This is a genomic window from Donghicola sp. XS_ASV15, assembly GCF_041224595.1.
Taxonomy (GTDB): domain Bacteria; phylum Pseudomonadota; class Alphaproteobacteria; order Rhodobacterales; family Rhodobacteraceae; genus Donghicola.
This window is the reverse complement of sequence record NZ_JBGFGN010000105.1, coordinates 1-55133: the sequence shown is the minus strand read 5'-3', so window position 1 is coordinate 55133 and position 55133 is coordinate 1. Positions and strand designations below refer to the sequence as shown.

50 protein-coding genes, 1 other RNA gene and 5 pseudogenes are annotated in these 55133 nt (G+C 56.8%); 33 read left to right on the top strand and 23 right to left on the bottom strand.

Annotated elements, in window-relative coordinates; genetic code table 11:
* The 16 genes and pseudogenes from AB9K37_RS04215 to AB9K37_RS04140 all read left to right on the top strand — a co-directional run.
* Nucleotides 1-329: pseudogene (locus AB9K37_RS04215) on the top strand (hypothetical protein); the annotation flags it as partial.
* Nucleotides 326-1363, top strand: a complete 1038-nt coding sequence (locus tag AB9K37_RS04210) for a transketolase family protein (RefSeq protein WP_369835695.1) — start codon at nt 326-328, stop codon at nt 1361-1363. The pseudogene AB9K37_RS04215 and the gene AB9K37_RS04210, both read left to right, overlap by 4 nt.
* A 51-nt stretch (nt 1364-1414) precedes the next feature.
* Entirely contained in the window at nt 1415-2167 is a 753-nt protein-coding gene (locus AB9K37_RS04205; RefSeq protein ID WP_369835694.1) for an SDR family NAD(P)-dependent oxidoreductase, read from the top strand.
* A gap of 71 nt (nt 2168-2238) precedes the next feature.
* Nucleotides 2239-3198 (top strand): TRAP transporter substrate-binding protein, encoded by a 960-nt coding sequence (locus AB9K37_RS04200; RefSeq protein WP_369835693.1) that lies wholly within the window; start codon nt 2239-2241, stop codon nt 3196-3198.
* Nucleotides 3198-3770: a TRAP transporter small permease gene (locus AB9K37_RS04195; protein ID WP_072707491.1), complete on the top strand. Its 573-nt coding sequence runs from the start codon at nt 3198-3200 to the stop codon at nt 3768-3770. Before AB9K37_RS04200 ends, AB9K37_RS04195 begins: the two co-directional genes overlap by 1 nt.
* A gap of 13 nt (nt 3771-3783) precedes the next feature.
* Nucleotides 3784-5040, top strand: coding sequence for a TRAP transporter large permease (locus AB9K37_RS04190; protein ID WP_369835692.1), 1257 nt, complete (start codon nt 3784-3786; stop codon nt 5038-5040).
* A 169-nt stretch (nt 5041-5209) separates the two neighbouring features.
* Complete coding sequence (locus AB9K37_RS04185; protein WP_369835691.1) at nt 5210-6400, top strand: acetyl-CoA C-acyltransferase; 1191 nt, start codon at nt 5210-5212, stop codon at nt 6398-6400.
* 174 nt (nt 6401-6574) lie between these two features.
* A complete protein-coding gene (locus AB9K37_RS04180; protein ID WP_369835690.1) occupies nt 6575-7669 on the top strand; it encodes a carboxynorspermidine decarboxylase in 1095 nt (364 codons plus the stop codon).
* A gap of 61 nt (nt 7670-7730) precedes the next feature.
* Nucleotides 7731-8978, top strand: coding sequence for a saccharopine dehydrogenase family protein (locus AB9K37_RS04175; protein WP_369835689.1), 1248 nt, complete (start codon nt 7731-7733; stop codon nt 8976-8978).
* Nucleotides 8979-9088: 110 nt separating this feature from the next.
* Nucleotides 9089-10204, top strand: coding sequence for a class I SAM-dependent RNA methyltransferase (locus AB9K37_RS04170; RefSeq protein ID WP_369835688.1), 1116 nt, complete (start codon nt 9089-9091; stop codon nt 10202-10204).
* 151 nt (nt 10205-10355) lie between these two features.
* Nucleotides 10356-10790: a type II 3-dehydroquinate dehydratase gene (gene aroQ, locus AB9K37_RS04165; protein WP_369835687.1), complete on the top strand. Its 435-nt coding sequence runs from the start codon at nt 10356-10358 to the stop codon at nt 10788-10790.
* A gap of 394 nt (nt 10791-11184) precedes the next feature.
* The gene (gene purU / locus AB9K37_RS04160; protein WP_369835686.1) at nt 11185-12069 is read left to right on the top strand and encodes a formyltetrahydrofolate deformylase; all 885 of its coding nucleotides are present in this window, start codon (nt 11185-11187) and stop codon (nt 12067-12069) included.
* Between the two features lie 711 nt (nt 12070-12780).
* The gene (locus AB9K37_RS04155) at nt 12781-15195 is read left to right on the top strand and encodes an Ig-like domain-containing protein (RefSeq protein ID WP_369835685.1); all 2415 of its coding nucleotides are present in this window, start codon (nt 12781-12783) and stop codon (nt 15193-15195) included.
* A gap of 96 nt (nt 15196-15291) precedes the next feature.
* Nucleotides 15292-16587, top strand: a complete 1296-nt coding sequence (locus AB9K37_RS04150; RefSeq protein ID WP_369835684.1) for a TolC family protein — start codon at nt 15292-15294, stop codon at nt 16585-16587.
* Entirely contained in the window at nt 16584-18872 is a 2289-nt protein-coding gene (locus AB9K37_RS04145) for an ATP-binding cassette domain-containing protein (RefSeq protein ID WP_369835683.1), read from the top strand. Before AB9K37_RS04150 ends, AB9K37_RS04145 begins: the two co-directional genes overlap by 4 nt.
* Nucleotides 18873-18875: 3 nt before the next feature.
* The gene (locus AB9K37_RS04140) at nt 18876-20051 is read left to right on the top strand and encodes an HlyD family type I secretion periplasmic adaptor subunit (protein WP_369835682.1); all 1176 of its coding nucleotides are present in this window, start codon (nt 18876-18878) and stop codon (nt 20049-20051) included.
* A 76-nt stretch (nt 20052-20127) separates the two neighbouring features.
* On the opposite strand, the gene dtd is transcribed toward AB9K37_RS04140, so the two are convergent.
* From dtd to AB9K37_RS04100, 8 genes are all read right to left on the bottom strand, one after another.
* The gene (dtd, locus tag AB9K37_RS04135) at nt 20128-20571 is read right to left on the bottom strand and encodes a D-aminoacyl-tRNA deacylase (protein WP_369835681.1); all 444 of its coding nucleotides are present in this window, start codon (nt 20569-20571) and stop codon (nt 20128-20130) included.
* Complete coding sequence (locus AB9K37_RS04130; RefSeq protein WP_369835680.1) at nt 20568-21488, bottom strand: carbohydrate kinase; 921 nt, start codon at nt 21486-21488, stop codon at nt 20568-20570. Before AB9K37_RS04130 ends, dtd begins: the two co-directional genes overlap by 4 nt.
* A gap of 59 nt (nt 21489-21547) precedes the next feature.
* Complete coding sequence (locus AB9K37_RS04125) at nt 21548-22648, bottom strand: primosomal protein N' (replication factor Y) - superfamily II helicase (protein ID WP_369835679.1); 1101 nt, start codon at nt 22646-22648, stop codon at nt 21548-21550.
* Between the two features lie 81 nt (nt 22649-22729).
* Entirely contained in the window at nt 22730-23854 is a 1125-nt protein-coding gene (locus tag AB9K37_RS04120) for an SPFH domain-containing protein (RefSeq protein ID WP_369835678.1), read from the bottom strand.
* Nucleotides 23855-23878: 24 nt separating this feature from the next.
* Nucleotides 23879-24763 (bottom strand): DUF2927 domain-containing protein, encoded by an 885-nt coding sequence (locus AB9K37_RS04115; protein WP_369835677.1) that lies wholly within the window; start codon nt 24761-24763, stop codon nt 23879-23881.
* Between the two features lie 116 nt (nt 24764-24879).
* On the bottom strand, nt 24880-26088 hold the full coding sequence (locus AB9K37_RS04110; RefSeq protein WP_369835676.1) for a toxic anion resistance protein: 1209 nt from the start codon (nt 26086-26088) through the stop codon (nt 24880-24882).
* A 33-nt stretch (nt 26089-26121) separates the two neighbouring features.
* Nucleotides 26122-27000 carry a 5-bromo-4-chloroindolyl phosphate hydrolysis family protein gene (locus tag AB9K37_RS04105; RefSeq protein ID WP_369835675.1) on the bottom strand — a complete coding sequence of 293 codons (879 nt, stop codon included), beginning with the start codon at nt 26998-27000 and terminating at the stop codon, nt 26122-26124.
* A gap of 426 nt (nt 27001-27426) precedes the next feature.
* Complete coding sequence (locus tag AB9K37_RS04100; protein ID WP_369835674.1) at nt 27427-28353, bottom strand: pseudouridine synthase; 927 nt, start codon at nt 28351-28353, stop codon at nt 27427-27429.
* A 63-nt stretch (nt 28354-28416) separates the two neighbouring features.
* Between AB9K37_RS04100 and AB9K37_RS04095 the strand changes: the two genes are divergently transcribed.
* On the top strand, nt 28417-28866 hold the full coding sequence (locus AB9K37_RS04095) for a nucleoside deaminase (protein ID WP_369835673.1): 450 nt from the start codon (nt 28417-28419) through the stop codon (nt 28864-28866).
* A 244-nt stretch (nt 28867-29110) separates the two neighbouring features.
* Nucleotides 29111-30139 (top strand): IS110 family transposase, encoded by a 1029-nt coding sequence (locus AB9K37_RS04090; RefSeq protein ID WP_369835672.1) that lies wholly within the window; start codon nt 29111-29113, stop codon nt 30137-30139.
* A gap of 292 nt (nt 30140-30431) precedes the next feature.
* On the opposite strand, the pseudogene AB9K37_RS04085 reads toward AB9K37_RS04090, so the two are convergent.
* Nucleotides 30432-31466 (bottom strand): annotated as a pseudogene (locus tag AB9K37_RS04085) (IS5 family transposase).
* A gap of 508 nt (nt 31467-31974) precedes the next feature.
* Here AB9K37_RS04085 and AB9K37_RS04080 point away from each other — a divergent pair.
* From AB9K37_RS04080 to AB9K37_RS04070, 3 genes are read left to right on the top strand one after another with little or no spacing between them, the layout of a single operon-like run.
* Nucleotides 31975-32466 (top strand): NUDIX domain-containing protein, encoded by a 492-nt coding sequence (locus AB9K37_RS04080; protein WP_369835671.1) that lies wholly within the window; start codon nt 31975-31977, stop codon nt 32464-32466.
* Nucleotides 32467-32492: 26 nt separating this feature from the next.
* Nucleotides 32493-34649 carry an NACHT domain-containing NTPase gene (locus tag AB9K37_RS04075; RefSeq protein ID WP_369835670.1) on the top strand — a complete coding sequence of 719 codons (2157 nt, stop codon included), beginning with the start codon at nt 32493-32495 and terminating at the stop codon, nt 34647-34649.
* Between the two features lie 47 nt (nt 34650-34696).
* Nucleotides 34697-36385, top strand: a complete 1689-nt coding sequence (locus AB9K37_RS04070; protein WP_369835669.1) for a radical SAM protein — start codon at nt 34697-34699, stop codon at nt 36383-36385.
* Here AB9K37_RS04070 and AB9K37_RS04065 read toward each other — a convergent pair.
* The 3 genes and pseudogenes from AB9K37_RS04065 to AB9K37_RS04055 all read right to left on the bottom strand — a co-directional run.
* Nucleotides 36382-36635: pseudogene (locus AB9K37_RS04065) on the bottom strand (integrase core domain-containing protein); the annotation flags it as partial. The gene AB9K37_RS04070 and the pseudogene AB9K37_RS04065 sit on opposite strands and share 4 nt — an antisense overlap.
* Nucleotides 36636-36674: 39 nt before the next feature.
* Nucleotides 36675-37376: pseudogene (locus AB9K37_RS04060) on the bottom strand (IS3 family transposase); the annotation flags it as partial.
* Nucleotides 37377-37394: 18 nt separating this feature from the next.
* Nucleotides 37395-37520 carry a hypothetical protein gene (locus AB9K37_RS04055; RefSeq protein ID WP_369835668.1) on the bottom strand — a complete coding sequence of 42 codons (126 nt, stop codon included), beginning with the start codon at nt 37518-37520 and terminating at the stop codon, nt 37395-37397.
* Between the two features lie 539 nt (nt 37521-38059).
* Here AB9K37_RS04055 and mobC point away from each other — a divergent pair.
* Together mobC and AB9K37_RS04045 are read left to right on the top strand one after the other, a co-directional pair.
* Nucleotides 38060-38422 carry a plasmid mobilization relaxosome protein MobC gene (gene mobC / locus AB9K37_RS04050; protein ID WP_369835667.1) on the top strand — a complete coding sequence of 121 codons (363 nt, stop codon included), beginning with the start codon at nt 38060-38062 and terminating at the stop codon, nt 38420-38422.
* Nucleotides 38409-39803: a relaxase/mobilization nuclease domain-containing protein gene (locus AB9K37_RS04045; RefSeq protein WP_369835666.1), complete on the top strand. Its 1395-nt coding sequence runs from the start codon at nt 38409-38411 to the stop codon at nt 39801-39803. The genes mobC and AB9K37_RS04045 overlap by 14 nt, the downstream gene beginning before the upstream one ends.
* 31 nt (nt 39804-39834) lie before the next feature.
* On the opposite strand, the gene AB9K37_RS04040 is transcribed toward AB9K37_RS04045, so the two are convergent.
* Nucleotides 39835-40260, bottom strand: a complete 426-nt coding sequence (locus AB9K37_RS04040) for a hypothetical protein (protein ID WP_369835665.1) — start codon at nt 40258-40260, stop codon at nt 39835-39837.
* Nucleotides 40261-40332: 72 nt separating this feature from the next.
* Here AB9K37_RS04040 and AB9K37_RS04035 point away from each other — a divergent pair, with 72 nt between their 5' ends.
* Nucleotides 40333-40566 carry a multiprotein-bridging factor 1 family protein gene (locus AB9K37_RS04035; RefSeq protein WP_369835664.1) on the top strand — a complete coding sequence of 78 codons (234 nt, stop codon included), beginning with the start codon at nt 40333-40335 and terminating at the stop codon, nt 40564-40566.
* 373 nt (nt 40567-40939) lie between these two features.
* Here the strand turns inward: AB9K37_RS04035 and AB9K37_RS04030 are convergent, their stop codons facing one another.
* From AB9K37_RS04030 to AB9K37_RS04015, 4 genes are all read right to left on the bottom strand, one after another.
* Entirely contained in the window at nt 40940-42145 is a 1206-nt protein-coding gene (locus AB9K37_RS04030; protein ID WP_369835663.1) for a hypothetical protein, read from the bottom strand.
* Nucleotides 42142-42993 (bottom strand): serine/threonine-protein kinase, encoded by an 852-nt coding sequence (locus AB9K37_RS04025; RefSeq protein ID WP_369835662.1) that lies wholly within the window; start codon nt 42991-42993, stop codon nt 42142-42144. Before AB9K37_RS04025 ends, AB9K37_RS04030 begins: the two co-directional genes overlap by 4 nt.
* A complete protein-coding gene (locus AB9K37_RS04020) occupies nt 42980-43705 on the bottom strand; it encodes a hypothetical protein (protein ID WP_369835661.1) in 726 nt (241 codons plus the stop codon). Before AB9K37_RS04020 ends, AB9K37_RS04025 begins: the two co-directional genes overlap by 14 nt.
* A gap of 579 nt (nt 43706-44284) precedes the next feature.
* On the bottom strand, nt 44285-44662 hold the full coding sequence (locus AB9K37_RS04015) for a hypothetical protein (protein WP_369835660.1): 378 nt from the start codon (nt 44660-44662) through the stop codon (nt 44285-44287).
* A 330-nt stretch (nt 44663-44992) separates the two neighbouring features.
* Between AB9K37_RS04015 and AB9K37_RS04010 the strand changes: the two genes are divergently transcribed.
* Nucleotides 44993-45553 carry a metallophosphoesterase gene (locus AB9K37_RS04010; protein WP_369835659.1) on the top strand — a complete coding sequence of 187 codons (561 nt, stop codon included), beginning with the start codon at nt 44993-44995 and terminating at the stop codon, nt 45551-45553.
* A gap of 63 nt (nt 45554-45616) precedes the next feature.
* On the opposite strand, the gene AB9K37_RS04005 is transcribed toward AB9K37_RS04010, so the two are convergent.
* The 3 genes and pseudogenes from AB9K37_RS04005 to AB9K37_RS03995 form a co-directional block, all read right to left on the bottom strand.
* Nucleotides 45617-45796: a helix-turn-helix transcriptional regulator gene (locus tag AB9K37_RS04005; RefSeq protein WP_369835658.1), complete on the bottom strand. Its 180-nt coding sequence runs from the start codon at nt 45794-45796 to the stop codon at nt 45617-45619.
* Between the two features lie 63 nt (nt 45797-45859).
* A complete protein-coding gene (locus AB9K37_RS04000; RefSeq protein ID WP_369835696.1) occupies nt 45860-46606 on the bottom strand; it encodes a tyrosine-type recombinase/integrase in 747 nt (248 codons plus the stop codon).
* A 171-nt stretch (nt 46607-46777) separates the two neighbouring features.
* Nucleotides 46778-47026, bottom strand: a pseudogene (locus AB9K37_RS03995) (Arm DNA-binding domain-containing protein); the annotation flags it as partial.
* A gap of 281 nt (nt 47027-47307) precedes the next feature.
* On the opposite strand from AB9K37_RS03995, the gene gatC reads away from it, so the two are divergent.
* The 7 genes from gatC to AB9K37_RS03960 all read left to right on the top strand — a co-directional run bounded on the left by gatC (nt 47308) and on the right by AB9K37_RS03960 (nt 51837).
* Nucleotides 47308-47595 carry an Asp-tRNA(Asn)/Glu-tRNA(Gln) amidotransferase subunit GatC gene (gene gatC, locus AB9K37_RS03990; protein WP_072707451.1) on the top strand — a complete coding sequence of 96 codons (288 nt, stop codon included), beginning with the start codon at nt 47308-47310 and terminating at the stop codon, nt 47593-47595.
* 4 nt (nt 47596-47599) lie between these two features.
* Entirely contained in the window at nt 47600-49081 is a 1482-nt protein-coding gene (gene gatA, locus AB9K37_RS03985) for an Asp-tRNA(Asn)/Glu-tRNA(Gln) amidotransferase subunit GatA (RefSeq protein ID WP_369835657.1), read from the top strand.
* 29 nt (nt 49082-49110) lie between these two features.
* The gene (locus AB9K37_RS03980; protein ID WP_369835656.1) at nt 49111-49845 is read left to right on the top strand and encodes a hypothetical protein; all 735 of its coding nucleotides are present in this window, start codon (nt 49111-49113) and stop codon (nt 49843-49845) included.
* Complete coding sequence (locus tag AB9K37_RS03975; RefSeq protein WP_369835655.1) at nt 49809-50519, top strand: N-acetylmuramoyl-L-alanine amidase; 711 nt, start codon at nt 49809-49811, stop codon at nt 50517-50519. The genes AB9K37_RS03980 and AB9K37_RS03975 overlap by 37 nt, the downstream gene beginning before the upstream one ends.
* Before the next feature lie 12 nt (nt 50520-50531).
* Nucleotides 50532-50904: RNase P RNA component class A (rnpB, locus tag AB9K37_RS03970), an RNA gene on the top strand.
* 124 nt (nt 50905-51028) lie between these two features.
* Nucleotides 51029-51196 carry a 50S ribosomal protein L33 gene (gene rpmG / locus AB9K37_RS03965; RefSeq protein ID WP_007814563.1) on the top strand — a complete coding sequence of 56 codons (168 nt, stop codon included), beginning with the start codon at nt 51029-51031 and terminating at the stop codon, nt 51194-51196.
* Nucleotides 51197-51321: 125 nt separating this feature from the next.
* A complete protein-coding gene (locus tag AB9K37_RS03960; RefSeq protein WP_369835654.1) occupies nt 51322-51837 on the top strand; it encodes a GNAT family N-acetyltransferase in 516 nt (171 codons plus the stop codon).
* A gap of 72 nt (nt 51838-51909) precedes the next feature.
* On the opposite strand, the gene AB9K37_RS03955 is transcribed toward AB9K37_RS03960, so the two are convergent.
* Nucleotides 51910-52668, bottom strand: coding sequence for a Bax inhibitor-1 family protein (locus AB9K37_RS03955; RefSeq protein ID WP_369835653.1), 759 nt, complete (start codon nt 52666-52668; stop codon nt 51910-51912).
* 130 nt (nt 52669-52798) lie between these two features.
* Nucleotides 52799-53017, bottom strand: coding sequence for a DUF1127 domain-containing protein (locus tag AB9K37_RS03950; protein WP_369835652.1), 219 nt, complete (start codon nt 53015-53017; stop codon nt 52799-52801).
* Nucleotides 53018-53135: 118 nt separating this feature from the next.
* Here AB9K37_RS03950 and AB9K37_RS03945 point away from each other — a divergent pair, with 118 nt between their 5' ends.
* Nucleotides 53136-53990, top strand: coding sequence for a LysR family transcriptional regulator (locus AB9K37_RS03945; protein ID WP_072707440.1), 855 nt, complete (start codon nt 53136-53138; stop codon nt 53988-53990).
* On the opposite strand, the gene AB9K37_RS03940 is transcribed toward AB9K37_RS03945, so the two are convergent.
* Nucleotides 53991-54950 (bottom strand): NADPH:quinone oxidoreductase family protein, encoded by a 960-nt coding sequence (locus AB9K37_RS03940; RefSeq protein ID WP_369835651.1) that lies wholly within the window; start codon nt 54948-54950, stop codon nt 53991-53993.
* Between the last annotated feature and the right edge of the window lie 183 nt (nt 54951-55133).

The following is a 55133-nucleotide window of genomic DNA, read 5'->3' as shown; positions in this document are numbered from 1 at the left end:
GCACCTTCAAATACAAGTCCACGGTGTATATCCCCAAGCCCTCCCGAAATCCGAAAGGGCAAAAGTGGACGACTTTTACGCCGCCCGCGACAACACTATGCCGTCGCTACCGTGGCCGAGTATTGCTCCGCCGTTCACACGCTGTGGTTGCGGCCATGGATGCGGCTCGAAATAGCGACCACAACGGTCCCCGCGTGATCATTTTCGACACCACCATGTGCAAGGGTGTTCCGTTCCTTGAGCAGCGCGAGATCACCCACTTTGTCCGCGTGGATGCAGATGAATGGGGCAAGGCTCTGGACGTTCTTGAAGAAGGAAAGCCCGCATGACCATGGCATCGATGGCGCGCAAGTACGAGCCGCGCAAAGTCACCCCGAAAGAGGAACGTCAGGCCACAAGCGCGATGATCGCCTCGCTGGCCGCCGAAGGGTACGACACCGTTGCGGCCCCCTTTGGTCAAGCTCTGGTCGAGGCTGCGAAAGCGGACGACCGTATCGTCGGCCTCACGGCCGACCTTGGAAAATACACCGACCTGCACATCTTGGGCAACGAGATGCCCGACCGGTTCTACCAGATGGGGATGGCCGAGCAGATCCTGATGTCTGCTGCCGCTGGTATGGCGCGAGAGGGGTTCATTCCCTTTGCCACCACCTATGCTGTGTTCGCCTCGCGCCGCGCCTATGACTTTATCGCCATGGCGATCGCCGAAGAGAACCTGCCGGTGAAAATCTGCTGTGCGCTGCCCGGTCTGACCACCGGCTACGGCCCCAGCCACCAAGCGACCGAGGATCTGGCGATCTTTCGCGGCTTGCCGAACATGACCATCATCGATCCCTGCTGTGCCGACGACATCATGGGCATGGTTCCTGCGATGACCGAACACAACGGCCCCGTCTATTCGCGCCTGCTGCGCGGCAAGGTGCCGTCGGTGCTGACCCGCCACAAGCCGGACTACAAGTTCGAACTGGGCAAGGCGCAGATGATCCGCGAGGGCAAGGATGCGCTGGTGATCTCGACCGGTTTCATGACCATGCGCGCGCTGGATGCTGCCGAGCAACTGGCCAAGGACAACGTCGACGTGGCCGTGCTGCACTGCCCGACCATCAAACCGCTGGACGTCGAGACCATCGTCGCCGAGGTGTCCAAAGGGGGCCGTCTGGTCATCACCGCCGAGAACCACACCAAGGTCGGCGGTCTGGGAGAGGCTGTCGCCGGTGCCCTGTTGACCAACGGTGTGGCCCCCAAATTCCGCATGATCGGCTTGCCTGACGAATTCCTCGAGGCGGGCGCGCTGCCGACCCTACACGACATGTACGGCCTTTCGGTTTCGAAGGTCGCAGAACAGATCAAGGGGTGGCTCTAAGGCCCCCCGCGACACACCCCTAATCACTACTACTTCGGAGGAGAGGCGCTCATGGGCCTACTAGAAGGTAAATTCGCAATCGTCACCGGCGCGGCTTCGGCACGTGGCCTTGGTAAAGCGACTGCAAAACTATTCGCCGAGCACGGCGCAACCGTTGCGATTCTGGACTTGGACGAAGACGCAGCCAAGGCAGCAGCCGCCGATATCGGCGAGCAGCATGTTGGTCTGGCGTGTAACGTCATCGACAAGGACGCATGCCAAGCAGCTGTTGACGCGTTGACCGCCAAATGGGGCCGGATCGACATTCTGGTGAACAACGCAGGCATCACCCAGCCGCTGAAGTCGCTTCAGATCGAAGCTGGCAACTACGACGCTGTCATGGACGTGAATCTGCGTGGCACCCTCTACATGTCGCAGGTTTGCATGCCGATTATGCAACAGCAGAAATCCGGTAGCGTCGTTAACCTGTCGTCCGTGTCCGCTCAGCGCGGCGGCGGCATCTTTGGCGGCCCGCACTACTCGGCAGCAAAAGCAGGCATTCTGGGCCTGACCAAGGCGATGGCGCGTGAATTCGCACCCGACCAGATCCGCTTCAACGCGATCTGCCCCGGCTTCATCGCGACCGACATTACGGGTGGTAAACTCACCCCTGAGATGAAAGAGATGATCGTCGAAGGCATCCCCATGGGTCGCGCCGGCGAGGCATCGGATGTAGCAGGCTGCGCTCTGTTCCTGGCTTCGGATCTGTCGGCATATTGCACCGGCACCGAGGTTGATGTGAATGGCGGCTCGCTCATCCACTAAACCCCTCCGCAGCGCGTTCGGAGGAGTTCGCGCTGCGGTCTTCACTGTAAGTTAGTAACGAGGAGAGACTAATGAAATCCGTTATTTACGCTGCACTAGCCGCAACCACCATGGTCGCGGGTACCGCAAACGCAGCAGAAGTTATTTTCGCTCATGGCGCGAACCCCGGGAACCCCCGCTACGTCGCTGCTGAGAAGTGGGCAGAAGTTTATGCAGAGTGCTCTGGCGACACCGTGAACCACGCGCCGTCGGCCACTCTGGGCAACGATGTTGAGATGCTGACCTCTGCAACTGCAGGTGTTATTCAGGTTTCGGCCAACAGCCAAGGCGCCATGAGCCAGATCGTCCCCGAGATCGGTCTGCTGGGTTTGCCCTTCCTGTTCAACGACCTGCCGAGCGCATGGGAAGTTCTGGACGGCGAAGTCGGCGATATGCTCGACGAGCGCGCGCAAAACTCGGGTCTGAAGATCCTGGGTTTCTGGGATAACGGCATCCGTAACGTTACCCACGTTTCCAAAAACGTCTCGTCCCCCGAAGACTTGAAGGGTATGAAAATCCGCACGCCCCCGGATCAGATGACCGTCGACATCTTCGAAGCTCTGGGTGCGGCGCCCGCACCGCTGGCATGGTCGGAACTGCCGACCGCTTTGCAGTCCGGCGTGTTTGACGGTCAGGAAAACCCGCTGACCAACATCTACTCGGCCAAGCTGCACGAGATCACCCCCTTCGTGACCATGACCGGCCACAAGTACGAGTCGACCCCCGTGGTCGCAGGTCTCGCTTGGTGGGCAACTCTGGACGCAGACAAGCAGGAATGCGCGCTGAAGGCGACTGCCGAAGCGGGCGAACTGCAGCGCAACCTGAGCCAGGAAGGCGACACCTCGCTGCCGCCGAAAATGAAGGAAGAAGGCGCAACTTTCGCTGACGCCGACAAAGAGGCCTACAAAGCCGCAACCGCTTCCGTCTACGAAAAGTACGCAGAGACCTACCCCGAGTTGGTCAAAGCGCTGCAAGAGGCGACGGCCCAGTAATGGGTAACGGTTTCGGCGTGAGCCCGAACAATGGGGAGGGGGCGCAAACGCGTCCCCTTCACCGGTATGTCACGCAGATCATCCGTCTGATCGCGCTCTCGGGAAAGCTAATCGCGGTCGGCACCATTGTATTTATGTTCGTGGCGCTGTTGGCCAACGTGGTCCTGCGCTATGCCTTCGGGTCCGGTATTTCTTGGGCCTATGAAATCCACGCGCTGTTGCTCCCTTGGTTGGTGGCATCGGGGCTGGTGATTGCCGCATCGCGCGGTACAAACATCGCGATCACCATTTTGCCCGATTTCCTGCCCGTAGACTTGCGGCGCGGTCTTCTTGTGATGATCGAAGTCGCGATCATCGTGATTTCTGTCACAGTTCTACAGTCCAGCCAGCCAATCCTGATTGCGTCCAAGTTCCAGACTTTGTCGACGCTGGGGATCAAGCAGTACTGGGGCTACCTGAGCCTTGTTTACGCATTCGCAGGTATGGGCCTGATCTCGGTGCTCGAGATCCTGCGCCTGCTGAGTGGTGCGTCCGTGGCGACCAGCGACGTCGAACGTCGCAGTTTGAGTTAAGAGGGGGGAAGCCATGACCGGACCTATGATCTGGGTATTCTTTATCCTGCTAGCGTTTGCGGTGCCGATCGGGCACGCGATGCTGGGGGGCGTGGCAGCGGCCCTATGGCTGGATGGCAAGCCGATGGCGGTGATTGCGCAGCGCCTGTACACGCCGACGCAGAGCTTTCCGATGCTCGCGATCCCGTTCTTTATTCTGGCGGGCAACCTGATGATGTCGGGCCGGTTCGGGCAGTACCTCGTGAACATTGCGCGCCTTTTCGTGGGGAATATGAAGGGCGGTTTGGGTCAAGTCTCGATCATCGGCTCTGTCATGTTCGGCGGCGTGTCGGGTTCGGCTGTGGCGGACGCTTCGGCATTGGGGAACGCGCTGATCCCCGTACAGAAGAAGCAGGGGTATCCATCGGGCTTTGCGGCTGCGGTGAACTCGGCGTCTTCGACCGTGTCGGTCCTGATCCCACCGTCGATCCCGCTGATCCTGTTTGGCCTCGTGTCGAACGTGTCGATCGTGGATCTCTTTGTTGCAGGTATTCTGCCTGGCATTTTGCTGGGTGTGGGCATGTTCACCACTGTGTGGTGGACCGCGCGTAAACAAAACCTGCCGCGCTCGCCGCTCGAAGGGGGCTTCCACGCCTTCAAGGGGCAGCTCTTTGCTGCGATCCCAGCGCTGATCATGCCCATCTTCGTCATCGGCACCCTGCGTTTCGGCATTGCGACCCCGACCGAAGTGTCGGTGATGGCCGTGGCCTACGCACTGCTGGTCTCAGGCGTTATTTACCGAGACCTTGGCCCGCGGGAAATCTGGAACGCGCTCGTCGATACGGCCGCGATGACCGGCGCGGTGATGCTGATCATCATGGCGTCCTCGACGCTTCAGTGGGTCATGACAGCAGAGCGCATTCCACAGGAATTGGCATCTTGGGTCGCCGCGACCTTTGCGGATCCTTGGATGGTCATTCTGATGCTGAACCTCGTGATGCTGGTCGTCGGGGCCTTCCTTGACCTGCCCGCAGCTGTGCTGCTGCTGGGACCGCTGTTCGTGACCATTGGTCAGTCGATCGGTTTGGATCTGGTGCAGCTTGGCCTGATGATGGTCGTGAACTTGGCCGTTGGTCTGTATACGCCGCCTGTGGGGACGACGCTCTTTATCTCGATGGGGATCGCGGATTCCAAACTAGGGCCGACGGTCAAATCGCTTCTGCCGTTTTATGCGGTGGCGCTGATTGTGCTGCTGCTCATATCTTACGTGCCTGCGCTGACGATCTACTGATCGAAGCAGGCCATTTATAGCAACGACGCGGGTCCTGCGGGGCCCGCGTTTTTGTTTGCGTGACGCAGCGTGACTTTCCCGCGCTGCTGGACACGAGGGCAGGGCGCAGATCACTCTGGCAAGTACGGGCACGGAGGAGTGTGCCACGGACGAAACAGGGGAGAGTTTCATGTCCAGCAAAGATCCGATTGTCATTGTCGGTGCATCTCGAACAGCGATGGGCGGTTTCCAAGGCGCGCTCGAAGGGGCCTCTGGGGCTGAACTCGGGGCCAGCGCGATCAAAGGTGCTTTGACCGGTGCGGGCCTGAGCGCGGATGCAGTGGAAGAGGTTATTATGGGCTGCGTCTTGCCTGCGGGGCAGGGGCAGGCTCCGGCGCGTCAGGCGGCCTTGGGCGCGGGGCTGCCTTTGTCTGCTGGGGCAACGACCGTCAACAAAATGTGCGGATCAGGGATGAAGGCGGCGATGTTGGCACATGACCTCATCCTCGCGGGCAGCGCGGAAGTCATGGTCGCGGGCGGGATGGAGAGCATGTCGAACGCCCCCTACCTGCTGCCCAAGGCGCGCGGCGGCTACCGGATGGGGCACGGTCAGGTGATTGACCACATGTTTCTGGACGGCCTGGAAGATGCCTACGACAAAGGCCGTCTGATGGGCACCTTTGCCGAGGATTGTGCCGAGGCCTATCAATTCACCCGAGAGGCACAGGATGCTTATGCCATTGCGTCTCTGGACCGCGCGAATGCCGCGATCAAAGAAGGCAAGTTCGCGTCAGAGATTACGCCGATCACTGTGCGTCAGGGACGGGCAGAGGTTCAGGTCGATACCGATGAGCAGCCCGGTAACGCACGCCCTGATAAGATACCCGGTCTGCGCCCTGCCTTCCGCAAAGACGGGACGGTCACGGCGGCAAATGCGTCGTCTATCAGCGATGGCGCTGCGGCGATGGTTCTGATGCGCATGTCCGAAGCGGAGCGCCGAGGCCTGACGCCCCGCGCGATCATCCAAGGGCACAGCACCCATGCCCACGAGCCAAACCTGTTCCCGACGGCTCCGATTGGGGCCATGCGCAAGCTGTCAGAGAAGACGGGCTGGGACCTGAAGGATATTGACTTGTTCGAGGTCAACGAAGCCTTTGCCGTCGTCGCGATGGCGGCGATGCGGGACCTCGATCTACCCCATGAGAAGGTAAATATTCATGGCGGGGCTTGTGCCTTGGGCCACCCGATTGGTGCGTCAGGGGCGCGGGTCATGGTCACACTGCTGAGCGCGCTTGAAACGTATGACCTGAAACGCGGGATGGCGTCCTTGTGCATCGGCGGCGGGGAGGCGACAGCTATTGCCATCGAACGTGTCAACTAGACCTGCGTAAGAATGTTGTGAGCTTTCAGGCTTTGGAGTTTTCGGCAACGGGCGCTAAGTATCGGCACAGGAAACGATTCCCGTGAATTATCGGCGATCCTTGGCTTGTCGGGTCTGGGGTCTTTCCATATATGCCGATGTCCTGTGCGGATGCGCTAACCGGAAGGCAGAGACATGCTCCAGACGCCCTATTACCTGATCGACAAATCGCGCCTGTTGCCGAACATGGAAAAGATCGCGTGGCTGCGCGAGCATTCTGGGGCCAAGGCTTTGTTGGCGCTGAAATGCTTTGCCACTTGGTCCGTGTTCGACATGATGAGCGAGTATATGGACGGCACGACCTCTAGCTCGCTATACGAAGTGAAGCTGGGGCGAGAGAAGTTTCCGGGCGAAACCCATGCCTATTCCGTGGCGTGGGCGGATCACGAGATTGACGAAGTCTTGACAAGTTCAGACAAGGTCATCTTCAACACCGTCGGGCAACTGAACCGTTTCGAGGAAGTTAGCCGCAACCACACGCGCGGTCTTCGCGTGAACCCGGGTGTGTCGACCAGCGGCTTTGATCTGGCGGACCCGTCGCGGCCCTTCAGCCGCCTTGGCGAACATGATCCCGCGAATATCGAACCCGTGGTCGATCTGATCAGCGGTTTCATGTTCCACAACAACTGCGAGAATGCGGATTTTGACCGGTTTGACGCAATGTTGAACGGCATAGAGCAGCGCTTTGGCTACCTGATCCGCCAGATGAAATGGATCAGCCTTGGCGGCGGCATCCACTTCACCGGCGAAGGCTACCCCTTGGAAAAACTGGCCGAACGTCTGAAACGCTTTAGTGACCAGAATGAAGTGCAGGTCTATCTAGAGCCCGGGGAGGCCGCGATCACCAAATCCACCACGCTCGAGGTCACCGTTCTGGACACGCTGTTCAACGGCAAAAACCTTGCCATTGTGGACAGCAGCATCGAAGCGCATATGCTGGACCTGTTGATCTACCGCGAAAGCGCGCGGATGGAGCAGTCCGGTGATCAGGAATGGATGGTCTGCGGCCAATCTTGTCTGGCCGGTGACATCTTTGGCGAATTCAAATTCCCCGAGCCGCTAAAGGCAGGGGATCGCATCAGCATTCAAGATGCGGCTGGCTACACGATGGTCAAAAAGAACTGGTTCAATGGCGTAAAGATGCCCGCTATTGCCATCCGCGAGTTGGATGGAACCGAGCGTCTGGTTCGGGACTTTGATTATCAAGATTTCGCGGCAGCCTTGTCGTGATCGCGTCGTCTTCGGGCGATAGAACTTTTCCCTAAACACAGAGACAAGGGGGTTCGATACGTTGAAACAGAACGTACTCATCATCGGCGCTGGTGGCGTCGCTCAGGTCGTGGCGCATAAATGCGCGCAGAACAACGATGTGCTTGGTGATATCCATATCGCAAGCCGGACGCTTTCCAAGTGCGAGGCGATCCTTGAGTCGGTCCGTGAAAAGGACGCGATGAAGCAAGAGGGCGTTCTGGAAGCCCATCAGGTTGACGCGATGGACAGTGCGGCTGTTGCAGCGCTGATCAACAAGACCGGCGCGCAGATTGTGATCAACGTCGGCTCGGCCTTTGTGAACATGACCGTCATGGATGCCTGCATCGAAACCGGTGCGGCCTATATCGACACCGCTATTCACGAAGACCCGACCAAAATTTGCGAGACCCCGCCGTGGTACGCCAACTACGAGTGGAAAAAGCGTGACCTGTGCGCCGAGAAGGGCGTGACCGCCATTCTGGGTGCGGGCTTTGACCCGGGTGTTGTGAACGCGTTTGCGCGCTTTGCGATCGACGAATACATGGACGAGGTGAAGTCCATCGACATCGTGGACATCAACGCGGGCTCGCACGGCAAGTACTTTGCCACCAACTTCGACCCCGAGATCAATTTCCGCGAATTCACCGGCGTGGTCTACTACTGGGAAGACCAGCAGTGGAAAGAGAAGAAGATGTTCGAGACCGGTCACGACTGGGAGCTGCCGGTCGTTGGCACCAGCCGCGCCTACCAGTCCGGCCACGACGAGGTGCACTCGCTTGCGACCAACTACCCGCAGGCAGATGTGCGTTTCTGGATGGGCTTTGGCGATCACTACATCAACGTGTTCACTGTTCTGCAGAACCTTGGCCTGCTGTCCGAACAGCCTGTGAAGACCGCCGAAGGACAGGAAGTCGTTCCGCTGAAAGTGGTGAAGGCCGTGCTGCCTGATCCGTCGAGCCTCGCGCCGAACTACACAGGCAAAACCTGCATCGGCGATCTGGTCAAGGGTACCAAAGACGGTCAGGACGTCGAGGTGTTCGTTTACAACGTGGCCGACCACAAGGACGCCTACAACGAGGTTGGCTCGCAGGGGATCAGCTACACCGCCGGTGTGCCGCCCGTGGCTGCCGCAATGCTGGTTGCGACCGGCGAGTGGGACGCCAAGACGATGAAAAATGTCGAAGAGCTGGACCCCAAGCCTTTCTTCACCATCCTCGATAACATCGGTCTGCCGACCCGTGTGCAGGTTGGTGGCTTGGGCGGAGAAGACAAAGCCTGGAACGAATAATTCGTCTGATAGATGGATGCAGGGCGGGGGTTTCCCCGCCCTTTTTCGTTTGCGTGCCTATGACCTGATTTCTGTCGCGTGCCTGCCGGAATGCCGCTAATGAAGCGGGCATGGAATCTGAAAACACCTTCGACATCTTCTTGGTTGCCCCGCCGGGGCTGGAAAGCGTCATCACCGCCGAGGCCCGCGAGCGCGGCTTCTCTGGCGTGACCCAGCAGGCGGGCGGTGTCACCGTTCGCGGCGACTGGCCCGAGGTTTGGCGCGCCAATCTGCAACTGCGGACTCCAGTGCGGGTCTTGGCCCGTTTTGCCAGTTTTCGCGCGATGCACTTGGCGCAGCTGGATAAGCGCAGTCGCAAGATCGACTGGGCCGCACTGCTGCCGCAGGGTGTATCCGTCAAGGTCGAGGCCACCTGCCGTAAATCCAAGATTTACCACGACCGCGCCGCAGCGGACCGTGTGAAGACCGCGCTGAAAGACAGCGTCGGTGCCGTGATTGATCCCGAGGCAGAGTTGGTGATTAAGCTGCGGATCGAGGATGACCTCTGCACCTTTAGCGTCGATACCAGCGGTGAAAGTCTGCACAAACGCGGCCACAAGGAGCGTGTGAACAAGGCGCCCATGCGCGAAAACCTTGCCGCCGCTTTCCTGCGGCAGATGGGGTATGACGGGTCGCAAGCGGTACTGGATCCGATGTGCGGGTCCGGCACCTTTGTGATCGAGGCGGCGGAAATGGCGATGGGTCTCTATCCCGGCCGCACCCGTAGTTTTGCTTTCCAGACGCTGAGGAATTTCGATGCAGCCGCGTTTGACGCGATGAAGGCCGGCGTGCAGCCCCAAAAGGCCCCCGCTCAGTTCTACGGGTCGGACCGCGATACTGGCGCGATCCACATGAGCACCGTGAATGCAGAAAAGGCGGGCGTCGCTACTTTAACGGAATTCCGCCACGCAGCGGTCAGCGACTTACAGCGCCCCGATTGCGCGCCCGGCATTGTTATCGTGAACCCACCCTATGGTGGCCGCATTGGCAACAAGAAACAGCTTTTTGCGTTGTATGGCGCCTTGGGAAAAACCCTGTCAGAGCGTTTCAAAGGCTGGCGTGTTGGTATCATCACTACAGATGGTGGTCTGGCCAAGGCGACGGGTCTGCCATTCCTACCCACAACGCCGCCCGTGCCCCATGGCGGCATGCGGATCACGCTGCATCAGACGGACCCGCTGACGTGACGCATCTTGGGTGCGCGTAAAACCCAACCTTTGATCGGCGCGGGCAGATCGCCGGCCTGTCCAGAAGTTGTCTCTTGCTTCTGTACGCTCTGCAATTGACCGGAGCGCCGGAATTTGAGAGGCCTTGGCCGATCTATTCCGGAGCATCCCTATGTCGAAACCGATTTTTTTCCTGAACGGGCCCAACCTGAACATGTTGGGCACCCGCCAACCCGAAGTCTATGGCTATGACACGCTGGCTGATGTCGAAGCCAAGTGTCGTGCGCTGGCGTCGGAGCACGGGTACGAACTGGTCTTTGCCCAGAGCAACCACGAAGGCGAAATCGTAGAACTGGTGCAGCGCGCCCGTCTCGAGGCGTGCGGAATCGTCATCAACCCTGCGGCTTACACGCACACGTCAGTGGCAATCCGCGACGCATTGGTGACCTGCGAGATGCCGATCTTTGAGGTCCACATTTCCAATGTCCACGCCCGCGAGGCTTTCCGCCATCACTCTTATGTCTCTGATATTGCAACAGCTGTGATCGCTGGGCTGGGGATCGAAGGTTACATGGCTGCGCTACGCCGCTTGGTTCAGCTGGTCTGAGGTTTCCAAGTGGGGCGCGGTGTTCATTATCGGAAACCGTTGTTCCCATCGCATACATCTAAGCGCCCGTTTCCAGACGAAACGGGCGTTTTTCCGTTCCGATAGGGCGGGGGATGGGGATACTCGCCCGCACGCCTCTTACTCTGGGCATCCCTCAATATTCTGGAACGAAGATGATGCAGACGACCCCTCATTGCCTTGAGCGACAGCGCAAGACGCTAATCGCAGGTGATCTGGCGTTTTCCGACAGATTCTTTCCAATCCGACGCGCTAGGAAGTGTATCAGGCAAGCTGCACTGCGTCACCAAGAGGGAAACCACGCGGGCCGAGGCGCAGTTCAACACTATCATCTTTCGCATTATACGCTCTAGACGACCGTTCAAGGATCACACGCATGACAAAGTATGCCCTGACCGTCACCTGTCCCTCGACCCGCGGGATCGTGGCCGCCATCGCAAACTACCTCGCTGACAAAGGCTGCAACATCACCGACAGCTCTCAGTTCGACGACAAGCAAACCGGCAGCTTCTTTATGCGTGTGAGCTTTAGCAGCGAGCAGGGCAAAGATCTGCTCGAGTTGCAGGATGGCTTTGGCGGTTTGGCGGGTGAGTTCAACATGGACTTCACCTTCCATGATGAAAGCGAGAAGATGAAGGTCATCATCATGGTCTCGCGCTTTGGTCACTGCCTAAACGATCTGCTGTACCGCTGGCGTATTGGCGCGCTGCCGATCGACATTGTGGCCGTGATCTCGAACCACATGGACTACCAGAAGGTCGTCGTGAACCACGATATCCCCTTCCACTGCATCAAGGTGACCAAAGAGAACAAGCCGCAGGCAGAGGCGCAGATCATGCAGGTTGTGACTGACACCGGCGCGGACCTGATCGTTTTGGCGCGCTACATGCAGATCCTGTCCGACGAGATGTGCCAGAAGATGTCCGGACGCATCATCAACATCCACCACTCGTTCTTGCCCTCATTCAAGGGGGCGAACCCCTACAAACAAGCGTTCGAGCGCGGGGTGAAGCTGATCGGGGCGACCTCGCATTATGTGACCGCTGATTTGGATGAAGGCCCGATTATCGAGCAGGACACCATACGCGTGACCCACGCCCAAAGCCCGGATGACTATGTATCCCTTGGCCGTGACGTTGAGGCGCAGGTGCTGGCGCGTGCGATCCACGCCCACATTCATCGCCGTGTCTTCTTGAACGGAAACAAGACTGTGGTTTTCCCCGCAAGCCCGGGGTCATACGCGTCGGAGCGCATGGGCTGAGCTTCTGCCACATTTCAAAAGATCTGGACCCGCGTCATTTGGCGCGGGTCTTTTTCTTGCCATATTTCCGCCCGATGGCCGAAAAGACCGAGAATATCGCACGCGTTCTGCCCGACAAAAATACAAAATAGAGAGCGGTCCGTCTGGGGCAAAAACGTTCTTATACTTGTCTATACGAAAGATAACCCTCTGCTGTTTTCTATCACAGCGCGAGTTAAGGTCGCATATCAAACTCGAAATAGTTGTAAGACACGCTTGCATTTCATACTTTTGACTGGGGTGGCGCACCATGATGTCGCGTAGAAAATCTCCATAAAACAAGGATGATCGGGATCTCTGGTGCCCTATATATCTGTCCGAAGTCTCGGGTCTTCGCGATTCCTTCATTCTGTGGATAACTCGGAATCAATGAGCAGATCGACTGGGTTATCGCCGGAACTTCGCGCTCGGATGCGGATCTTCGCCGCTCAATTTTATTGCGAACATGTAGGGGCGCGGTGATTAATTTTGCAAAAATATAGGGCGACGCCTCTCAATTCAGAGGAATTACAGCGTTTCACCCATTCGATTTGTCCGATAGAGCGTGATTTCGGCCACAATGCCCCCGCGCTACCTAAAAATACTGGAGATTGTGTCCAAAAGGCGGTAGCTTGATCCCAATGGTAATAAGGCCACGCGAAAAGACGGGCCTATTTGAGGCGGAGCAGAGCAATGCAGTCAGTTGACTATGTCGTCAAGGACGGCACAGGTATTTATCGTGGTGGCCTGGCCGGAGAAGGTGGTCAAACCGTTCTTCAAGTTACAGGTGGCCAAGAGATTTCTCTGAACTTGCGCCGTGATTCTGTACTGAATTACGTGCGTGAAGGGGCTAATCTCCAGATTGCCCTCGCAGATGGTCGTGTGATCGTCTTGGAGAACTATTTCAGCGGCGCGGAAAGCAAACTTTATCTGTCTGCGGACGGTGAGCTGTCGCAAGTTATTATTACCGGCGACGATGGCGCCGCGACCTTCGGCGGGTATGCTGACGTCGCAACTTGGGGCAAGTGGAGCCCATCTGACGAACTCATCTTTGTTGATGGCGACGATGTTTTTGCCGCGGCCCCCGATGACGAGGCTGTCGCTATGTTGGCTCCGGCTGCTCTGGCAGGTCTTGGACCGGCAGGTTTGGCCGCAGCAGGCCTGTTGGGCATAGCCGCGCTGGCGGATGGCGACGACGACAATGGCGGCGGTAGCAGTTCAACCAACAATGAAGACGTCGTGCCGACTGTCGATCCCGGTGATTACACCATCACCTCAGATGAAAACACCCAGACTGTCCCGATCACCGGTACCGCGCCTGCTGGATCGACTGTTGAAGTCGTTATCGGCGACGTGGTTCTGGAAACCGAGGCCGACGCGGACGGCAACTGGTCCGTCTCGACCGAGCCGGGTAACATCCCCGGCGAAGGCGACAGCCAAGCCGAAGTCACCGTGACCGAGCCTGATGGCACCGTTACCGAATTGGACGGCCCGACTATCTTTGTCGACACCATTCCGCCGACCACCATCATCACCGATGGCGCTGTATCGACCGATGACGTCTGGAACGAAGCGGAGTACGAAGATCAGGACGGCGTTCTGATTGTTGGCGAAGGCGAGCCTAACTCGACCGTTGCCCTGACCATCGACGGCACAACGCGCGAGACCACGGTTGCCGAAGACGGCACTTGGAGCATCGCATTCACCTCTGACGAAGTCGCTGACGGTGATGCGAACGCGGACGGCACTCGCAACACTCCGATCACCATCGTTTCGACCGATGAATACGGCAACTCGATCACAACCTTTGACGAGCTGGCACTGGATACCGAAACCTATGTGACTGCGGACTACGAATCCTTTGGCGACGAAGGTACAGCCTACGACGACGACTTCACTGCGAACGCAGAAGAAGTCGAAGGAGACGGCGTGACCCTGACCGGCACTGCCGAAGCAGGCGCAACTGTTGTGATCCGTGTTGGCGGCGAGCAGGGCACCGAAGAATACACCGTCACTGCTGATGCAAGCGGCAACTGGGAACTGGTTGTTCCCGAAGACGAAGTCACTCTGGGTGATCGCTACGACGTTCCGCTCTACATCTACGCGACCGATGCGGAAGGCAACACTGCAGTCGAAAGCAACCCCGATGCAGAGGTTGACGATGGCACCGTCAGCGCAACCGGCACCGTCTTTGTGGACACCGTTGTAACCAACCTGTCGATTGACGATCTGACCCCAACGGGCACTGTCTTCAATGCAGAGGACACCGCAAATGGCCTGACCCTGACCGGTACCGCCGAGATCGGCGCAACCGAAGTCTATGTCAGCTTGAACGGCGATCCCAGTACCCGAACTCTGGCCACCGTTGATACGGCGACCGGCGAATGGACTGTGACCTTTGATCCGTCGGTCGTACCTTCGGTGGACAACGGCGAAGTCGAAGTTCAGCTCGAAGTGACTGACATCGCGGGCAACAACGACGGTATCGGCGACGATTATGGTGACACCACCACGATCACCATCGACAACGTGACCCCCGAGACTCTGAATGCTGGCTTCATCACCATCTCGCAGGACAACGTGAACACCGTTGGTTTCCGCACCACCGGCGATGGCGAAGAAGTTCAGGTTTACTCCGTGAGCGAAGCTGGCACTGCAACCGAGGTCGCGACCACCGCGACTGACCTTGCAACTTACACCAGCGTCGATTTCTCGACCGGCATTAACGGCACTCTGGGCAACGACGCGATCCTCGAGAACTCGGACGAGGCTGGCAACTCGTCGTCCGTCTACATCGCCCTGCCGGACAACGACGATACTGCGGTCGATGTGGACTGGTCCTCGCTCGAAGAGTTCAACATCGACGCGATTGACCTGTCATTCCTGTCGGACGCGACCCTTGAGTTGACCGAAGCGCAGATCCTTGCTCTGTCCGAGAATGGTGACAAGGTTACCGTTTCTGGTGAAGACGATGATACGCTGACCGTGACCGGCGCAACAGCGACTGGCGAGACCGAGACCATCGATGGTCAGACCTACGACGTCTACACCATTGGTGATGACGGAGCGACGATTGTTGTCGACGAAGATATCGTCATCAACACCTGATCCGAGTAAACCATCAGAGTGGCGCATGATTTGCGCCACTCTTTGAGGCCGCACCGAACAAAAAATATAAAGGTGCACGAGCGGAGTTCAGAATACATGAGACGGGCAGCGACACTCGCTGCCAGCGTTGCCGTCTTTGCGCTGGCTGGCTGTTTCGGTAAGAGTTACGAAGAGACCAATGGGTCTCCATTTGCGTCGAGTCCTGCCGAACCGGGTGAGGAAGCGCTGCAAGAACAGCGTTCCGAAATTATTTCTATTCTTCAATCGCGCGAGAGCCTGCTTCCACAGGGCTCTCCGTTTGACACTGTGGCAGATGCTGTCATGGCGGCAAACGCCCGCGCAGCCGAGGCCGAATTGCGGTCTGCGTTGCTGCGTTCCAAAGCGGCGGATAAAAACTGGCTACCGCAGCTTGGTCCGTCGATCTCGCTCACAAGCATGAGCGATTTCGTGGCAAGTCTCTTCATCGAACAAGTGCTTTTTGACAACGGCAAGCGCAAAGCAGAACGCGAGCTGGCCCGTGCTGATGTCGAAGTGGCAGCCGTCACTCTGTCCGAGGACAGCAACAATCGTGTCCTGACCGCTCTTGAGCTGTATCTTCAGGCCGAAAAAGCGCGCGCCCGTGTGGCGATCACGCGGCAGGCCGCAACTGATATGACCGAGTTCATGCGCATCATGGAGGCACGCGTCGCCGGTGGTGTGTCCGATACCTCTGACGAACAAGTGCTGCGCCTGAAGCTGGACGAAGCACGAGAGACCCTTCATGCGGATCTCGAAGCAGAGCGCACCGCGCTCGCCGAACTCTCCGCGATGTCTGCCTTCCCTTTGGACAGTGTTACCGGGATTTCCGAAGTGCCTGTGTTCCCGGCGGGTGTTCAGCCTCTTGATGTGCTGATGGCGCGTGCGGAGATGGACCGCGACGTTGCAGAGACCAAGATCGAACGTGCAGGCTTCCTCCCTTCGCTCACTGCTGGTGGTACAACCAGCAATGTCCGCACGGACATGGGCGTCTCGATCGAGACCGAGAACCTGATCGGTTTGGGGACGGGTGCTGCGCTTGGCGCGATCGAAGCGGACAAGCAAGCCGCTGCGGCGCGTATCGAGCAAGCACAGGAAAACTCTGATCGCAAAATCGCACGCCTGCGGGAATACCTCGCGTCGCTTGATCGTCAGAGTGCGAATACTGGGACACTGGCCAGCCAATCGGTTACGAACTACCGCACTTTCCAAGAGCAGTACGAGGCAGGCCAGCGTCAGGTGATGGATGTGGTGAATGTTTACGAAACCATGGTTTCGCGCCGGCTCGAGCATGTCGGGCTTAAGTATGACGCGATCCTGACAAAACTGCAGATGGCCGAGGAATTCGGTCTGTTGGTAGACGGGGATGACGTATGAGCAGCAAGGCACCCATCGCTCTGACCGTAGCGCCCGGCGGCAAAGACGCCGGAGGAAAAGCCAAGGCGGTTCTGCCGCCTGACGTGACGCCGCCTAAAAAGGCGGCGAACCCGATTCTGGGTATTGCCCAAATCGCGACCAAATGGGCGACCAAGCCCAAAGCCGATCCCGAGGGTCGCGCCAAAGCGCGCGCCGATCTGGCTTCGGTCTATGCTGGATACTTGGGCGTCAATGTCCCGCCGCGCGATATTCTGGACGCGATGATGAAGTCCGGATCTGCCGATGCCACTCAGCCCAAAGCGCTGGCTGCCGGTTTGCAAAGCGCCGGACTGTACACCAAAATCATGACCGTGGGTGCCCTGACACCTGCCCACTGGCCCGCGATCGCGCAGATGGTCAGCGGCCAGTCGATCCTTGTGCTGGACCAGATTGGCAGTGAAGTGGTGATCTACGACACCTCTTGTGTCGACAACCGCGCCTATGTGCCCCTGACCGAGTTCGAACCCTTCTTTGCGGGTGTCCTGATCCGTGCCGAAGTCAGCGTCGAGCAGATCAAAAAAATCCACGCACCGACCAAAGATGAGTCCCACTGGTTCTGGGGTGAATTTCCCAAGTTCAAACGCCAGATCGGCGAGATCGCTCTGGGCTCGCTGATTGCGAACATTCTGGCAGTTTCGGTCGCGCTGTTCTCTTTGCAGGTCTATGACCGCGTGATCCCGCACCAGTCAGAGGCGACCCTTTGGGTTCTAGCCATTGGCGCTCTGGTGGCCTTGGGCCTGGAGGCGATGATGAAGCTGGCCCGCGCGCGTCTGATGGACTCCGCCGGTCGCCAGATCGAGTTGAACATCCAGCGGATGCTGATGGAAAAGCTCTTGGGTATGCGCTCGGACCGCCGTGGGGTGTCGTCCTCTCAGCTCTTCGGGGCCATGCGCGAATTCGGGTCTGTCCGTGAGTTCTTTACCGCTGCGTCCATTGGGTCGCTTGCGGACCTTCCGTTCATTCTGGTCTTCTTGGCCCTCGTCGCCTCTATCGCGGGCAGTGTGGTCTGGGTTCTGGTGATCGGCGGTATCCTTATGGTCGTTCCCGGCTTTTTCCTTCAGAAGAAGATGATCAAGCTGACGCGCGAGAGCCAAGGCGCCTCGACCCGTTCGTCGCGTCTGCTGCATGAAACCATCTTTGAGCTCGACACTGTCAAAACTCAGCGCGGCGAAGATCGTATCCGCCGCCTGTGGATGGAGCTGACTGGCCTCTCTTCAATCAAGTCGGGCGAGCAACGCCGCATGGCGACCGCACTGACCTACTGGAGCCAAGGCATCCAGCAGGCGACTTATATCGCGGCGGTCGTGACTGGCACATATCTGGTCTTTGTCGGTGAGTTCACAGTGGGTTCGATCATTGCGGTCGGTATTCTGACCAGCCGGACTCTGGCACCTTTGACCCAGCTCGCGGGCACCTTGGCCCGTTGGTCGAACGTTCGCGGTGCACTTGATGCACTGGACGCCATTGCCGAAGCCGAGCAGGATCTGGCCGAGGGCCGCACCTACCTGCGCCGCGATCAGCTGGAAGGCAGCTTCGAGTTCCGCAACGTCCAGTTCAAGTACGACAAAGACAGCGCACCCATTCTGGACATTCGCGCCTTGGCCATCGGCAAAGGAGAGTCCGTCGCGGTTCTGGGTGTGAACGGGTCGGGCAAATCGACCTTCCTCAAGCTGCTGTCGGGTCTCTATGCGCCGACCGAAGGCCGCGTGATGATTGACGGTGTGGACATGGGCCAGATTGCGCCCCGCGACCTGCGCCGCAACATAGGCTACTTGGGTCAGGACGTGCGCCTGTTCGCGGGCACCCTGCGCGAGAACCTGAACCTGCACCAGCTAGAGCGTGACGACGAACGCCTGTTCGAAGCTTTGGATTTCGCGGGCCTTGGTCCGTTCGTCAAAGGCCACCACAAGGGTCTGGATCTAGAGATCACCGATGGCGGGCAGGGCCTGTCCGTGGGTCAGCGCCAGTCCATCGGTTGGGCACGCATCTGGCTTCAGAACCCGCCGATTGTGCTGCTGGATGAGCCGACCGCATCGCTAGACCAAACGCTCGAGGCAACGCTGGTCAGCCGTCTGGACAGCTGGCTCAAGGGACGCACGACGATTGTGGCAACGCACCGTCTGCCCATCCTGTCGCTGACCAAGCGCACATTGATTTTCCAGAACGGCCGTATGGCTGTAGACGGACCCCGCGAAGAAGTTGTCGCCCATCTGACGGCCAACGCGGCAGGCAAGATCACGAGGTAACCTATGACAACCCTCTCGACAGAATTCGAGGGCCGCACACGCGGCCCGAGCCGCATCATCTGGATGACAGGTGCGGTTCTCATTGCGTTTATCGTGTGGGCTGCGTTGGCACCCTTGGATGTGATCGTACGCGGTCAGGGCGAGATGATCTCTTCATCCCGCCCTCAGATCATTCAGAACCTCGAAGGCGGCATTCTGGCCGAGCTCTACGTGAAAGAGGGCGATCAGGTCGACCGTGGGCAGATGCTGGCGCGTCTGCACGGCACCCAGTTCAAATCCGAAGTGGATGACATCGCCGCGCAGGTCACCGCGCTGGAAATTCGCCGCGCACGACTTGAAGCCGAGTTGGCTGGCGAGTTCTCTTTCGAAGTGCCCGCCGCAATGCAAGAGGCCGCCCCCGAGATCGTGGCATCCGAGCGCAAACTCCTCGAGGCGCGGCAGTCCGACTACGTCAAAAGCCGCGATGGCGCTCAGCAGGTGCTGAACCAAGCCAGCGAAGAGCAAGCCCTGCTCGAAAAGCTGCTCGAGCGTAAAATTGTTGCGCTGATCGAGGTGACACGCGCCCGCAAGGCAACCGCTGACGCGCAGAAACGCTATGACGAGATCGTCACCCAAACCGATCTTCAGCGGGCAGAGAGCTATTCCGAGACGCTCAAAGAACTGAACACCCTTAAGCAGAACCTGAAGGCGAGCCGCGACCAGCTGGACCGGACGACACTGATCAGCCCCATGCGCGGTGTGGTGAACAATTTGGCCGTCACAACCATTGGCGGCGTCGTGCGCGCTGGCGAAGAAATCATGCAGATCATCCCGATGGACGATGAGCTGTTCGTCGAAGCCAAGATCAAGCCCAAGGACATCGCTCAGGTCCGTCCGGGTCAAAAGGCCACGATCAAATTGAGCTCTTATGACTACACGATCTACGGTGCCCTGGACGGCGAAGTGGAGCTGGTGTCGGCGGATACCTTCAAGGATGAACGCTCCAGCGCGCCGGACGGCGATCCGCACTACAAGGTCACCGTCCGCGTTGATCTAAGCAATCTGACAGAACGCCAGCGCGAGATCGAGATGCGTCCCGGCATGCTGGCCACGGTCGAGCTTTACACCGGCGAAAAGACTGTCCTGCAGTACCTGCTGAAGCCCCTCTACAAGTCCCAAGAGGCGCTTCGCGAACCCTAAGTCCCCGCCCTCTTACCTCGTTGGCGGAATCACAAGGCCCGGGTTTTCCAGTCCCGGGCCTTGCGTCATTCTGGAGTTAAGCCGCTGTATCGACCCAGATGGTGACCGGCCCGTCGTTGCACAGGTGCACCTGCATGTCGGCCCCGAACTGGCCGTTTTCCACGTGCACACCCAGCTTGCGTAGCGCCTCGCTGAAGTATTCGTACAGCGCGTTTCCCTCGACGGGGCGGCAGGCGGTCGAGAATCCGGGGCGGTTGCCGCGGCTCGTGTCGGCGGACAGGGTGAACTGGCTGACCACCAGCGCGGCCTTGTGGGTGTCCATCAGGGACAGGTTCATCTTGCCTGCGTCATCCTCGAAGATGCGCATCTTGCTGATCTTGGCCGCGAGTTTATCGGCGTCCGCTTCGGTGTCGCCTTGCATGGCGCAGATCAGGATCATCAAACCGGCGTCAATCTTGCCGACGGTCTCGCCCGCGATATCGACGCGGGCTTCGGAAACGCGTTGTAATAGTGCCCTCATAGCTCGTGGGTCCAGGGCGGGTTGGCTCCGGCCCGGCTGACCGTGATGGCCGCCGACCGTGCCCCAAGGCTTAGCGCGTTGGCGATCACCTCGTCGGACAGGTTTGCGACCCCTTCCTTCGACAAAACGCCAGCCTGCTCCAGCGACGCCAGAACACCCGCATTGAACGTGTCGCCTGCGCCCACTGTATCCACCACCGTCACAGTGTTCGCAGCCACATCCACGCGGCCATTCGCAGTGTAGCCCGAGGCGCCATCCTTGCCGCGTGTGATGCAGACCAGCTTGGGGCCCATCGCCAGAACTTGAGCGGCGTTGGCGTCGATATCCTCGCCGCCCATAAGCCATGCGAGATCTTCGTCCGACAGTTTCACGATGTCCGCCATACCCATCATCCGGTCGATGCGCGCGCGATAGGCAGCCTCGTCCTTGATAAAGCCGGGGCGGATGTTCGGATCGATCATGGTGACGCGGCTTTCCGCCTCGCGGGTCATCAGCGCCTCGTAGGTGGCGCCGCAGGGTTCGACCACCAGAGAGATGCCGCCAAAGAACATTGCGTTCACATCGTCCGCCAGATCGGGCAGGGCGTCGGTGGAAAGCATCCGGCCAGCGGTATTCTCGTCGTAAAAAGCGTAGGTCGCGTGACCGTCCACCAGTTTGACAAAGGCCACAGTGCAGGGCGCATCGGCGCGGTGGACGTACTGGGTGGACACCTTGGACGACTCCAGTGTTTCCGCCAACAGGTCGCCAAAGAAGTCAGACGCCAGACCTGTGAACATCGCCACGGGGGCCCCGAGACGGCCCAAGGCAATGGCGGTGTTGAACACCGCGCCGCCTGCATGGGGGGCAAAGGCATTTTCGCCCGTCGTCGCCTGACGGGGCAGCATGTCGATCAGGGATTCTCCGCAGCACAGGATCATTGGGGCCTCACTTGGTCATGTTTGCGCTACCAATACTCGAAGAACGGAATTCTTCAAGTTTATTGATTTATTGCCACCAAGTATCCCACGCCTGCCGCCACGATCAAGCCAGCGATCACCGCAAGCGCAATCTTCCATGCAGAATACGGGCGTTCACCCTGCACGCGGCCCGTCCGCCCGTTCACCACAAAGCGATAAGATTTGTCGCGATACTTGTAGGCCGCCACCCACACGGGCAGGAGGACGTGCTTGAAGGTCACATCGCTGACCTGTGTGTCCATCTTGTTAATGCGCTGCCGGTCGCCGCCAATGTCGAACTTCACATCGCGCTCGATCACGCGGGACATCTTTACGCGCGCCGTCTCGAACCCTTCGTCCAGCGCGACGGTGTACCCTTCGGCGCGGAAGCCAGCGAGGAATTCGGGCGAATAGGGCTCTAGCGCGGACAGATCCCACGGCTCCAGCGCATCGGTGTATTTCTGAGGCAAGGATTTCGAGGCCAGCACCAGAACGTCATCGAACCAACGCGCCACACGGCCAGAGACCGGACGCCAGCGGACCTTTTGCACGGTGCGGGTTTGGGTTTTGCCATTCACCGTGACACGCCGCGTTTCGTGGTAGACGGTGCCGCGCTGGCCTGAATACTGGGTTTTGGTATCTGCGTCATAGGTGAAATAGGGGACGTAGACGCCCTGCATCTTGCGCCCTTTGCGCGCGTATTCTTGAAGGCCGTTTGGCGCGAACCACAAGCTGCCAAGCCAGTCATTCATCGCCACCCGTGCCCCGTCTTCATCAACGCCAAAGGGCAGTACGCCGCGCGGCTTGATGTGCCGATGCTCGCCGGTGTCGGTGACCACGGGGGTTGCGCAAAACGGGCATTCCTTGGCGTGGGTGACCCCGTCAAATTCGACCTGAGCGCCGCAGTTCGGGCAATTTAAGACGCGGGTGACTTCGGTATCCGCCTCGGGCAGCTGTTGGTTCAGGGCCGCTTTGAAGTCCAGTTCGGCGATTGCGGGTGCCTCGGGGCGATCCACCATGGGCGCGGTGTTGCCACAGTGATCGCAGACCAGCATCCCACGTTCTGGCGAATAGCGAAAATCGGCACCACACTGATCACAGGGAAATCGGTGCTCTTGGCGGTCGGAGGTCTGGGGCGCCATATGTCGTGAACCTGAATGTCTTGGGTCGTTCTGAAAAGAAACCCCGCCCGCGCCGGACGGCAAGGGCAGGGAAGCGTCGTATTAGCCTGCAGGCGGCGGAGGGGGCGGCGGAGGCGCGACGGTAAAGAGTTGCGCCAGCTCCATCACATCCTCGGCCCGTTTCCAGCCGTCCTGACCGGGGGTCCAGACATAGGTGTCGCGTGTCAGTTGCCCTTCGGTTGCCATGCGGCCCATGCGCGCCTTGGAATAGGGGCCAGAGGTCGCGCCATTTTCAGCGATGTGCCAGACATGCTCGACCGGTGGAGGCGGCGGTGCGACGGGTGCGGCTTGCGGAGCAGAGGCAGGCGATTGCATCGCGCCCCAAGGGCCCATCTGGTGCCCCATGGACATGCCCATGCCTGCGCCCATGCCAGTTGCCATCGCGGCGCCGGCGGCAGAACCAGGGGCATTCATCGCTTCGGCCGCACGCCACTTCATGTGATCGTCCAAGTTGCCTGCAATGCCGCGAGAGGTACGGGCGTCCAGCGCCTTTTCGACCTCGGGCGGAAGGGAAATGTTCTCGACGTAGAACTCGGGCATCTCTAGCCCGTACTCGGCCAGTGTGGGCGAGACCTGCGCCGCAATCACCTTGCCCAGATCATCAGTGTTTGCCGCCATATCTAGCAGAGGAATGCCGCTCGCAGCCAATGCCTGCGAGGCACGGGTCACGATGATGTTGCGGATCTGGAAGCTGATCTCGTCGCTGGTGAACTCGCCGTCGGTTCCGACGATTTCGGTCATAAAGCGCGCGGGATCTATAATGCGGATCGCATAGGTGCCAAAGGCCCGCAGACGCACGGGGCCGAACTCCGGATCACGCAGCATGATCGGGTTCTTAGTGCCCCATTTGAAGTCTGTGAAGCGTGTGGTCGAGACATAGTAAATCTCGGACTTGAAGGGCGAGCGGAAGCCATGATCCCAATGCTGCAGGGTCGTCATGATCGGCATGTTGTTCGTTTCCAGCATATAAAGGCCGGGGGTGAACACGTCTGCCAGTTGCCCTTCGTGGATGAACACAGCTGTCTGTCCTTCGCGGACCGTCAGCTTGGCGCCGTACTTGATGGCGTGCCCTTCGCGTTCAAAGCGCCACACCATGGTATCGCGGGTGTCATCCGTCCAATGGATGACGTCGATAAATTCGCCCTTGAGAAAATCGAAAATCCCCATAATGCGAGGTCCTTCTGATAAGTATTATCCCAGCAACTCGGTCGCGATTTGTCGAACAATCGGGACAGCTTGTGCTTTGGTCATGCCCGGTTGCAGTCTGCGATCATACAGAATGCGGAGCAAGAGTTCGTCGTGTCGGGTGAGGAGGGCAAACTCCTCGTCGTCATTGAAAATCGAAGGCCGCGCGGTGGGGCTGTCATTGGGCAGACCCAAGGCCTGTGCCATTTCCTCGTGCAGGCAGGACATTTTCAGCAGCTGCGGATGTTCGGCGCGGATCATCGCTAGGGCCTTGCCAAAACGAGGGCTACTGGTCTGATCGCGGAACGTCAGCGCGACACACAGCTGATTGCGCGGGGTGTATTTGAACACGTTCATGGTTGCCGGATCCATTTCGGGGATGGCGCGCTCCAGGCTTGCGCCAAAAGGCTGGCGGTCATCCTCGCCCATGAACATCACGTAGTAGTTGGCATTCTCGCGGGTGGTCATGCTGATGTCATGGCCGGTCACGCGGGCCAATCGGTTGGTGTACGATGTGACCGACGCCATCGCGCGTTTCCGATCTGCGGGTGGGACGCTCGCGCCAAACACAACAAAGACCCGCACGGGCTTTTCCCAGCGGCGTAGGACGCTGTCACGGCTTTTGTGCATCGTGCCTGAGCCGCCCCGCATATATTCGTCCTTAAGTGCAATTTCGACGAAGTCATGGGTCAATTGATCGGCAGTCAGGGGAATGTCCTTGCCCAAATCCTGACGAAGCTTTCCAGACGTAAGCAAGCGGTCCTGAAGTCGTCCGTAATACGTGCCCAAAGATCGACTGGTATAGCTTGCGGGCACGTACTCTGGGTTCGGATCAGGCAGAAGCGCTCTGGCTGCGTCGGTGACGGGCGTTGCTGCCCGCGGGACTGTCACTGTGGTCGACCTTGGGTTGGGGGCACACCCCGCCAGAACAAATCCAGCGAGACATGCAGAGGTCAACAAACGGAGACAGTTGGTAGATCGAAACAAAACAGAGTGCCTTTCGGTCGTTAGCTAGGAGGGACGGAGGTCGCGGCAGTGTCACCAAGGCCAGTTTTCTTGGCTTTGGCTGCCGCCAGTGTGTCACGCAGTTCGGATTCCATCGCCTTCAGGTCGGCTTCGGCGGCAGCGCGCTTGGCCTTGCCCTCGTCCGCGATCTGTAGGCTTTCTTGGATCGTCGCGATAAGATCTGCGTTCGCGGTCTTGATCGCTTCGATGTCAAAGACACCGCGTTCCATTTCCTGACGTACCTTGCGGTTGGTTTCGCGTAGGTTCGCAGCGTTTGCGGTCAGCAATTCGTTGGTCAGGTCATTCGCCCCGCGGATCGCATCAGCCGCTTCGGCGCTGCGCTGGATCGTGACGGCCTGCGCCAACTGGGTCTCCCACAGCGGAACGGTGTTCACGAGGGTCGAATTGATCTTGGTGATCAGCGATTTGTCGTTCTCCTGCACAAGACGGATCGAGGGCAGGGACTGCATGGTGACCTGCCGCGTGAGCTTCAGGTCATGCACGCGGCGTTCCAAGTCGTCGCGAGCAGCGCGCAAATCGCGCAATTCCTGCGCCTTGATCACCTGCTCGTTCTCGGCAGCGGCTTGAACTTCGGCCTCTTTGGCAGGGATGGTCTGGCTGTCCATCTCGGCGATCTTGGCCTCGCCCGCAGCGATATACAGTGCCAACTCGTCGTAGAATTCCAGTGTCTTGGTATATAGCAGGTCGAGCGACTTGATGTCCTTCATCAGCTTGTGCTCGTGGCCCAACAGGTTGTCAGTGATCTTGTCGATCTGCTCTTGCACGGTCTCGTAGCGCGCGGCGAATTTGGCGGCGGGCGCGGCGCGTCCTAGCAGCTTTTCCCACCAGCTTCGGTCGCGGCGAATGTCCAGCTCGCTGATCGAGAAGCCGCGAATGGTGGTCACGATATCACGCAGGCTGTCACCGGCGGGGCCGACGTCCTTGTTGCGGACGCCGTCCAGCATTTGTTGCGATATTTCCTGCAATTCGGCCTGTGCGGCAGACCCGAACGTGACGATCGAGTTGGAATCGCTCATGTCCAGTTCCGCCATCCGGCGTGATATTTCAGCAGAAGCAGGGGCGTCGGCGGTTTCCAAGGGCACGATCTCTTCGGTCGGTGGCGGCAGAATGGCCGCGTTCAATTGTTCAACCTCTTTGAGGTCTTGGGCTGCTTGGACGTAGGCTTTTTGCGAAGTGGGAGTGGTGGTCATGGGTCAGTCCTCTGAAATGAACTCTGAACAAAATTACTCGGTATGACGAATGCCCTCTCGGGCGAGGCGGTCGCGAAGCACCCCGATTTCCACGTCGAGATCGGCTTTGTCATTGACCATAAGTTTGCGGGTCCGGTCGGCGAAATTCTGTTGCAGGTCATCCAGCAGCGACAGGTAGTCGGCGCGGGCCTCTTGGGACGGGGCTCGTTCGGCCAGATCAGCGTACTTGACCGTCGCATCGCGGGCCCCGAGCAAATAGACGCTCAGGTATTTGCGGACAGAGGTCAGGTCGCGGGGATCAGCCTCGACCGTGCGGAACAGATCGCGGGCCGTGTCGGCAAAGCCGTTGACGCGTTGTTCAATCTGTCGATCACGGGTTTGACGCGCGGCTTCTGACATGGCGGCCAAATGGGCCTCGGCCTCTTCGACGGCGCGGGCCACGCGGTCGGTCTGGAAGGTGTCGACGCCCTCGGCTGATTTGTCCTTTAGCGGGTCGATACCAAACGCCAGTACGTGCAGCACCAGCCCGACAACCGCGTAGAGCACAGGTTCGATCACACTGGCTGCGCCGGTGAATGTCCCAAGTGCGAGTCCCACACCGATCAAAACCGCTGCAAACATCTTGCGCGGGATTGCGGGACGTCGGGCGATGCGTCGCGCGTTATAAGCTGCTTCGGCAATCAGGCCCTCTCTGGTTAGCCACGCGGCCAGCAGAAGCGCGCCCATCGCGGCGAGTTTGACGGTCATTTCAACGGGACCAGAGCCAAAGACCGACCCGATCATCGGCAAAGGCGCGATGAACAATAGGTTTGCCCGTCCGCCCGCGCGCTTGCGCTTTGGCGCCTTCATGGGTTTTGACGCGCTGGTCTGGGTGCCATCAGGGCTGAATTCGCCACCATATCGCTGAGCCATCACACACCCCCCGAGATCGCGACGCGCAGGATCAGGATGAACAACAGAATAAACGCAATTTTCTGCAAGGTTGTGCCGGACACCCTCTACCTCTCTTGCTGCAATGATTGTTGATACCCACGCGGTCTGTGAGCGGCGTCCGGCGCGATTGCGCGGACGAGACAGGGCAGGGCTGGGTTGATGACTTTTTGTCTCACACCTACCAAGGTAGGAAACAAACCGGCGGATTTCACCCCAAGCGTAGGGAAAACCCGCCTTATCCGTAGGCAACTAGCGGCAACCCGCCTGCGCGGGCGCGTGATGCGCACCCGATCTCTGACGCCGATCTGAGCGGCTGCCAGCATTGCGATACCTCTGCCTTACTAGAACACCTGCTAGGTGCATAGCGCAGCTTGGGCCCAAAAGATATGAAGGACTTGTGAAAAGTCAGGGTTTGCGGCGCGGCACGCGGGGCGGGCGGCGTTTCGCAGCAGGCTTGCCTGGTTTTGCAGGGGTTTCCTCGGTCTCTGGGGCCGGACCGAGCCCGAGTTGGTCCCGCAGGATTCGCGGGCGCACCTCTTCGACCTCGCCTTCCTTGAGTTGACCCAATTGGAAGGGGCCGTAGCTGACGCGCAGCAGACGGTTCACGTTCAACCCGATCTCCTGCATGGCGCGGCGGATCTCGCGATTCTTCCCTTCGCGCAGGCCGACGGTCAGCCAAGCATTCGCGCCCTGTTGGCGGTCAAGGTTCACGATCATGGGCTGGAAGATTTCACCATCCGCTTCGATGCCTTTGCGCAGGGGCTCCAGCGTCGCATCGGTGGGGCGGCCGTTCACGCGCACGCGATACTTGCGCAGCCATCCGGTCGAGGGCAGTTCAAGCTTGCGCTTCAACTCGCCGTCGTTGGTCAGCAGCAGCAGGCCCTCGGAATTCAAATCGAGGCGGCCGACAGACATCACCCGTGGCAGATCGTCGGGCAGGTTTTCGTAGATGGTGGGGCGACCCTGTTCGTCCTTGTGCGTGGTCACGAGGCCCGTGGGTTTGTGATAGAGCCACAGGCGCATCGGTTCCGCAGCAGCCAAGGGTTGGCCGTCTACAGTGATGCGGTCTCGCGCAGTGACGTTCAGCGCGGGGCTGTCGATGACCTTGCCATTCACCGTAACAACGCCGGCTGTGATCAGCTTCTCGGCTTCGCGGCGCGATGCAACACCGGCGCGTGCCAGAACTTTGGCGATGCGGTCGCCCTCGGGGGTGCCAGCTTGGGGCTTGGCCTGCGGCTTGGGGGCGGGCTTGGCCTTGGGGCGCGATTTGAACGAGCCTTTGGGGGCGGGCTTGCCGGGCCGGGGACGGTTTTGCGGTGTTTTCTGGGTCATTGGGCGCGTCTAGCGAAACTCTGTGGATTGCGAAAGGGGGAACGCTACAGATAAGCCTAACCCATGACCTTCCGTTCGCATATGCAAATCGCCCTGACCGAAGCCGAGGCCGCCGCCGCCCGAGGAGAAATCCCCGTAGGCGCGGTGCTGTTGCAGGACGGCGAAGTCGTCGCGCAGGCTGGGAACAGGACACGCGAGTTGAACGACCCCACCGCTCATGCCGAGGTTTTGGTGATCCGCGAGGCCTGCCGTGTTTTAGGGCAGGAGCGCCTGACGGGCTGCGATCTGTATGTGACACTGGAGCCGTGCCCCATGTGCGCGGCGGCAATTTCCAACGCGCGGATCGGGCGGCTTTATTATGGGGCCTCGGACCCCAAGTCGGGCGGTGTGGGGCAGGGGCCGCGTATCTTCAGTCACCCCCAGTGCCATCATGCGCCCGAGGTTTATGACGGGATCGACGAAGCGCGATCTGCAGCGTTGCTGGCCGATTTCTTTGCGAAGTTGCGAAAATGAGCGCCTGCGGCGCACAGGTTTGTTTGGGCTGACGCCCGGTGCCTCCGGCGGGGGTATGTCAAGGGTCTCATGGCCATTTTTTTGGGGGGTCATGAGCGAGGACGCGATGCGCAATCCACGTTTTCTCCTACATGTATGTGCAGGACCGTCACAGTAACTTAGGTTGGCTCTGATGATGTAACCGCCCCCCGGCGGCATCTGTGTGCCAAGGTGAGTTTACGAGGATCCACAAAGGGGAGGGGTCATGTCGGAGAGTATCACGGTCGGAGTCGATCTGGCGAAGAATGTTTTTCAGGTCCACGGAGCGGACGGCGCGGGCCGTGCAGTTTTGCGCAAGAAGCTGAGGCGAACGCAGGTGTTGAAGTTTTTCAGCCAGCTGCCGCCTTGCGTAGTCGCCATGGAAGCATGCGGGGGCGCTCACTACTGGGCGCGCGAGATAGGCAAATCGGGGCATGCCGTTCGGCTGATCCCACCTGCTTACGTCAAGCCCTTCGTCAAGCGCCAAAAAAACGACGCGGCAGATGCTGAGGCTATCTGTGAAGCAGCGGTGCGCCCGACCGTGCGCTTTGTGCCAGTGAAGAGTGAAGAGACCCAAGGCGCGGCGATGGTCTTTCGTGTCCGGGAGTTGCTGATCCGACAGCGCACACAGGCGATTAACGCCCTGCGTGGTCATCTGACCGAGTTCGGCCAGGTTGTGCCACAGGGGGCGGCCAACACATCGAAACTGATCGCCGTCGTGGAGGACCCGGACAGCGGCATACCCGCCGATGCCATCGCCACTTTGAAGGTCCTGATCATGATGCTTGCCAACCTCGATGCAGAGATCGGGAAACTGAATGCTGACATCGCCCGCCGAGCCAAAGAGAACAACGTGGCCCGACGACTGATGACAGTGCCGGGCATTGGTCCGTTGATCGCCACGGCAATCGCGGCCTTGGCCCCACCGCCCGAGACCTTCCGCAAGGCCCGCGATTTTGCGGCCTGGCTTGGTCTGGTACCACGACAGCATTCGACCGGTGGCAAGCAACGGCTGGGGGCCACGACCAGAATGGGCGAGCGATCCCTGAGGCGGTTGCTCATCATCGGGGCCAACAGCGTCATCATCAAGCGGCATGTGCATGCGGCAGCCAAGCCCGGCACGTGGCTGGACGGCATGCTGTCGCGCAAGCCACCGATGTTGGTGCGGGTCGCGCTGGCCAACAAAATGGCGCGGATCGTCTGGGCCCTGATGGCCCACGGCGGTGTCTACCAGTCTCCGGCTGCGGCGGCATAAGCCCGCTGTAGGTCGCGAGGACGTCGGAGCGGAAGAGGGCAAAGAGCAGTTTGGCACAACAGTCGTGAGACGGGATCGGGAGAACCAGTGTGCAACAGAGTGCCATCGAGCACGCGGCTTTGATCTGGACCCGACCTTCGAACACCATACGGGCCCGCGGCATATCTGAGGCCGGATACATGTCAGCACCTGACATCGCGCGAAACATCTCGAAAACCCTCTTGCGCAAGGGGCGGTTATACATGTTGCACAAATCGGGTGATGGCCGAGGGTCCCCTTTCCCCGGACGGACTTATCCCATGGCTTCCGTGACGGGTATGCCAAGCGCGGTATAGCGGTTGAGCACGGCGATGCGGACCTAGAGCTCGGCGACCTGTCGGTCGAAGTCCCGCGCCGTGAGCCGCTGACCCAGCAGTTTGACACAATGCATTTTCGTTTCGACGCGGCTTCGGCGGTGGTATCCGCTCCATCGTCGCCACAGGGCGCGGCCGAGGTATTTTGATGTGCGCAGGGCCTCGTTTCGGGCGACCGCGCCAGCGGTGACGGTCTTCCATGGCTTGGCGTTCTTGCGGGGCGGGATGACGGCGTGGGCGCCGCGGTCAGCGATGGCATCGTGGCATTTGCGTGTGTCGTAGGCCCCATCTGCCGTGACACTGCCGATTTCCTGGTCCGCCGGGATCTGGCCGAGCAGGTCGGGCAAAACCGGTGCATCGCCAATGTGGCTCCCGGTGATCTCAACAGACCGGATCTCCAGCGTTTCCTCATCAATCCCGAGGTGGATCTTGCGCCAGACGCGACGTTTCCGGCCACCATGCTTGCGGGCGTGCCATTCTCCTTCGCCCTCGACCTTGATGCCGGTGCTGTCGATCAGCAGGTGCAGCGGCCCCTTGGAGCCGCGATACGGGATATTGACGGCCAGCGTCTTCTGGCGGCGCGACAACGTGCTGAAGTCCGGCACTTTCTAGTCCAGCCCTGCCAGTCGAAGGAGGCTTTCGACGAACCCGGTTGTCTGCCGGAGGGCCATCCCGAACAGCCCGGGGCTCCACCTGTTCAGGGCTGAATTGATCCACTGGATCACTTCCGGGACGCCCTTTACCCTTCATCGAGAGGCAAGTCTGTATGGCGGCGTCGCTATAGCTCTGATGGCGGCCACGCCTGCCCGTCGGCACTCCATCCCAGCTCATCTCGGGGTCGAACCAACCTCTCGGGACATTCCTCCCGAATGCCCTGCCGGTCAATGGATCGTCAGCGAACCTCGGCGCTTGAGCGCTTCGTTATAGGCTGGCCAGTTCCTGGTCCTGTAGGTTGGGGGTGTAGGTCTGCTCATGCATCACAGCTACCACGCTGGATTCACGAGATGAATCCATTACCCGATTTGTGCAACAGAGCCACTTCTGGGCCGCGATTCAATCAGATGCCCATGAAAGGTCTTCTTGGACAAGAGTAGTCAGCGCCGACGAAAACTGGTGCGCACATTCAGGTCAATCACTGACCAACAGTGAACACAGCATTGGAGGTATTTCGGAGTCGACCACACAATTGGGAGCACGACTATGTTTCACAATCTGCACATTGCACTTGCAATCGGTGAGTTGAGCTATGTTATTGTCAACTATGGAATTTCACACCTTAACCCATTCCATTACTGCATCGCTTGCCTTATTATCGTCAACATTTTCAAGATAGTAAGGTAGACAAGTAAATGTCAGCTCCGGCGACATGCAATAGGCCCTTATTAACCAGCAGGACAGTGGGAGCCACGCCTAGTTTACCCAGGACGGCGTTGATTTCAGAAAGCTGTTTTGCGACCATAAAAGAAAATTATTAGGTGGAAAATGGAAGAAATAGCACGAGTAATGTTCGGCGTAGGCGGGCTAATTGTTAATCGTAAGATCGGGAAAATATTGGTATTGAAGAGATCGTCAACTCACTCAGACTTCAATCAGGAAAAGTGGGAATTGCTCTTCGGTAGAAAAAACGAACACGAAGGCATTGTAGAGGCTTTGCATCGTGAGGCAAAAGAAGAAGTCGGAATTGAAGACCTAGTTGTTGGAAGTGTGCTTCGAGTTTGGCATTTTTATAGAGGGCCAAACGTTGCGTCCAATGAGATAATTGGAATTACTTTTATTTGCGAGACGGAAGTCGATCATCCAATTCTAAGCTCCGAGCATTCTGAATTTAGATGGGTTGACCCGGATGAGGCACTTGAGTTAATTAAAGTTCCGGGAATTAGGGAGGACATTAACCTGTATAAGGATGGCAAATCGGCATCTGAAATTTGGGTATCTGAAATGAATGTTTCTTTGCAGCGTTACCCTGCGAATTAAGGTTAACTGTCGTAAAGATGCGCAGATTGAGTGACTGGGATTGCTTAAAAAACAATTTGGAATTTCGCAGAACCGTTGCCGCCTTAATAAAGGGTCATCGCAAAAATGGCATTAATAATAATGGGAAGGTCGTTCGAAAATACACCCAAGAACTTTTGCATCACGACTTACAAAATAATGGAGCTGGAGTTTCGCTATCTACGTTAAGGCGTTGCGAGCAGGGGCGTTTGGAGCTTATCGGTGCCGATAACGTTCAAAGAATACTTAGTAGCTTGGGATGGGAGCTAGATATAGCTCAACGAAAAATTGTAGGCGTTGAAACCTATCATTTTTATGACAAAACAGAAAAGTATGCTCATAGCATCGTGGAGACAGAGCTTTCTGCAGAAGCTGAAGCGGAAATTTCGGCTTTACCAGCCTTTGCGCCAACGTTGTACGATGCGGGTTCCTTTGGTTGGATGCGAGACAACGCACTAAACGACTTCAAGATCAAAACACTTAAGGAACAAAGGTCCTTGGAAATTGATCCGAACGTGCGGTCCAAACTACAATTCTCAGGCGCAAATGTGGTTATCGCTGATGAGGGGCGAGGAAAATCGACTTTTCTTAGGACCATTGGTATCGACATGGCCCGTTCCTTTATTGACCAAACAGGCTATGCGGTACCCATATTCGGAATGGCGCGAAATTGTGAATCGATATTTGAAAAAGTGATCACTCTGCAAAAGACACTTCCCGAAAGTCCCGTTTGCCTCATTATAGACGGACTAGACGAAATCGATGCAGCAAGACAGCGAGCATTATTGGCGCGTCTCTTCGAGGCCGCATCTGAAAATTGCAGCTTCATTATATCATGTCGTCGAAATGTTTTTGAGCGTATCCTCATTGAGGATCCCAAACTTTATTCTCGAGTATCCGAGATATTTGAAATTCAAGAATGGTCTTATGAATCCGATGTAGTAGAGTATGTCAGAAAAGTTTCTGTACGTATCGCTGATCAAGCACTAACTACTCGCTTCACGGAATTAGCTAAGAACATTCCAGATTATCATTCGGTTATGACTAGGCCGTTTTTCATTCAAGTTGCAATTTATTCTTTAAAATCTGGGAGCCGGAATCGGCGCGTTGGTGATGGCCACGTTACTATCTATGACCTGTTTTTATTCTTCTACGAAACTTGGGTTCACACTGAGCTGACAAGACAAACTGAAATTGAAAGTGCGGCTTTGGAAGTGATGAAATCAGAGGTCTCAATGGCCCATGAGGGCATCGCCCATTCACTTCTCAAAAATTTCGGTCATTCACTAAGCATTCCAGATCTTAATAGCGGCTCAGAGGTTTTTCGAAGCCTAGTTGAGAATGCAACATTTAGCATTTTGGATGTGCGGAAGCGTGGCCCAAGCGAAGTGGACGTTATTGAAGGTTTTTTGGATGATTCACTAGGAAATTTTCTGGCCGCCCGCGCCTATATACAGAGATTTATTAAGTCGGATGAGCTTACTTATGAGATATTGCAAACCGAAACAACAAATGAAGTAAACGTCTTCATACGCGCTTGGTTGAGTCAGGTTGATCCCAAGGTTAGGGTATTCGTGGTTGGCAGGCTCGAAAGAGTGTTTAAAAAGGCGTCCAACGCGAATAATTTTTTAGTCAGTGAACAATCCGTGTATTTTCTCGGCCGCACCGACAGCATGGTTGAGCCCAAAGTTCTTAAAGAAATATATTACGATGATAATGTCGATTTCCAGATCAGGAGATCTGCCGCATTGGGTGCTATCTTATTTTCAAACGAAGAGCTAGAAGTAGACTTTATTTCGGAAATTCGATCGGACAAATTTAAGGCCGCAATCAATCGCAGTATCCAACTGCAGTACTTTGGCGATGTAGGTCACAGATTGTTCGCCTTTTCTGATGATACGGGGATCACGTGGGACAAAACGCGCAAAGCGACATTCAAGCGTCTCTCCGAATCAGACACACGTGCGTGTAGGCTTAGGTTGTGGGATATTGAAACCGTTCGTTCTTTTCTCTTCAGCCGTGCAGGGTCGAAACTTACTTCGCGAGAAGAGAAAATATTGAGAGGTCTTTCTCACGAAGCCGAAGCAACCAAGGGGCGAAATGGTCTTATTTCTGCGACAATTAACGATATTTTGTCTTCAATTAAGGTGCAAGAGCCACTATAATTAATGACTTTTCCATATTCTAATCCGAGCAATTTTTGGGGCCTTGCATGATGCATCGCGACAATATCAAGCCGCGCGTACTTTTATTGGGCCTTTTCAGCCGTCAATATCCAGCAGTTGGCGAAACACATGCACTATCTGTTCTTGCTGGTGAACTTATCCATGCCGGAGTTGACCCGGCTTTGATCGATATTCTGGATATGAGCCTAGAGGCACGTGAAGTTTATGAAAAAATTTCGAGCTATTCCTCAAAAGGAGATTACCATCTGGTAGGGGTGTCAACCGGTTACGGAACGTTCAGTAAGCTGGCTCATGTTCGGCAGATCTTGTTAGAAACCTACCCCAATGCACTAAGAGTATACGGTGGTGCTACCGCGACTTACTGTTGGAAAGATATTCTTTCTGATATAGATCCACAAGGTGTAGTCGTTGTAGGGGAAGGCGAAAATTCGATTGTCGAATTATTTTTTAAAAAAAAACACAAAGAAAAATGGAGCAGCATTGATAATATTTGCTTCTTCAACGGCGGTGATATTGTTCGCACAGAAAGACGTCTGACGATTGCACCGTTATCCAAGTCACCCCACCGGGAACACATTCTCCCTTATCTTGGAAATGCCCCACAGATTTTTTTGGAATACTCTCGTGGATGCTCTTGGGCAGCATGCAGCTTCTGTTTGCGTGGTTTGCTTGATATAAAGGGAACCAAGAAGGAATATCGACGGTTCACCCACAGCCGCGTCTTACAGGACCTTAAGAAACTGGCTGCGCTTGGCATTCGAGAATTCACATTTGCAGATGAGGATTTCATTGGAAGGGGTGAAAGTGATTGGACCGACGTACAAGAACTTTCGATGGCGATAATATCAGAGTTTGGTGAAAGGGCTTTCTCTTTTGATGTGAGCGCCTTGCCAGGGTCCTTGAGCTTTTCTGGTATGTCAGAAGAAACTTTGGAAGCCCGCTCCAAGGCCCTACGATCCTTAAAAGCCTCAGGGTTAAGGAAGGTCTTTTTAGGAATTGAGTCTGGTTCAGTGGATCAGCTCAAAAGATTTAGAAAATCTCATGATCCAAAAACTGCCGCGGAGGTTGCTCACCTTCTGATCAAATCTGGATTTGAAGTTGATGTTGGATGGATACTATTCGATCCCTTTGTTTCTTTAAAAGAAATTCATGAAAGCCTTTCATTTTTAAGAGACCACGAACTAGAGCACGGTGTATCATTCATTTTTAACTCATTGCGATTGCAAACTGAGTCTCGACTGCTCACTGAAGTGCAAAGATATGAGGAAGAGAATGGTATAAAGTTGGTTAAGAAAGATTTCGATCGAGATACGTTAAGCTTTGAGTATACATATTTTCATCCGGGAGTTTCGGAATTTGAAGATGTGATCCTTAAGGCGGTTTCAAAGACTCGCTGCATTCACTATGTCTTAAAGTCTCTTACACGACATGGTTCCGCTGGAATGAATGCGCAGGCTTATGATGCTATGTTGAGTGCGGTTTGGAAAATGCGCGAAGAGTACGTTAACATGGGAATTCAAGTGGCTGAGGAGCAGATGAGTTCATCCAGAGATTCCCTTATAGTCAGTGACCACATTGCCAGAATGCGTCTAATTCTTCTGGGGCTTGCTAAGTCACTTGAGGAGATTCCAGATATTCCTGATCACCCGCTAATTTTTGACCTTCAACAAGAACTTAGGGTATTTTTTGCAGAAACATCTCATCGTATCGCCTAGGTGTTCAGTCTCGGCATTTGGTGGATCGGGTTCAAGATGAATGTGTCCTGTTCTGAAGTCCAGATCTTGCAGATGTACTCGTAGGGTGTGAGCCTGTTGAGGGTCTTTAGCCTGCGCGCGAAGTTGTATGCTGCGATGAAGTCCGATAGGTGCGTTCTCAGTTGATTATGGCTGTCGTAGTGGAAGCGTTGACGGTGGTCTCCATTATCGTGCGGTTCATCCGTTCGACTTGTCCGTTGGTCCAAGGATGTGAACCGCAGTAGGTTTGTCGGAGGCTGATTTCGTTTAGTTACGTGGCCATGGGTTCAGTTTCCAGAGCTGCATAGAAGTTTGCTTCGGCTTCGGCAGGCGGAATGTTCCCAATGGGTTCGAGAAGACGGCGGTTGTTGAACCAATCCACCCATTCGAGCGTCGCGTATTCCACCGCTTCCAAGCTGCGCCATTGGCCGCGGCGGTGGATAACCTCAGCCGTGAACAGGCCATTGATCGTTTCGGCCAAGGCGTTGTCATAATTGTCGCCGACACAGCCCACCGAGGGTTCGATACCTGCTTCCGCCAAGCGCTCAGTGTAGCGAATAGACAGGTATTGCGAGCCGCTGTCGCTGTGGTGAACCAGCTCCATGCCCTTTCCGGGGCGGCGATCATGCACCGCCAGTTCCAAGGCATCGAGAACGAACCCTGCATGCGCGGAGTTGCTGACTCGCCAGCCAACGATCTTGCGGGCATAGGCATCGATGACGAAGGCGACGTAGACGAAACCCTTCCAGGTTGCGACGTATGTAAAATCCGACACCGACAGCATGTTCGGCGCTGGCACGCGGAACTGGCGGTTCACCTTGTCCAGGGGACACAGCGCCTTCTTGTCCGAGATCGTCGTCCAATGCGGCTTGCCGCAGATAATGTCCTGAATACCCATGCTCTTCATCAGCCGTGACACCGTGCATCGCGCGACATCGAAACCTTCGCGGCCCAGTTGCCGCGTGAGCATTCTGCGTACGCCGCGGCGCGTTTAATGCGAGCGGTCTTGATCCATTGCGATGCGCTCTTGCAGGTTTTCGATCCCGCACGGAGTAAATGCGATGACACTTTCGTCGCCGATGCCGTAGACCCATATGACGCCGTCTTGGGTTTCCATATCGATCGCTAGATCAAAGATCCGCTAAACAGTTTCGCCGAGTTCGGCCGCAACGCGCTCGATGTTTTTGACGGGATGAACCTTGTTGAGCTGCATCGTCACGCTGAACCGCCCCGACTTTACCGTAGGGCAAAACTCTCGAAGAATTGCCTGTTATGGAACACAGAAAACAAAGAACCACGAAGCCTTATTCACACCATCAAAACGTGGGATCAAAAACCTAGGGAAAGGGGAAGTGCGGTCACGCTCCGATTTGTACAACAAAGCCCCGAGCGAGCCATGTTTTTGCTACACAAAAACGCTCGCCGACATTCCCTTCGCTCACGCCGGGACGGGAGTGCGCGCTTCGCTTGCACTCCCTCTTGTCAGCTTGCCGTTGGGTGTTTGTCTCGTCATCTGAGCTTGGTTTTGCCTTGAGATATCACCACCCACGTAAAGCGTAAACGTTCTCTTAATCCTCGAATCCTACCTGCCTAGTGCGGACGTCGTGCGTTGCCTTTTGGGATGCCACCTGCGTCCAGCATGCATTCGAGGCAATTATGGAACGCAGGAACAAGGGCGGCAGACCAAAGGCAGTTGAGAGACGCAGCAGGCATTTGAATATTCGGCTGACAGAAACCGAGTATTCCAGACTTCGCGGAATGGCAGGCAGTTTGAAGATTTCAGCCTACGCACGAAGTCGCCTGCTTGGCAAAACCGTCCCGAGATCTGTCCCTCAGATCAATCAGGTGGCTTGGGAAGAACTGGCGCGGACTGCTGCCAACCTCAATCAGCTCACACACCACGCCAACCAAGGGCACTTCGCCTATTCTGAAGAATTCGCTCAGGTGCTTGTCCGACTTTCGCACACGCTGAAGACAGTCAGGGAAGGGTTAATCGGAGGCGACCATGGCCATCGGTAAGCTTATCAAGGGGGCCAATGCCAGCGGTCTTGTCGATTACCTTCTGGGCACGAAAGACAACCAAGGTCGGCCTCGGCCCAAGGTTGCGATTGTGGGTGGCACGCTCGGGTTTGATGGCTCTTCGGCAAAGCGGCAGTTTACGTCACTCAAGAAACTGCGCCCCTCTCTTTCGAAAAACACCGTGCACATGTCCATTTCCTTGCCCGTAGAAGATCGCGAGCTGACCGATGTGGAATGGGCAGCCATCGGCGACCATTGGGCCAAAGGGATGGGCTTTCAGGCCTACCTGACCGTTTGCCATGGTGACCACATTCATATTGCAGCCAGTAGGATCAGGCTGGACGGCACAGTCGTTTCTGACAGCCACGACTACCGCCGCAGTGAAGCGCTGATCCGAGAGATCGAAACGACCTTCGGGCTGATCCCCGTCGCGCCATCCCATTTGCTCAAACCAGATCGCAAGACAGATCACGTCGCCGCGCCGAAATCTGGAGAATTGGTTTTGGCTGAAAAAGGCGAGATCTCATCAAAGGCGCAACTGCAGCAGTTGCTTACAAACCTGACCGCGACACCGATCACGGCATCCGATTTTGTCGATGCTCTGGAAGGCTGCGGCGTCGATGTGCGCCCGAATATATCCGCGACAACCGGTAGGCTATCGGGCTTCGCCTTTGGCCTGCACGGGCATGTTTTGTCCGCGTCCGCGCTAGGACGAGGATTTTCATTGAAGAATTTAGAGAAGAGAGGATTTTCCTATGTCAAAGACCGAGACTTTCAAAAACTCAGCGACGCAAAAGAGCGCAGCCTTGGGCGCGCCGCTGGTCTTGCACTTGGAGACGAACACAGCAGCGCAGCAAGAGGTGCTTCAGGCGATACACGCGCTGCCCTTCCAGATCAGCCAAGCCTTGGATCCGTTGGTGACCCAGTTGGAGGAGCAAAAGGCACAGAATGCCCGATTGCTGGAACGCATGGAGAAGCAGGACCAACTGATGCGGTCATTGGGGAAACTGCTGAAGGCACTGCAAGCGCGCGAGTGACTCAGCCGTCGCCACGTCAAGCCCAAGCCCACACAGCGAAAGGCACCGCGCGACCCAAGCAGCCAAAGCTCCTAGGGTTGCAGGACTTTCTCAAGGAATTTGAGGCGCGCATAAGGTCTGCAGCGCAGCCTCTTTCAGTGCTTCAGCAGGTGCTCTCCGGTTTGGAAAACGTCCGCCGAAAACTCCTCGATGGGCAAGCGACCATAAGAAATTTCCTGAAAACCCGCTCTACCGCAAATCTTCCTTCGCCAGAGAGGCCCGAGCAGTTCCAAGGCCACGAAGATGGGCCAGAAATAAAGCGCGACGGTCCCACATCGGAACAACCGTCTGTTCCACGACCATGATCACTCCAAGCGTTGTCAGGGCATAAGGGAGCTACTCAGATCTGAACGCCGAAGGACCATCGCATTTGTAGCGGGTCAGCCCATTCTGCCTTAGCTCGGCGAGCCGACTTTGGAACTTGCAGATGTAGGCGTCGGGGAGAAAGCTGTCGGGCGTGATGACGCTTTCAGCGCGATTGCGCATAACTTCCAAGGGGCCAATGCCCTGCATGTGGAGAATGCACGACATGGATAGAATGCTGCCTTCGTTCATGCCCATGGGATGAGGATCCGTTAGATCCCGCCCTTTCTGCGTGATCTGGAAAGGTCCAACGGGTATCCGGGCTATGAGGCCAAGGGACAGCAGCATCTCGATATCTTCGAGCGGGGCACTGCCACGGCAGCGAAGTATGAAAAGGGCAAAGCCGCCGGGCATGCAAATGCGGGTATCCGCCACAAAGGTCGAGTCAGGATCGGGCATCGAATCACTCCTATTTTGGGAGTAATGATTATCGAGCGTAGGAGGGTGTGTCGACACCAAACGGACCCCTCCATGGCTGGCACCCTCCACACGCAGGCGCACCGCGACCTGATCAAGTCACTGGTCGCAGCGCGCAAAGCGAAGGGCCTTTCGCAGGCGCAATTAGCTGCGATACTGGGAAAGCCTCCATCCTATGTCGCGAAGGTCGAACTCTGTGAACGCCGTCTGGACGTGCTGGAGTTTTGCTCGTGGGCTAAGGAGTTGTCCGACGAACCGCTCGGCTTGTTGCAGCCATATTTGGACTGAGAAACGGCTTCGATCTTAAAGGGCGGCCATCCGCAACAAGGCAAGCGCCCGTTTCCTACACAAAAAATAGTTTGTGTAGGAAAAACTGCTCATACGATGCTTCTCGGAGAAAACTCCGTTGCATCCGCAGCGAATAGCACATGGGTAATAAATCGACATGCGGCGATGCAGCATGGCAGCGAAAACTCTACAAGCGCTGGTCTGTTAGGCTAATTCCCGAAGTCGAGATCGTGGTTACGATGATCGGGGCTCGCTTCTAATAGGGTGCGGTGAGATGGAAAAGTAGATGTTCTCCGGTCGGCAGCGTGTATGATATCGAAGGTTGCTGTGTCGGCAATCAAGTGCAATCATCCTCAAGGTATCTACCGTCCGCTCACGGCCCACCTTGCAACTGAAGCCACTGATAGTCTCCCGACATATCTGCTATCATTCTCGTTCCCGCCGATGCCCACGCAGGTTGATACGAGTTGCTTCCGTCGCGAAGTAACAAACCTGCATTGTGGACTTGGGTGTGAAGCGCATTGGCACTAGCAAGATCTGATACGACAACTTGCATTGCTTGGCGTGCATCTGCAGACGCAGCAAGTGGGCTGACATACGTAATTATTTGGTGAACCATGTGCCGATAGGAATCCCATTTCTGCCAGGCAGTGGCGGTCACTGTTGAAACAGCTCCTGAGTACGGCGAGTGTAGCAGAATAGTGCTCTGTAGCGCAGGTGGCAGTTGAAGCAATTCATCTGGGTACACGATTGTGCCCCAAAGCGGAGTAGAAAAGAAGCGAGGCGGCGCATCTCCACCACCACCTTGCCCTGTCGATGGCTGGAAGCGAGATCGTGTAAAGCCCCAAAGGTTTTGCCAAAAGCCAATAGCAGCGGCTCTCGCGCCAGAACCGAAAGCAAGTCCGGCCAATGGGCCTGCGTATGCGTGAAGGACTGGCTTGCCCGTGCAAGCGAGAGTCAAGCCCGCCGAACAGTAACGGAATACCGCTTCGACATCTGTTGGAAGACGCTCAGCGCTGTCAAACTCTACAGCGTAGTACCAACCGTCAGCATTGAGCCCCGTGGCTTGGGATAAGATTGATTGCGCGACTTGGGCTGTGGTTACGCTACCGCCGATGACGATGGTTGCATAGGTCGGAATGCCTAGCGAGTCACCCGCAGCTTTAGCAGCAGCAAACAGACGAGCATTCAGCTGAGCGATATCTGGCCGAGCTGCCTCGTACGGTATCGCTGGTGCAATAACCGCGCTAGAGCCGAGTGCTTGATTTTCACCAAGTAGAGCAGCTGTGAGACTTGCAAACGAGGGTGCTGAAAGCGCTCCCAGAGATGCGATCGACTGCCGAAACTGTGCGATTGGATAGCTTGAGAGCCTGTCATTCGCAAAGTCGGGTTCGTAGAATTGAGGATCGAGGAGAACGTCCGCGCCAGCGTCCTTATATTGGCCCGCGTATTCTTGTGCCTTCTCGTATGCTAAGTCTTTCGGGCTAAGTATTGCACCTACACCTGTTCCATTTTGGAGCATTTCGAGAATGAATTTCTGATTATTAGCACCACATTGATGCCAGGCTCCGCGTCTCATTGCTGCCCCCCCAAACCATTTAGAATGGTTCCGACCATAGCTGCACTTGCTGGTCGGCGACCTCTTTCTTTTTCTAACAATCGTTGCAGGACAAGCTTTAGCGTTGGGTCAAGATCCATATAGTCAGGGTCGGATTTGAAATCCTCCGAAGTACAAATGGCTTCGTCTAATTCGTCAAATGTCTTTGGGCTATTGGTCAGTGATGGATGCTTCCCAACTGCTGCCTCGTAAAGAATGACGCCTAGAGCATAAAGATCAGTACGAGGATCAATATCACGCTTCGTACCACGGAGTTGTTCTGGGGCAAAATATTTCGGAGTTCCCAGCATCGCACCCTCAACGGTTGCGGTGAGGCTTTCCATGTCTAGGAGTCGTGCAAGGCCAAAGTCAATAATCACCGGTTTTCCTGAAGAATCGACCCTGACATTGCTGGGTTTTAGATCCCTGTGGACAATATTATTTTCTGCCAGTGCATTTAGACCGTCGCATAGCGGAACAAATATTTCTTTGATCTGCTGCAGACTCAGCTTTCCTCGAGCCGCCAGGTAATGCGAAAGATCGGTCCCGGCCACAAACTCTTCTACTAGATAGTGCCGTGTTTCACCGCCGCGTGCGCTGTACTCGTATTCAACTACTTTGGCTACGTTGGGATGGTCGAGGGTCTGCATCGCCAAAACTTCACGCTGAACTCTTTCCAGAGATTGCGTTGGCGCAATGATTTTTAGGCAAAAATCATCACCATTTCGTTTGACGTGGAAAGCCGCCTTTTGAGCGCTTGGCGTCAGCGCGGATACGAAATAATAGTCTGGGTGCTGTTTACTAGCGTCGTCGATACTAACCTGAAACACTTTTGATTGAATTCTTCAAATCTCCTGCCGCTCTCGCTGCCACAGTATAATAGTATGCCCAAGCCTTGGGAGATGACTTTCTTGCTCGCTTCATGACGCGACTTACGCCATTGTCGTCGATGGAAATCAGCCCTAAACCCAGTGACGAGAAAGATAATTCGTCCTTAACGCGTTTGGCAACACTTTCAGGTAGAGCTACAAAGGACCGGTGTGCGAAAATGCGATTCCGTGAGGCTTGCGCAACAGCTTTCCTCCAATCAGAAACTTTCACCTCGACGGCCGAAACATCACCCAAGATGCTCTGCCATGGTTGAGCTAAGCTAAAATTCTTTTGAATTTGCTCGATCACGCCTTGCCCTCGCAGCTTTTCTAGTTTGTTGAGCGTAGTCTTTTCGTTCAAACCCAGACGTTCCGCGATTGTCTCTCCTCGAGCACGCCGAGCCGCGCGCAAGTATCCTAGAATCGCAATGGTTATGCTGTCCGCATCAGCTATGCTTATAACTTCGGGCCGCACACTTGCCCGTAGTAAATCTGGTACGCCCGCTCCAACCGGAACAGTGCTTCCCGTCCAGGAGAATTCAGCCAGGGGCAGTAACTTGGCGATATCTTTCTCTACAGAAGCTTGCAGAACTGCTTCAGGGCCAACTTTGAGTGGCCGAAAAACCGATATTTCAGTGGGATTTGATGCTGTAAGTTGTTCAAAATAAAGCAATTTTATCCCCAGAATAGCGCTTGTTGCAGTCTAGCCATTTGTATGAGTTAGTCTAGCGCCTTGTGTTCTCGTGACCACCAGATGTTCGAAATAAAAGTGTGCATTCGCTGAGCTAACCACGGCGAAAAAGCGTGAGGTGGTGAACGCCACGGGCCTACTCCTTCAGCAGGTGAGCGGCGTCGGGCGGTCCAGATAAAGTTCCGCTTTATGACTACCGTTGGTCAAAATTGCTGCGCACCTAACGAACGTTGGGTCTGGCAAATGCGGAGGGGTAGCGCGGCGCTAATTCGAAAGGCCGCTCTGGGCAGAGGCTGTGTGAAAACTCGGATTTTCTAAGATGGTGAAGGAAGCTTTCCTTGTCAAGCTGCTTGTGGTCGCCAACATCGGAACAAAACTTCTCAGAACTGCCAGTGGGCGAACACTATTCCGGAACCACCCAGAGCCGATCGAGTATTCACACGGCCTCGGCCGATGAGTGCCGACGCAGTGCGAGCAAACGCCTTGGATAGAGCGGATCCGCAAATGGCTGCAAGGGGCCCGAAATGCGGAAATTAAGGGAATAATTTTTGAGTGGAAAGCTTAGTTCCCTTTGAGCCAGAGCTTGAGGCTATCTTTGCAGTTTCCTGGATCTTGGTCAGTATTTTCTGACCAAGATGCGACGCATTTATTTGTGTCCTCAATAGCAAATGATGCAGAAACTGCTCGGAAAAATGCCGGAGCGGTTAGAAATGATACCCATAATGAAAGAACAACTCCAACCGCCCATGGAGCGCCAATACTTCTGACAAACGCATCAAGGGAAAGTAATGCCGTGCCAAGAGCTACCCAGTTAGCGTAGGGAGCATCGCTAAATTTCCATGTTATCCCAATCAAGAGCAAACTAATCCCTATCCCTGTATATTTGCCAGGCATGAAGGCGGAAATCTTATCAATAGCTGACGCAATCCATTCCCACAAAATAAAGAACCCCTTTTATAGCATTTCGGCTTGCGCCGCCGAGTCACAGTATTTTGCTAAGCGTGTCAACCGTCGTGGCACCAGGGCATTGGCCGTCAAACACTCGTTGAGTCTGGCTCTTAGCCCCTGCACTAATTTCAGTTGCTTCTCGCACTGCGGACTTCTAATTACTGGATGATGCTACGCGATCCCGTGAAGAATCGGTTCTGGGAAGCTGCGACACAGCGATAGCCAATTTGGTGAATGACCGCGGAGCGCCGATTTTTCTTCTTGCTCCAATACTCCTATTTTGGCAGTAAGGCATTGTTTTGCCGAGGACGGGCTGAATATATGAAAATCTGGTACACAGCCGATACCCATTTTGGGCACGAGAACATCTTGTCCCACTGCAAGCGTCCATTTGGCTCCGTCGCACAAATGGACGCGGCCCTAATCGAAAACATGTGGAAGTTTGTCGGGCCGGAAGACCATCTCTGGATCTTGGGCGACTTTGCCTTCGGCGCGAAGGCTAAAGACCCTGCGTACTTGGAGGCTATTTTTCTCCAGCTTCCAGGGGCAGAGAAACATCTGATCGTGGGTAACCACGATCTTGCGCCGACGCTGGAGTTGCCTTGGACGTCAGTGTCCCAGTTGGTTGAACTTCGAGACGGCGCAAACGGACCTGCCAATACCCTCTGCCATTACCCGATGATCACCTGGAACCACGCGCGCAAAGGGGCGCTGCAGTTGTTCGGCCACGTCCATAACAACTGGAAAGGCTCGAATAACTCGGTCAATGTGGGGGTGGATGTTTGGGATTTTATGCCGGTATCAATCAACGATATTGCCCGACGTGCCAAGACATTGCCAAAGAACAAGCACTGGGATGATGTTGAGCCAAGATCGAGGTGATCGGCAGAGTACATCTGTCAAAGCAAACAGGCCGAGCGATATACACTCGGCCTGCTTAGGCATTTAAAGTCGGGGAAGGCTTTCCATCCATTCTATGACCTCATTTAACCGCCAGCGGCTGGCCCGCGCACTGGTCTTGATGGGCTTCGGAAACGCGTCATTCGCGATCTTCCGGTAGATTGTGGAGCGGCTCTGGCCGGTCAGTTCTACGACTTGGTTACATCTGATAAATTTGTCTTTCATATTGTTGTCCTCTGCTATGGAAACATAGGTACCAGAGGATCGTTAAAACGGCGTTTACACTTTTTAACTTTTGCCGCTGATCACGTATTTTTCCCACTCCATCATAATCGGCACCCGTTTTTCGAAGAAGTCCGTGCGCTTGTAGGCCTTCACCACCTTGTTAGCCTCAAAGTGCCCGATGCAGGCCTCTGCGACTTCCTCAGCCGTATCGGTGGTGTCTGAAATCCAAGTGCGCACTGCCGACCTGAACCCGTGGGGACGTGCTGCGATCCCGAACCCTTTCATCAACTTGATTAAGGCCATGCGATCTAGCGCTTTCCCTTTCGAATTGGGGAATAGGAAGCCATCCCACTCATGACACTTCGCCAGTTCAATGACAGCCAGCGCTTCTGGACCCAGCGGCAAACGGAAGGTTTTTGCGTGTCCCACGCGACCTTTCACGTGATCTTCGGGCACGGTCCAGACGTCGCCTTCGATCTGCTCCAGTTGCAAGTGACGGATCGGGTCGGTCCGTAACCCTGTCAGGATCAACAGACGCAGGGCGAGGTGATCAATCGAGATGTCATTTAAGCTGCTGTAAAATTCAGGAACGTCCCTCCAATGCATTGCGGGCATGTTTTTCTGTGATTTCAAACGCGGCCCGAGTAGCGTCTCAGCCTTCTCGATTTCGGAGATATCCACGTCAAAGCCATGCGCGAAGGCGTATTTATAAACCTTGCGTAGACAGTTCATCGACTTGCGACCGGACTCTGGAGCCTTCTTCCAAGCGGCCTGCAGGCAATGGGCCAAATCATGTGCATCGATTTTCATGATCGGTGTGGACCCTAGTTTCGGCAGAACATGGGTGCGCAGGGGAGACGACCACTTGTTCGTTGGGTCACCGTGTTTGAGTTCCGCTCGGAGGGAGTCGTGCGTTTTTTCAACGAGTACCGCGAGAGATCCGTTTTCAACGTTCAGCAGCGCCTTTTCTCGCCGCTTCATTTTAATCGGATTGTCTCCGTTCGCGACAGCCTTCCGAGCCGCCTCCGCGCGTTCCCGAGCGTCCTTAAGGCCAATCGCTGGATAACCGCCTAGGCCTGTCCAATGCTCCACGCCCCAGAGTTTAAAGCGAAATTCCCATTGGCCGCGCCCTTCGCCTCTGGCATTGAAGTAAAGGCCTTGGCCGTCGCAGTGCCTGCCTTTGGTCAGAGTTTTTAGCTGTTGTGGCTTTAGTCTGTAGTAATGAGTCATGTATTGTTAAGCTCCGTAAATATATACATTTTTCGCCGCGCTGACCTGAGACAACGCGAGACATGACGGGAGCTTAACAGTTTGAAGTTTCGGAAAAGTTTCGGAAAATTGACCCTGCATGCGCCTTCATGACACATACAGGGTACCGATCCGGCGGGGGTATTTTAGCAAAGAAGAAGGATTGGGCGCGTTTCATGGCGGGTGCGGGTGGTCTGATGCTTGCGGGCGCGGGCTTTGGGCGGTAAAGCCCGAGGGAAATACGAGACACACGGAGATGGCCCATGTCGATCGACACTGGCACTGCCGCAAAAGTGGCGAAACTGGCCCGGATCAAGGTCGAGGACGACCAGCTTCCTGCGCTGGCCGAAGAGTTCAACCGCATTCTGGGCTTTATCGAACAGCTTGGTGAGGTGGATGTTGAGGGCGTAGAGCCCATGACCTCGGTTACGCCGCAGCGTTTGAAGCGCCGCGAGGACGTGGTCACCGATGGCAGTTATCAGGACAAGGTCCTGTCGAATGCCCCTGACGCCCGCGAGGGCTTCTTTGCCGTGCCGAAAGTGGTGGAGTGATCCGATGACCGAGCTGAATAAACTGACGCTGGCCGAAGCGCGTGATGCGCTGCGCAAGGGTGATGTGACGTCGGTCGAGCTGACCGAAGCGTGCTTGACTGCGATTGATGGGGCTGCTGCGCTGAACGCCTTTGTCCACAAGACCCCTGAATTGGCGCTGGAGCGTGCGAAGGCTGCAGATGAGCGCCTGAAGGCTGGCGACGCGCCTGCCATGTGCGGTCTGCCCATCGGCATGAAAGACCTGTACTGCACCAAGGGTGTGGCGAGCCAAGCGGCGAGCGGCATTCTGGAAGGCTTTGTCCCCGAATATGAGTCGACCGTCAGCCAAAAGCTGCAGGACGCGGGCGCTGTCATGCTGGGGAAACTCAACATGGACGAGTTCGCTATGGGCAGCTCGAACGAGACCTCGGTTTATGGTGACTCGGTGAACCCGTGGAAGATTGACGACCGCAAGCTGACCCCCGGCGGGTCTTCGGGTGGTTCGGCTGCGGCTGTGGCGGCAGACTTGTGTCTGGCGGCAACAGGCACCGACACCGGTGGCTCGATCCGTCAGCCTGCTGCGTTCACCGGTACTGTGGGCATCAAGCCGACCTATGGCCGTTGCTCTCGTTGGGGCATCATTGCTTATGCAAGCTCGCTTGATCAGGCGGGTCCGATGACGAAAACCGTGCGCGACGCAGCGATCATGCTCGAAGCGATGGCCGGTCACGACATGAAGGATTCGACCAGCGCCGACCTGCCGGTTCCGAACTTCGAAGCCATGCTGACCGGTGATATCCGCGGCAAGGTCATCGGTATTCCCAAAGAGTACCGCCCCGAAGGGATGTCCGAAGAGATCAAGACTCTCTGGGACGAAGGTACGGCGATGCTGAAAGCGGCTGGCGCTGAAATCCGCGAGATCAGCCTGCCGCACACCAAGTATGCTCTGCCTGCCTATTATGTCATCGCGCCTGCAGAGGCCTCGTCGAACCTCGCCCGCTACGATGGCGTGCGTTACGGCCACCGTGCGAAACTGTCGGCTGGCGATGGTATCAACGAGATGTACGAAAAGACCCGTGCCGAAGGGTTCGGTGACGAGGTGAAGCGCCGCATCATGGTTGGCACCTACGTGTTGTCCGCAGGCTTCTACGACGCGTATTATAACAAGGCGCGCAAGGTGCGCACCCTGATCAAGCGCGACTTCGAAGATGCGTTTGCCGCTGGCGTGGATGCGATTCTGGCGCCCGCAACGCCGACCTCGGCCTTTGGTCTGGGTGAGATGAAGAGCGCGGACCCCGTCGAGATGTACCTGAACGACGTGTTTACCGTGACGCTGAACCTTGCCGGTCTGCCCGGCGTGGCAGTGCCCACGGGGCTCGACTCCAAAGGTCTGCCGCTGGGTCTTCAGCTGATTGGCCGCCCGTTCGAGGAAGGCGATCTGTTGAATACCGCTTACGCGCTGGAACAGGCTGCAGGGTTTGTTTCCAAACCGGCCAAGTGGTGGTAAGTGCTGAGATAGCACAACTTTGAGGTGAAATGATGCTTCGACACACGGGATTGGTTCTGTTGGCTTTGGCTGGGTTGTCCGCATGCGGGCCAACCGTACCCGACAGCGCAGCGGGAATCACATCGAACAACTACCGTTCGGCGCGTGAGGCCCAGTTGAGCGGCGGGATCCCGTCTGCGCCTGTGGTGTCGCAAGAGACCTTGGGGAATGTCGGCACACTGACGCCGGGCCAGCCACCGCGAGCCCGCACGCTGGCCGAGGTGAAGGCTGCGTCCGAAGAGGCGATCAACACCGCGAACCTTGCTGCTGCAAACAGCGGGGCTGTGCCGCTACAGGCCAGCCCGTCAAACCCCGCGCCCGAGCTGGTGGCGGCGCCCAATGGTATGTCATCCGAGAATGACTTCTCTGCGGTTAGCAACGAACGGAGCATCGAGGATGACAAAGAGCTGATCGAACGCAATCGCAGCCTCTATACCGTCATTCAGCCCGAGGCGCTGCCCTCGCGTCCCGATGGCAGCGTGAATGTGGTGTCCTATGCCTTGGCCACCAACAACCGCGTGGGGCAGCCGCTGTACAAGCGAAGCTCATTCCGAGCAGAGGCTAAGTATGCGCGCGCTTGTGCGGATTATGCCTCGGCCGATTTGGCGCAGGCGGCATTCCTCGCCAAAGGCGGTCCTGAAAAGGACCGCTTGGGTGTAGATCCCGATGGGGATGGGTTTGCCTGCACATGGGATCCGCAACCCTTCCGCAACGCTGTGCGTTGAGCCGGTCGCCCAATCACGGCCCCCGCAAAGGGGATGTGCAGCCCGACATGATCGTGCTGCACTATACGGTGATGGATTTGGACGGCTCGCTCGACCGTCTTTGCGATCCTGAATTCGAAGTTTCGGCCCATTACGCCCTCTGTCCGACAGGGGGCGTTTTTCCGTTGGTGGATGAGGATCGGCGGGCGTGGCACGCGGGACTGTCCCATTGGGCGGGCGTGGCGGACATCAACTCGCGATCTATTGGAATCGAGATCGTGAATGATGGGGAGAGCCCGTTTTCCGTCCAGCAGATGGACGCTCTGGTCGATCTGCTGGACCAGATTCGCGGGCGCTGGGATATCCCTGATCATCGGATTGTCGGGCACTCCGACGTTGCGCCTGGGCGCAAGGTCGATCCTGGGCGCAGATTTGACTGGTTGGGCCTGTCGCGGCGCGGACACGGGGTATGGCCGGATGGGGTGGGGCAAGACGCTGACGCCTGCTGGCACACGTTCCTGCAGGCGCTACGGGACTATGGCTACACCGCACAGGCAGAGCCAGAGGTGTTGCTGGAGGCCTTCCGCATGCACTTCCGCCCATGGGCCCATGGGACGCTGTCCGGCGCGGATGTGGCGGCCGCTGTAAACCTTGCCGACCGCTTTGCCGTTGACCGCACGCCCGACACCCAATAAGGCCCCATGTGCGCGGAGGGCCGGATGGCCGCGGGCAGTACGCTGTCCGAGGAAAGTCCGGACTCCACAAGACAAAGGTGCCGGGTAACGCCCGGCCGGGGTAACCCGAGGGAAAGCGCCACAGAGAACAGACCGCCCCGTTTATCGGGGTAAGGGTGAAACGGCGGTGTAAGAGACCACCGGGGGACTGGTAACAGGCCCCGCATGGCAAGCCCCACCTGGAGCAATGCCGAATAGGAACCTCGCGCGGCATGTCCGCAGGGTCGTCTTGGCCCGGAGGTTCGGGTTGGCAGCTAGAGGCACGCAGGCAACTGCGCGCCAAGATGAATGGTCATCCAAAGCGTTTACGCTTGGACAGAATCCGGCTTATAGGCTCTCCGCGCAATTAACCTGCTTTTTCTGCTCGAATGGTGTTGACTCTTTGCCCGCCAACCGTAAAAGGCGGGGTTCAAGAGATTACACGCGGGTGGCCGCAAACACCGCCCGACCTAGCGAAAGACGAGAGTACCATGGCGAAGCCTACCACTATCAAAATCCGTCTGAACTCGACCGCTGGCACGGGCCACTTCTACGTGACCAAGAAGAACGCACGCACTATGACCGAAAAAATGGTCGTACGTAAGTACGATCCGGTGGTGCGCAAGCATGTCGAGTACAAAGAAGGCAAAATCAAGTAAGCCTTCTGGATCACCAGACAAAAGAGCCGCACCAGCAAACACTGGCGCGGCTCTTTTTATTTTAAAGCATGGTCGCGCCGGAGATTTCTCAAAGAAATTTTCACCCGGCGAAATGGAGAGAGACCATGCCACCTTTACCTTTAATCTATACCATCAGGCCTGCCGAGATCGGCGATGCCGAGCGGGTGACCGCCCTGCTGCAATTGTCCTATCCGGTGCTTCTGGAACGCGACTATCCGTCCGAGCTTTTGCGCCGCGCTTTGCCGCGGATCAGTGTGGCCCGGCCCGAGCTTTTGCGTTCTGGCTCCTACTACGTCGCAGAGACGCCTCAGGGGCAGATCGTCGCTGCAGGGGGATGGAGTTGGTCTAGCCCGCTCAGCGCCTCTACGCCCGCTGGAATGGGGCACATCCGTCATGTTGTGACCTCGCCCGATTTTGTCCGTAGGGGCGTTGCACGGGCCATTCTGGACCGCGCTATGGATCATGCCGCAGAAGAGGGCGTTAGGCGGCTGGAATGCCTGAGCACCCGCACTGCCGTTCCGTTCTACGAGGCGCTTGGCTTCAAAACCTTGGCCGAGATTGAGCTCTCGCTCGGACTGGACGTCCGTTTTCCCTCTGTACACATGACCACGCTTCTATGACCCAGACCCGACGCAATAAAAAAGGGCCGGTCTTCGCGACCGGCCCTATCTGTTTCTAAGCTACCGCAGTGATTATTCGCGGTTACCCATGAACTGCAGCAGGAACATGAACAGGTTCACGAAGTCGAGGTAGAGCTGCAGAGCGCCCATGATTGCCGATTTACCCAGCCATTCCTGATCGCCCGAGTGGGCCATCTGCAGGTAGGTATTCTTGATGTTCTGGGTGTCATACGCAGTCAGACCCGCAAAGATCAGAACACCGAGGACCGAGATCGCAAACTGAAGTGCGCTGGATGCGATGAAGATGTTCACCAGCGATGCAACAACCAGACCGATCACACCCATCATCAGGAAGGTGCCGAAGCCCGAGAGGTCTTTCTTTGTGGTGTAGCCATACAGGGACAGACCCGCGAACGAGATCGCCGTCACGAGGAAGGTCTGGATGATGGATACGCCGGTAAAGACCATGAAGATCCAGCTGAGCGACAGACCCATAGCAGCCGCGTAGACGTAGAAGAACACCTGAGCAGCCGCAGCCGACATCTTGTTCAGCATCGCGCTGAACGCGAAAACCATGACCAGCGGCAGGAACATGATCACCCACTTCAGGGGCGAAGTGTACAGCGCTTGGCCCAGACCAGTCAGAACGGTGTTGCCGGTGGCCGGATCGACGGTGGTCGCAAGGCCAGAGATCGCCCAAGAGGCTGCTGCGGTGATCAGCATGCCCACGGACATCGTGCCGTAAACCTTGTTCATGTGGGCGCGCAGGCCCTCGTCGATACGAACCGCACCGGCGCTAGTGCCAGCGTGCGTCGTGCGGAATTCAGCCATTTCGATCCTCCAAAAATCCGAAGCTGTTGGGTGCACAAACAAAAACGCACACCCGTTGCCTGTGAATATCGGCAGGGATGTGCGTGATTTCAAGTACACTTGGTCGGGTTTTTGGAGGATCCTCTGTCAATTAAACCCGCCAATGAGCAGGGACGTCCCAAGGGGCACGGTCAGCTTCGGATTTTGCTTCGGACTGGGTCAGGCCGATATCCTGAAGAAGCCGGTCATCCAGCTGGGACAGCGCGTGCCGCTGGCGCGAGATCGCAGCAAAGTTGGCAAAGGCGCTAAAGAGGGATGAGAACCAAGAAGGTCTGCTTGCGATCGCAAGTCTGCCGAGTTGAGTAGCCATGTCATTCACCATTATTTGATTGATTGTGCGCGTTGCATCAACGCGCTTGATGTATGTGGCATTTTCTGGTTCATTTTGGAAATGAATGAATGTGACGTATTTCATCAGGAGTTGTGATATGGCCAGAAATCTGGATCTGACTGCGCTGCGGTCTTTTGTGGCGGTGGCAGATGCAGGCGGGGTGACCCGTGCTGCGGGGTTTCTGAACCTGACCCAGTCGGCTGTGTCGATGCAGTTGAAACGCCTAGAAGAATCGCTGGCAACAAACCTTTTGGATCGGACGGCGCGCCAGATCGCGCTGACTCCTGCGGGTGAGAAACTGTTGGGGTATGCGCGCCGGATGCTGGAGCTGAACGACGAGGTTTGGTCGCGCCTGACCGATGATGTTTACGAAGGTGAAATTGTTTTGGGGGTGCCCCACGACATCGTTTACCCAGCGATTCCCCGCGTTCTCCAGCAGTTCAACTCTGAATTCCCGCGGATGCGGGTGCAGCTGATCTCGCTGTATACCAAGGGGCTCAAGGTCGCTTACAGCCGCGGTGAATGCGACATCATCCTGACCACCGAAGATGGGGTTTCGGATGGTGGTGAAACTCTGAAAACCTTGCCGCTGCTCTGGATCGGGGCACCGGGGGGATCGGCTTGGCGCCAGCGGCCCTTGCGTCTGGCTTTCGGTCGGCACTGTATCTTCCGCGCCGGTGTGATCCGACGTGTCGAAGAGGCAGGCATCCCGTGGGAATTGGCCGTGGAGTCCGAAATGGACCGCGCGATTGAGGCGACGGTGAGCGCCGACCTCGCATTGAACGCCATGCTCGAAGGTACCGAGCCGCCTCATTTGGAGCGGGTGCAGCACAAGGGCGCGCTGCCAGAACTGCCCTCGAAAAAGATCAACATGTATCTGTCAGACGCGATCAAGGGTGAGGCCGGCCTGCGGATGGCCGACCTACTGCGTCAAGCCTACGACCAGATGTAATCAGATCGTAATGACGACCTTGCCGGTGGACCTGCGGGACTTGAGCATCTCGAGCCCTTCAGCCACCTGATCGAGCGGAAACGTCTCGCTGACGTGGGGCTTGATCTTGCCTTCACTGTACCATGCAAACAGCTGCGCCATGCTATCGGTCAGAGCTTTGGCGTTGAATTTCAGATATCCGCCCCAGTACATCCCGATCACGGTCAGGTTTTTGACCAACATGTGGTTTGCGGGAATGGGCGGCACGTCGCCGCTGGCAAAGCCGATGGCCAGCAGGCGACCGTCTGGGTTCGTCGCGCGGAAGGCCGCAGTGAATTGCTCTCCGCCGACGGGGTCATACACCACGTCCGCGCCGCCCAATGACTTCACGACGTCTCTGATGTCTTCGCTCGTGGCGTCGATCACATGGTCTGCGCCATAGTCTTTGGCGATCTCCAGTTTCTCGGACCCGCGGGCGCAGGCGATTACCTTGGCCCCCATAACTTTGCCGATCTCCACAGCGGTCAGGCCCACGCCTCCTGCTGCGCCAAGAACTAACAAGGTTTCTCCGGGCTGCAAGCGAGCCTTGTAGTCCAGCGCCAAGTGAGAGGTTCCGTAAGCGATTTGAAATCCGGCAGCATCCACTTCGGTCATATTGTCTGGCAACGGAATGGCGCGATCCGCAGGAAAGCACCCGTATTCTGCCAGGCCGCCTTGGCCTGAAAACAGTGCGACCCGTGTGCCGATAGCGGGTTCGGTGACGCCGGGTCCAAGGGCATCAACGATCCCGGCGACTTCCATTCCCAGAGTAAAGGGGGCCTGCGGGGTGTCCTGATATTTGCCTTTGATCATCAAGAGATCGGCGAAGTTCAGACCGCACGCCGTGATCCGGAGGCGAATCTCTCCTTCTGAGGGAGTCGGAATTTCCAGATCTACTAGTTGAGGTTTTTCGCCAGAAGTATAAATATGATATGATTTCACGCAACGTTCCTCCGTTTGCCGGTAGAACAAGTGTTGGTCCTGTTTGTTAGTGTCCGAGCACGTGGTGTAATTTCCGCACCGCCAACGGTGTAATCCCGGGTGGCCATCGAGGTGTATGGTCGAGGTGGAGTTTGACCGCTTCAACCACGAACCACACGGAGACCCCGATGACCAAAACCAACA

Coding starts and splice junctions, on each gene's coding strand:
- AB9K37_RS04055 (WP_369835668.1), bottom strand. CDS start 37,520: ATGGAAACCCAAGACGGCGTCATATGGGTCTACGGCATCGGCGACGAA.
- aroQ (WP_369835687.1), top strand. CDS start 10,356: ATGTCGAAACCGATTTTTTTCCTGAACGGGCCCAACCTGAACATGTTG.
- AB9K37_RS04090 (WP_369835672.1), top strand. CDS start 29,111: ATGTCGGAGAGTATCACGGTCGGAGTCGATCTGGCGAAGAATGTTTTT.
- AB9K37_RS04105 (WP_369835675.1), bottom strand. CDS start 27,000: ATGGCTCAGCGATATGGTGGCGAATTCAGCCCTGATGGCACCCAGACC.
- AB9K37_RS04010 (WP_369835659.1), top strand. CDS start 44,993: ATGAAAATCTGGTACACAGCCGATACCCATTTTGGGCACGAGAACATC.
- AB9K37_RS04155 (WP_369835685.1), top strand. CDS start 12,781: ATGCAGTCAGTTGACTATGTCGTCAAGGACGGCACAGGTATTTATCGT.
- gatC (WP_072707451.1), top strand. CDS start 47,308: ATGTCGATCGACACTGGCACTGCCGCAAAAGTGGCGAAACTGGCCCGG.
- AB9K37_RS04170 (WP_369835688.1), top strand. CDS start 9,089: ATGGAATCTGAAAACACCTTCGACATCTTCTTGGTTGCCCCGCCGGGG.
- AB9K37_RS04200 (WP_369835693.1), top strand. CDS start 2,239: ATGAAATCCGTTATTTACGCTGCACTAGCCGCAACCACCATGGTCGCG.
- AB9K37_RS04030 (WP_369835663.1), bottom strand. CDS start 42,145: ATGAGACGCGGAGCCTGGCATCAATGTGGTGCTAATAATCAGAAATTC.
- AB9K37_RS03955 (WP_369835653.1), bottom strand. CDS start 52,668: ATGGCTGAATTCCGCACGACGCACGCTGGCACTAGCGCCGGTGCGGTT.
- AB9K37_RS04120 (WP_369835678.1), bottom strand. CDS start 23,854: ATGGGGATTTTCGATTTTCTCAAGGGCGAATTTATCGACGTCATCCAT.
- AB9K37_RS04045 (WP_369835666.1), top strand. CDS start 38,409: ATGGCCATCGGTAAGCTTATCAAGGGGGCCAATGCCAGCGGTCTTGTC.
- AB9K37_RS04145 (WP_369835683.1), top strand. CDS start 16,584: ATGAGCAGCAAGGCACCCATCGCTCTGACCGTAGCGCCCGGCGGCAAA.
- gatA (WP_369835657.1), top strand. CDS start 47,600: ATGACCGAGCTGAATAAACTGACGCTGGCCGAAGCGCGTGATGCGCTG.
- rpmG (WP_007814563.1), top strand. CDS start 51,029: ATGGCGAAGCCTACCACTATCAAAATCCGTCTGAACTCGACCGCTGGC.
- AB9K37_RS04180 (WP_369835690.1), top strand. CDS start 6,575: ATGCTCCAGACGCCCTATTACCTGATCGACAAATCGCGCCTGTTGCCG.
- AB9K37_RS03950 (WP_369835652.1), bottom strand. CDS start 53,017: ATGGCTACTCAACTCGGCAGACTTGCGATCGCAAGCAGACCTTCTTGG.
- AB9K37_RS04100 (WP_369835674.1), bottom strand. CDS start 28,353: ATGACCCAGAAAACACCGCAAAACCGTCCCCGGCCCGGCAAGCCCGCC.
- AB9K37_RS04190 (WP_369835692.1), top strand. CDS start 3,784: ATGACCGGACCTATGATCTGGGTATTCTTTATCCTGCTAGCGTTTGCG.
- AB9K37_RS04005 (WP_369835658.1), bottom strand. CDS start 45,796: ATGAAAGACAAATTTATCAGATGTAACCAAGTCGTAGAACTGACCGGC.
- AB9K37_RS04040 (WP_369835665.1), bottom strand. CDS start 40,260: ATGCCCGATCCTGACTCGACCTTTGTGGCGGATACCCGCATTTGCATG.
- AB9K37_RS04205 (WP_369835694.1), top strand. CDS start 1,415: ATGGGCCTACTAGAAGGTAAATTCGCAATCGTCACCGGCGCGGCTTCG.
- AB9K37_RS04000 (WP_369835696.1), bottom strand. CDS start 46,606: ATGAAAATCGATGCACATGATTTGGCCCATTGCCTGCAGGCCGCTTGG.
- AB9K37_RS04070 (WP_369835669.1), top strand. CDS start 34,697: ATGATGCATCGCGACAATATCAAGCCGCGCGTACTTTTATTGGGCCTT.
- AB9K37_RS04125 (WP_369835679.1), bottom strand. CDS start 22,648: ATGGCGCCCCAGACCTCCGACCGCCAAGAGCACCGATTTCCCTGTGAT.
- AB9K37_RS04130 (WP_369835680.1), bottom strand. CDS start 21,488: ATGATCCTGTGCTGCGGAGAATCCCTGATCGACATGCTGCCCCGTCAG.
- mobC (WP_369835667.1), top strand. CDS start 38,060: ATGGAACGCAGGAACAAGGGCGGCAGACCAAAGGCAGTTGAGAGACGC.
- AB9K37_RS04035 (WP_369835664.1), top strand. CDS start 40,333: ATGGCTGGCACCCTCCACACGCAGGCGCACCGCGACCTGATCAAGTCA.
- AB9K37_RS03975 (WP_369835655.1), top strand. CDS start 49,809: ATGGGATCCGCAACCCTTCCGCAACGCTGTGCGTTGAGCCGGTCGCCC.
- AB9K37_RS03980 (WP_369835656.1), top strand. CDS start 49,111: ATGATGCTTCGACACACGGGATTGGTTCTGTTGGCTTTGGCTGGGTTG.
- dtd (WP_369835681.1), bottom strand. CDS start 20,571: ATGAGGGCACTATTACAACGCGTTTCCGAAGCCCGCGTCGATATCGCG.
- AB9K37_RS03945 (WP_072707440.1), top strand. CDS start 53,136: ATGGCCAGAAATCTGGATCTGACTGCGCTGCGGTCTTTTGTGGCGGTG.
- AB9K37_RS04140 (WP_369835682.1), top strand. CDS start 18,876: ATGACAACCCTCTCGACAGAATTCGAGGGCCGCACACGCGGCCCGAGC.
- AB9K37_RS04110 (WP_369835676.1), bottom strand. CDS start 26,088: ATGACCACCACTCCCACTTCGCAAAAAGCCTACGTCCAAGCAGCCCAA.
- AB9K37_RS04210 (WP_369835695.1), top strand. CDS start 326: ATGACCATGGCATCGATGGCGCGCAAGTACGAGCCGCGCAAAGTCACC.
- AB9K37_RS04185 (WP_369835691.1), top strand. CDS start 5,210: ATGTCCAGCAAAGATCCGATTGTCATTGTCGGTGCATCTCGAACAGCG.
- AB9K37_RS04080 (WP_369835671.1), top strand. CDS start 31,975: ATGGAAGAAATAGCACGAGTAATGTTCGGCGTAGGCGGGCTAATTGTT.
- AB9K37_RS03960 (WP_369835654.1), top strand. CDS start 51,322: ATGCCACCTTTACCTTTAATCTATACCATCAGGCCTGCCGAGATCGGC.
- AB9K37_RS04195 (WP_072707491.1), top strand. CDS start 3,198: ATGGGTAACGGTTTCGGCGTGAGCCCGAACAATGGGGAGGGGGCGCAA.
- AB9K37_RS04150 (WP_369835684.1), top strand. CDS start 15,292: ATGAGACGGGCAGCGACACTCGCTGCCAGCGTTGCCGTCTTTGCGCTG.
- AB9K37_RS04095 (WP_369835673.1), top strand. CDS start 28,417: ATGACCTTCCGTTCGCATATGCAAATCGCCCTGACCGAAGCCGAGGCC.
- purU (WP_369835686.1), top strand. CDS start 11,185: ATGACAAAGTATGCCCTGACCGTCACCTGTCCCTCGACCCGCGGGATC.